We start from the raw sequence: 57,671 nt of genomic DNA, 5'->3' as shown, positions 1-57,671 counted from the left end.
CCGCGTGGGCGGTCCAGGAGTACGCGTCGATCAGCGTCGTGCCGTCCGGCAGGAAGAGGCGGGCGGAGTCGGCCCCGCCGAGACCGAAGGCCGACTCGACGTCGAGGGCGAGGAAACCGCCCGGCGCGACCGACGTACCGGCGGGGACCGTGAAGACGTGGGAGTCGTCGTTGTCCTTGACGAGCCAGCCCGATATGTCCACGGACACGGGACTTGTGTTGGTCAACTCGACCCAGTCGCCGGGCGTTCCGCCATTGGACTCGACCTCATTGATTCGCACGGCCGACGAGGGCGCTCCGCAGTCGTTCGCGGCGCCCTTGGTGGAGGCGGTCGTGGTGACGAAAGCGCCGGTGCCGTCGGGGCAACGGCCGTACGTGGTCGCCGCGTGGGCGGTCCAGGAGTACGCGTCCACCAAGGTCACGCCGTCGGGCAGGAAAAGCCGCGCGGAATCCGCGCTTCCCAGCCCGAAGACGGGGTCGACGTCGAGCGCGAGAAAACCGCCGGGCGCGATCGACGTACCGGCGGCAATCGTGAACACATGGGAGTCGTCATTGTCCTTGACGAGCCAACCCGACACATCAACAGCAATCGCACCCGAATTGACCAACTCGACCCAGTCGCCCGGCGTTCCGCCATTGGACTCGACCTCATTGATTTTCACGGCGGAAGGCGCCGCGTCGGCCGTCGGCGAAACAGTCGGTGAAACGGCCGGCGAACCGGCCGGCGAAACCGCCGAGGCGGCGGACGAGGACGCGAGGAAAAAGGGAATCGCGGTCAGGAACGCGACGCCCAGAGTGATTGACGCACGCCATCTCTTATGCAAGGTTTGCAAGGCTGTGGGTCCCTCTTCGGTCGGCACGGCGGGAAATGAGCAGGGGTCCCGCGAAGCCTCCGACAGCCCGGCGAATGGCGGGCGAACCGCGGGCGAACGCCAGGTGAGCCTTCGGTTCCACACCGAGCATCACGATCTTGAAACAATTCTGGTCAGACATCAGAAGGCTCAATAGTCTCCGGGTGCACGGCAGTTAACAGTGACTGCCACGTTCCTCGGGGAGCATGCATTGGCCATACACGAGCACGAGGTCGACCGTCGCACGTTGTTCAGAGTCGGCCTGGGCGGAGCGGTCGCGGCCGTCGTCGGGACCGAACTGGCCTTGCCCGGAGCGGCCGTCGCCGCGCCGTCGCCCCAATTCCCGTGGATCATCGACTGCGACACGTGGGGCGCCCGGCCGCCGTCCAGCCCGATCCAGATCACGGGCAACACCACGAACAAGATCATCCTGCACCACATGGCGTTCCCCAACGTCACGGACTACTCGCGCGCCCACGCGGTCCAGCTCGCCAAGGACTGCCAGGACCTGCACATGGACACCAACGGCTGGGCCGACACCGGCCAGCACTTCACCGTCAGCCGCGGCGGCTACGTCATGGAGGGCAGGCACCGCAGCCTGGAGACGCTGGTCACCGGGGAACACCAGGTCACGGCCGCGCACTGCCCCGGTGAGAACGGCAACGCGATCGGCATCGAGAACGAGGGCACGTACATCACGGAGACGCCGCCGCGCGCGCTGCTCGACTCCCTGGTGGAGCTGTGCGTCGCCGTGTGCCGGCAGTTCGACCTGCACGCCTGGGACATCTTCGGGCACTGGGACTTCCGGCTCGGCACCGAGTGTCCCGGCGCCGCCTTCTACGCGCAGTTCCCGACGATCCGCTCGCGCGTCCTGACCCAGATGCGCACGCCCCGGCGGGACATCCCCGCGCGCCGCTGGCCGGACATCTGGCGGTTCGTGGACAGCCAGGTCGTCGGGGTCGCGCAGTACCTGCTCAACAACGCCGGGTACACCGCGCTGACGCCCAACGGCGTCTTCGGCACCGACATGAACGCCGTGGTCGCCGACTTCCAGACCACGCACGGCATTCCGGTCACGCCCGACGCCACCTTCGACACCGCCACGTGGGAAGCGCTGGCGCCCGTACTCGACAAGCACGCCACCGGGCTGCCGGTGAGCGGCCTCCAGACGATCCTGGCCCTCAAGGGCTTCGCCGGTGTCACGGTCAACGGCACCTTCGACCACGCCACCCAGAAGGCCGTCCAGGACCTCCAGCGGCTGCACGGCCTGCGCCCCAACGGCAAGGTCGACCTGAGCACGTGGTGCGCCGCGGTCGGCGGGTCGGTCCGCGAGGCCTTCTGTTAGCCCGCGCCATACGGGTGCGGTGCACCCGATCTTTTAGGGGCGTTGGGGCCGCCGTCGGGGGCGGAGCCAACGCCCCTACGGGGCACGTCCCGGCCGGGGTCTTACGGCAGGCAGAGGATCAGGATGCACAGGCCCTGGTGCGCGGGCGGCGTCGTCGGGGACGTGCTCGGCGACGCGGGGTCGGCGGGGGTGGTGGCCGGGGGCGCCGTCGTCGTCGTGCCGGGGTCCGCGGGGGTGTCGGCGGCGGTGCCGGTGCCGGTGTTCACGGCTTGCGTGCCGGTCGACGGGGGCGTCGAAGGAGCCGTCGAGGCGGACGGGGCCGGGCCGGTGGCCGGGGAAGTGGCGGGCAGCGGGGCCGTACCGGCGTTGGTGGCGGCCGGGTGGGTCGCCTCGGCCGTGGGGAGCGCCGGGGTACGGGTGTGCCGCTGGGTGGCGGGCGCGGCGGCGTGCGAGCCCGAAGTCGGTTCCGTGGCCTGCGCGTTGTCGGTGCGCAGCGTCACCGGCGTCACGGTGTCGTACGACGAGGACGCCGTCGTGCCCCGGCCGGAGCCGTGGTTCTGCATGGACGCGACGGTCACGCCGCCGCCGAAGAGGGCCACCGCCGTGGCGACGCCCGCACGGCGCCGGTTCTTCTTCCACCGCTCCAACTGCCGCCGCCGGGCGGCGCGTCCGCCCTGCAAGCGGGGCACGAGCGAGGAGGGCCCGAGGACGGACGCCGTCCCCTCCTCGTCAGCCGAAGCCGCGGCGCCAGCCGAAGCCGCAGGGGTGGCCGGAAAGACGGAGGGCTCCGGTATGTACGCGGCGGGCTCGTACGGAGCCGGGTCCGCGTACGAGACCGGAGCCGCGTACGACGCCGGGTCCGCGTACGAGACCGGTGCCGCGTCCGTCTCCGGCGCGTAGGCGCCGCAACCCGGGCACACCAGCGCCCCGTTGACGGAGCGGCGGCACGTGTAGCAGTAATCCATTCGTGGTCTTTCTCCGCTGGCTTCGCGGCCGAGGGTGGGCCGCAGGGATGTCCACGTCCCCCGCGAAGGGGCAGCCCGACCGAAACTAACAGCTGTAACGGGAGGGGTTGCAAGCGACCTGTGTGCTTTTTGAAAAGCCGCGCCGCCTCCTGGGCGGCAATATCCCGACGTGCCCGCCAAATGCGGACGTTCCGCACTCGCGTCAACGACGTGAAGTGCGGCAGGCGGCGCCGCCCACGGTGCCGTTCGGGCGCAATCCGCCCGCGCACCGGCAACCCGATGTCCTCACCTACGTTTTCGTTCATCTCATCGACGGCAAAAACCCATAGCGTGATGCGCCATGGAGAATCAGCAAACCAGTGCCGCCTCGGGGATAACGCGACGTGGCCTCATCGTCGGCGCCGTCGCCGCCGGACTCACCGCGACCGCCGGAACCGCGAGCGCGCAAACGAGCCGACAGGGCACATCGGGACAGGCCGGGAGCGCACCGGCGTTCACTCCGCCGGAATCGGCGAAATACCCCGGTTACGCCGAATACAAGCCGCCGAATTACCAGTTGGCCGTTCCGGGGGAATCCCTCGTGGCGGGCCGCGCGGACTACCCGGTCGCGCCGGGTATCGTCCTCACGTCCTTCGACACATTCGGCCGCACCGGCTGGACGCGGGTCCATGTGCTCAACGCCGATCTCGGCAACGCGTCGGTCGGCGTGGACCTCGTCGCGGACAAGGTGAGCGATCCGCGTCCGCTCGCCCAGGCGGCGAACGCGCAGCACGCCGTGGCCGCCGTCAACGGCGACTATTTCGACATCACCGAGACCTTCGCGGCCGAGGGTCCGGAAATCCAGGACGGCACACTCCGCAAGGGCACGAACAAGACGGCGACCGTCGCGGCGATCGGCGCCGACCGGGTGGCCCGGCTGGCCGACCTGGTGCTCACCGGTACGGTCACGGTCGCCGGGACGCGACGGCCGCTCACCGCCCTCAACTCGCCCTCGGTGCCCGCCGACGGCGTCGCCGCGTACACCCCGAAGTGGGGCGCCGGGCGCCGCACGCTCATCCAGGACGCGGGCCCGTACACCGAACTCGTCGTCGCGGGCGGGAAGATCACCGCCGTCAACGCCCAACTCACCGACACCGCGGTGCCGGAGGGCGGTCTCGTCGTGCTCGGCCGGGGCGCGGCGGCGGCCCAACTGGCCGCCGCCGAGCCCGGTGACGCCGTCACCGTCGACTTCGCGCCGCGGACGAACGCGCCCGTCGCGCTGCGCACCGCGCTCGGCAGCGGCGAGGTGCTGGTGCGCGGCGGCACGGCGATCGACTTCCCGCCGAGCACCGGCAACGACGCGGCCAAGCCGCGCACCGCCATCGCGTGGCTGGACGGCGGCCACCGCCTGCTGCTCGTCGCGATCGACGGCTCGGCCAACTTCTCCGCCGGGCTCAGCTTCGACGACACCGCCAAGCTGCTGGTGCGGCTCGGCGCCACCGAGGCGTTCATGCTCGACGGCGGCGGCTCCACCGAGATCGTCGCCCGCAGGCCCGGCGACACCGGGGCCGGAGTCGTCAACACCCCCTCGGACGGCGGCGAGCGGCCCGTGCCCAACGGCGTCGGCCTCTTCGCCGCCCGCAAGGGCTCGGGACGGCTGCGCGGCCTCGACGTACGCCCGCGCGCCGACCGCGTCGTGCCGGGGCTGACCGTGGACGTCGCGGCGGCGGGCTACGACGAGACGTGGGCGCCGGTGCCGATCAACGAACACCGCGACCCCGTACGGTGGTCGGCCTCGCCCGGCTCCCTCGGCACCGCGCGCGACGGCGTCTTCCGCGCCAGGAAGCCCGGCGCGGGAACGCTGCGCGCCCGGTCCGGGGACGCGGACGGCGCGCACGAACTGCGGGTCCTCGGCGACCTGCACCGGCTGGCGTTCACCGAGCGGGCCGTCACCATCGACCCCGGCGCGACCGCGTCGGTCAGCCTGACCGGATACGACGCGGACGGTTTCGACGCTCCCGTCGCGCCGCGTGACGTCCGACTCGCCTACGACAAGGCCCTGATCACGGTGGCCGCGCAGCCGGACGGCAGCCTCCGGATCACCGGTGACGCGGGCGCGGTCGGCAAGGCCACCGTCCTGACGGCGACCGTGGGGGGCGTGACGGCCCGGCTGCCGGTGACGGTCGGCCTGGTCGACGTGTCGCTGGCCGAGTTCGAGCCGGCCGAGAACTGGACGGCGCTGGCCGCGCGGGGCACGGCGTCGGTCGCCTTCGTCGCCGCCCCCGACCGGCCGGGCGCGGCGGCCGACAACCACGCGCTGCGGCTCACGTACGACTTCACCGGGCAGACGAGTACGTCGGCGGCGTACGCGGTGGCCGGCGGCGGTCCGATCACGCTGCCCACGGGCACGAAGCGGATCGCGCTGTGGGTCAACGGCGACGGCAACAACCACTGGCTGCGCTGCATGATGTACTCGCAGGGCACCACCAATGTGCCGTTCACGCTCGCGCTGACCGTGGACTGGACGGGGTGGCGGCGGGTCGTCGGGGACCTCCCCGCCGGGTACTCGGAGCCGGTCACGCTGCTGCGGATCTACATCGCGGAGACGTCGCAGACCAACAAGAACGCGGGGCGGCTCGACTTCGACGGGCTCGCCGCGCAGGTCGGGCAGCAGCCGGACACCTCGCAGGCCCCGCAGCCCGACCCGTACGTGGTCGAGCAGGGCGGACTGCCGGACCGGCGGTGGACCTTCGCGGTCCTGTCCGACCTGCACGTCAGCGCGGCGGCCGGGCTCGACTCCTTCTCCGGGCGGCAGGCGGTGACCGCGCTCGGCCAGGCCGTCGCGACCCGGCCGGACTTCCTGCTGATCAACGGCGACTTCGTGGACAACAACAACCCCGAGGACTTCGCACTCGCCAACGGGCTGCTGCGCGACCACGTACCCGCCGGGCTGCCGGTGTACTGGACGCCCGGCAACCACGAGGCGGGGCTGTCCGCGACCGGCGGCCTCGACGCGTTCCTCGCCGTGACCGGCCGCCCTAACCGGCAGGTCTTCGACCACAAGGGGACCCGTTTCATCCTGCTGGACTCGCACACCGGCGACATGCGGACCTCGGACTGGGACCAAGTGCCGCTGCTCCAGGCCGAGTTGGCGAAGGCGGCCAGGGACCGGTCGGTGACCGGTGTCGTGCTGTCCTTCCACCACCCCTTGCGGGACCCCTCGGGCGCGGGCGCCTCACAGCTCGCCGACCAACTGGAGGCCGGGCTCCTCCAGAAGTGGCTGGCCGACTTCCGGGAGACCTCCGGCAAGCCGGTCGCGCTCTTCACCGGCCACGCGCACACCGCGTCGGTCACGCGGACCGACGGCGTCCTGGAGGTCACCACCCCGGCCGTGGGCAAGACGCCCTACAGCTCGCCCGACCAGGGCGGCTTCTTCGGCTGGATGCACGTCGGCGTCGACCCCAGGCCCGCGCGCGTCCGGGCCGGGCAGCCGAGCCCGCGGACCCGCGAGTGGCTGCGGGCCGAGAGCCGCCCGGTCATCGACGGGATCGAGCTGACGGCGGACGGTCCCGTGCCCGTCGGCACGTCGGCCGCTCTGGCGGCCACCGGCATCACCAGCGAGTTCGGGCTGCGCTTCCCGCTGCGCTACCCCGCCACGGTGGTCTGGTCGGGGTCCGCGGGCGTCCTGGTCACCGACTCGCCCTCCGAGGCCAAGGCCGCCAAGCGCCGTCCCGGGACCCTCGCGGTCCTGGACCCGACGACCGCCACGCTCACCGCGCTGCGGCGCGGCACGGTCACGGTGACGGTCGCCTCGGGCGGCCTGACGGCGTCGGCGACGGTGACGCTGAAGTAGCCGCTACGTACCCGCGTACGCCGATCCGTACGCGGGCCCGGCACGCCTTGTGAGGTCCCGCCCCCCGCGGCGGGGCCTCACTTCACCTCGTTGCCTTCGGCGTCCAGGGAGTGCTCCTGCCAGTACTTGTCCCACTTGTCGTCCACGTGCCGGGGGACCTTGCCCTTCGGGTAGCGCACGAAGCCCTTCGGCGGCTCCTCCTTGTCCGACACGCAGGCCCCGCCGCCCGCCGGGGGCCCGACCGACGCCACCGGGTACTCCCCGCCCGAGCACATCGCGTCCTGCATGCTGCACGCCGAGCCGAGCCCCATGAAGGCGACGCCCGCGAGGGACAGTCCGATCAGGGTGAGCCGGGGGCCGGCGGGAATCCGGGGCCGACGGGGATGGTTGGTCTGCACGGCGCTGCCGCCTCTCGCGTAGGTGATCTTCGCTCCTGGACCAGTGTGGCCGCGCGGATGTGTCCGAATCATCCGTGCTCGTACTCAGGTCGCGGTGGGTACGGAGTGCGGGGGCGGCGGGCGGGCGTGAGTATGGACGGAAACGTGGGAGGCGTGCTGTGCCGCTGGAATCCGAGCCGTTGCGGAAGCTGGGCTTCCTGACCATCGGGCTGTTCGACGAGGCCGACCCCCGGCGGGGGCACGAGTCGACGCTGGAGATCATCGAGCTGGGCGAACGGCTCGGCTTCGACAGCGCGTGGGTGCGGCACCGGCACCTCCAGTACGGGATCTCCTCGCCGGTCGCCGTGCTGGCGGCGGCGAGCCAGCGCACCCGCAGGATCGAGCTGGGCACCGCCGTCATCCCGCTGGGCTGGGAGAATCCGCTGCGGCTGGCGGAGGATCTGGCGACGGTCGACATCCTGTCCGGCGGACGGCTCAACCCCGGCGTCAGCGTCGGGCCGCCCACGCACTTCGAGCAGGTCGGGCCCGCGCTCTACCCGGACACCGCCGACGCCGAGGACTTCGGCTACCCGCGCGTCCGGCGGCTGCTGGACTTCGTACGCGGCGAGCGCGCCACCGACTTCAGCGGCGTCGAGGGCATCGAGGTCTTCTCCGACCGCGTCCAGCCGCACTCCCCCGGCCTCGGCGGCCGTCTCTGGTACGGCGGCGCGAGCCTGCGGTCGGCGCGGTGGGCGGGCGAGAACGGCATGAATTTCCTGACGAGCAGCGTCGTCAAGGCGGAGGAGCCGGAGTATCGGGAGAAGGCGGCGGAGTCGGAGAATCCGGCGGAGGCCGAGGCGGCAGAGGCGGCGGTGACGGGCCCGGCGCCGGACTTCGCAGACATCCAGCTCTCCCACATCAGGACCTTCCGCGCCCACCACCCCGACGGCGACCGCGCCCGCGTCTCACAGGGCCTCGTCGTCATCCCGACCGACAGCGCCACGCCCGCGCAGCGCGCCCGCTACGAGGAGTACGCCCGCAAGCGCCTCCCGCGCACCATGGCACCGCAGGGCCCGGCGCGCATGCTCTTCTCCCCCGACTTCGTCGGCCCCTCGGCCCAGCTCGCCGAACGCCTCCACGCCCACGCCGCCTTCCGCGAGATCGACGAGGTCGCCTTCGCCCTGCCCTTCACCTTCGCCCACGAGGACTACGTCCAGATCCTCACCGACCTCGCCGGCGCCCTGGGCCCGGCCCTGGGCTGGCGCCCGGCTCAGTCCTCGTAGCCGTGCCTCGACAGCGGGGCCGCGGTACGGGACGCGTGGGCGGACTGCCAGGTGTCGAGGGACTTGGCGGCCTCCTTGGCGTCCGCGCGGGCCCGGCGCGGCGCCGAACCCGGAGGTCCGCACGGCGCGGCGCCGAACCCGCGCGGGCCCGGCGCCGCACCGGGCGGACCCGCCGCTACATCCGGGACGCCACGTCCGACCGGAGCTGCGGCAGCATCGCGTAGAGCTTGTCGCCGGGGCACTCGGTGACGTTGAAGTCCCGGTGCCCGAAGATCTGCGTCGGCGCGAGGCCGTACTTGTAGCAGATGTACGAGCAGAGGCTGACGAGGCTGGCGTAGAGGATCGACGGCGGCGCGACCGAGGTGTACGTGCCGTTGTTCTCGATGCCGATGCCCTGCGTGTTCTGGCCGACGGTGTGGGCGCCGACGACCATGTTGCTGCCCGCGAGCAGCCGTTCCAGGCTGCGGTGGCGGCCCTCCATGATGATGCCGGTCCGGCTGATGGTGAAGTGGTTGCCGGTGTCGATCCAGCCGTTGGTGTCCATGTGCAGGTCCTGGATCTCGTGCGCGATGGCGAACGAGCCGGACGTGCCGGAGTCGGCGGTGTTCGCGAACGCGGTGTGGTGCACGACGATCTTGTTGGGGTTGTTCCCGGCCAGGCTGACCGGGGAGGACGGCGGGCGGGCGCCCCACGCCGTGGTGTCGAACATGTTGGGCTCGGGGACGATCCGCGCGGCGGAGGCGGAGGCGGGCGCGGCGCCGACGATCACGGCTCCCGCGCTCGCGCCGAGCACGGCGGCCGAGGCGAGGAAGCGGCGGCGGGACAGGGCGGCGCGGGACTCGTCCGTGCCGGACTCGGCGGTGGGGGACTGGGCGGCGCGGGACTGGGCGGTGCGGGGCATGGCGAAGTGCTCAGGGACCGACATGTGTGCTCCCGTGGTGGGGGTGAGGGAGAGCGTCAAATTCCGTGCGGGCAGCTGTCGTTGGAACTTAATGCCAAGTAACCACCGCAGAACAGAGTGCGGATGAAACTTTCCTCCATACGGCGGAGCGTGACGCGGCGCCGGGCGCGGGGCGGACACGGCGCCGGGCGCGGGGCGGACACGGGGCGGGGCGCGCGGCGGACGGGCGCGCGCCACGGGTGCCGCCCTCGGCCCCGCGGCATGCATTTCCCCGCTCGATTGAATCTGTTCAATGAATCCGGCAAGTCCACCCCCTTGACGTCTGACGATTCTCGGCCATAGCGTCCGCCCGGAACTTAAAACGTTTCATACGAGGAGACGCGCACCATGACCGACGACGCCAGCCACGCCGACGACAGCCGCCCGGACACCGGTGTCGCCCGCCGCCGCGTCCTCCAGGCCGGAGCCGCCGCGGGCGCGGCCCTCACGTGGGGCGCGGCCACCGGCACCGCGCACGCGGCCGAAGGGGCGAGAGCGGCGGGCAGCGCCTCCGCGCACCCGGCCCCGTGCCGACCCGGCGCCCCCGGCTCCGCCTCCTGGTTCAGCGCCCCGCCCGCCCCCGCCCGGCCCAAATTCCGCTGGTGGTGGCCGGACGGGCTGGTCGAGCCCACCGAGATCCGCCGCGAGATCGACCAGATCGCGGACGCCGGTTTCGGCGGCGTCGAGATCGCCGCGGTCCACCACAGCGTGGACGACCCGGCCGTCCTGGACACCGCGCACCACGGCTGGGGCAGCGCGAGCTGGGTCGCCGGGATGGAGGCCGCGCTGGAGCAGGCCGACCGCCGCGGCCTGACCGTCGACCTCACCGCGGGGCCCGCCTGGCCGACCGCCGTCCCCACGATCACCCCGGACAGCCCGGCCGCCGTACAGGAACTCGCCTACGGTGTCGCCGCGTTGGCCGCCGGGGCCCGTTACGAGGGACCCGTCCCCGCCCCCGTCGTCGCCGCCGACCCGGCCGCCGCGAAGACCACGCTGCTCGCCGTGCAGGCGGTCCGCGTCGACACCGCCAACAGCACCCGCAAGGAGACCGGCCTCGACCCGGCCACCTTGGTGGACCTCACGCGCACGGTCACCAACGGCGCCGTCACCTGGACCGCGCCCGACGACGGCGGGTCCTGGCTGCTCTTCGCCCACTGGCTGCGCGGCACCGGCCAGACCCCCGAGGCGGGGCCGCACACCGCGCCGACCGCGTACGTCGTGGACCACTTCAGCCCCGCCGGCACCCGCGCGATCACCGACTTCTGGGAGTCGGACCTGCTGACCCGCCCGGTGCGCCGGCTGATCGCCCGCGCGGGCGGCGCCCTCTTCGAGGACTCCATCGAGCTGGAGTCGCGCGCCCTGCTGTGGACCCCGGCGCTGCCCGCCGAATTCGCCCGCCGCCGCGGCTACGACCTGCTGCCGTACCTGCCCGCGCTGCTGCTCAACAAGAGCAACCAGGTCTACGCGTACGGCGCCGCGCTGACCGTCCGCGTACGCCACGACTTCTGGCAGACGGTCTCGGAGCTGTACAACACCCACCACGTCACCGCGATCAAGAAGTGGGCGAGCACCTTCGGACTGAAGCTGCGCGCGCAGCCGTACGGGCTCCAGACCGACGCCATCGCGACCGCCGCGCTCCTGGACATCCCCGAGGGCGAGTCGCTGGGCTTCAAGAACCTGGACGACTACCGGTGCCTGGCCGGCGGGCGGGACATGGCGGGCAGCACCATTCTGTCCTGCGAGTCGGGCGCGTACACCGGCGGCGCGTACAGCACCACCTGGCAGAAGTTCCTGCGCACGATGGGCGGCGCGTACGCGGCCGGGGTCAACCAGACGGTGATCCACGGCTTCTCGTACGCGGCCCTGCCCGGTGTGGCCTGGCCGGGATACGCGGCCTTCACCCCGTACCACGGCGGTGTCGGCTACGGAGAGTCGTGGGGGCCGCGGCATCCGACGTGGCGTCACATCGCCGACATGTCGGGCTACTTGGCCCGTGTGCACCAGGTCCTGCAAGCGGGGAAGCCGCGCCAGGACGTGGCGATCTTCCGGCAGACCGGCTACACCGCGACCGGCATCGGCGCGTCCTGGTTCACCTCGACCGGCATACCGCTGGGCTGGAACCACCAGTTCATCAGCGAGCCGCTGCTGAGCCTGCCGTCGGCGCGGGTGACCAACGGGGTGCTGGCGGCGGGCGGACCCGCGTACCGCGCCCTGTTCGTGGAGGCCGACTTCTTCGCCGGGTCCACCTGCACGCTGCCGGTCGAAGTCGCCGAGAAATTCCTGGCGTTCACCAAGGCCGGGCTGCCGATCGTGCTGCTCGGCGACTGGAGCACCGCGACCGTCCCCGGCCTGGACACCGGCGGGCAGGACGCCCGACTGCGCGCGGTGCTGGCCCAGTTGCTGGCCCAGCCGCGCGTCCGGCAGATCACCGACAAGACCGCGGTGGGCGCCGCGCTCGCCGACCTCGGCGTGACACCGCTCGTCTCGTACGCGACCAATTCCACGCTGCTCAACGCCCACCGGTACGCGGACGGCGTCGACTACTTCTACTTCTGCAACGGCAAGCACGCCGAGACGGTCAAGCCGCCGGTCGCCGCCGTCGACCACGAGGTGACCCTGCGCCGGGGCAGCACCCGCCACGTCCCGTACCTGCTGGACCTGTGGACCGGACGCGTGCGGCGGATCGGCACGTACACCGAGACCAACGACACGGTCACGCTGCGCGTCGCGCTCCAGCCCGGCGAGACCATGGTCGTCGCGCTCGGCGTGCCCGGCCTGTTCGGCGACCGCACGGGCAGCGGCCCGCACGCGGTGTCCACCACCGCGGACACCGTGCTCTTCGCCGACGGGCGGCTGACCGTACGCGGCTCCGCCGACGGCGAGTACGTCACCGAGCTGTCCCAAGGCCGCCGCACGGTGCGCAGCCGGATCTCCGGCGTGCCGCAGCCCACCCAGCTCACGGGCTGGCGGCTGGACGTCGAGGACTGGCAGCCGGGCGCCACCGCCACCGAGACGAGGGTCGTGCGCCGCGCGCTCACCCTCGACGCGCTCGCCGCCTGGCCCGACATCCCCGCGCTCGCCGACGTCTCCGGCATCGGCCGCTACCGCACCACCGTCCGCCTCGGCCGCGCCTGGACCGGCGGCCACGGCGCCCTGCTCGACCTCGGCACGGTCTACGACACCTGCCGCGTGACGGTCAACGGCCACCGCCTCGACCCCGTCGACCACATCAACCCCGTGGTGGACCTGGGCGGTTGGCTGCGCCAGGGCGACAACACCATCGAGGTCGAGGTGGCCACCACCCTCGGCAACCGGCTGCGCGTCAGCGATCCGGGCGTCTACGGCGGATCGCCGCGCCAGCCGTACGGCCTGGTCGGTCCGGTGCGGCTGCTCCCGTACGGGGAGGCGCGGATCGGCTGACCGCGCCCTCCCGTACGGGGAGGCGCGGATCGGCTGACCGCGCGCGTCAACGGCCTCAGGAGCAGCGGTAGGTGAAGGTGTACGACCCCGACTGCCGCTGCGGGGAGAGCACTTCGAGGGTCGCGGTCGCCTGGAGCGTGCCGCGGCCGTCGAAGGACCACAGCAGCACGACGTCGGTGCTGCGCCGCCCCTTCGCCACCCGCTGCCGCAACTCGTCGGACAGCGTGCCGTCGCTGCGCCGCCACCGGTAGCGCACCGTTCCCGCGTCCCCGCTGGTCCGCAGCGTGCCCACCACCTTCGCCGTACTGTGGCAGCCCTGGACGGCGGTGTCGTTGCGGACACTGACGCCGTCGACCTTCACCGAGCCCGGCCAGTGCTGCCACAGCAGATACGCCACCACCCCGAGCAGTACCAGCAGCGCGAGCAGCCAGCCGCCCAACGCCCGTTTCCGGCGCGGCTCTTCGGGCGGCAGCACCGGCTCCCCCGGCCGCACGGTGCCGTGCCACACGGCGGCGGTCCGCTCCGTACCGACCGACGGCTCGGGCCCTTCGGGCACCCCGGGCCCGAAGCGGCGCAGCCCGGGCGCGAAGGTCTCCGCCTCCGGGACCTCGCTGGACCAGGAGTCGGGGTCGAGTACGGTCGCGCCGTCCGGCTCCTCGGTGCCGCCCGCACCGCCCTCGGCGCGCGCGCCGTCCGTATCGCTCGTGCCGCCCGTACCGCGCGCGCCGTCCGTATCGTTCGCGCCGTCCGTATCGCTCGCGCCGCCGAAGCCGAGGTCGCTGAGCCGGAAGGTGCCGTCGTCCGGCGCGGCGGGGGCGGGGGCGGGGGCGGCCTGCGGCCGGGTGCTGAAGTGCAGGCGTGGGTCACGGCTCTGGTCGCGGTCACGGTCGTGCGGCATGGGCGGGTTCCTTGGCGGAGGGCCGAAGTGCGGGTCAGCAGGCGTCGATCGTCTGTGAGGAGCCGTTCCCCTTGCCCGCGGCGGGCGTCGAGGAGACGGTGAGCGTCCAGCCGGGGAAGCGGCTGACGCCGAACGCGTGAGTGTAGGACTGGGTGGAGGACGTCTCGCCCCTGGGGATCGGGTACGACTCGGTGACCGCTCCCGACACGAGTCCCGATGCCGTGGTGTGCGCCCAGGTGAGGACCAAGGTGCCGTCGTCGGCTCCGTTGCCCTGCACGGTGACCGCCGCGACCGCCGTGTGTCCGGCGCCCGCGCTACAGATGAACCGCACGATGGCGACCGAGTCCACGACCAGCGCGGGTGGCGTCGTCGTGGTCGGCGGTGTCGTCGGCGGCGTCGTGGGCGCCGTGGTGGGGGGCGTCGATGTCGGCGCCGATGTCGTCGGGGGATCGACCGGCGCCGTCGTCGTCGTACCGCTCGGTGAGGCGCTGTCCGAGGCGGACGGGGACGGGGACGCGGACCCCGATGCCGAGGGGGACGCGGACGGGGAACCGGACGTCGGGGTGCCGGTCGCGGGGGCGACGGGCTGGCCGGAGACCAGGGAGGTCAGGGCCGACGGGGTCGAGGCGGCGGTGACCTCGTCGGAGGGACCGTCGCCGCCGGTGGCCACCGCGGTCACGACGAGCCCGGTGGATATCAGGACGGCCGCGACCGCGCCCGCCACCAGTTTGGCGCGCCGCCCGAAGCGGGCCGGGCGTACCGGGCGGTGCCGCTCCAGCGCGACCAGGGCGTCGCCCGGTGCCGCCGCGCCCGGAGTCGGCGCGGGGGCCGCGCCGGAGGCGACGCCCGCCCCCTGCCCGAGCTGCGTGTGCGCGAAGGCCGTCGTCCCCGAGGCGGCGCTGCCGCCGCCGAACGGCAGCAGCAGCGGCAACAGGGCCACGAGCGCGGCGAGTTTGCGCTGCCCGCGCTCCTCCCAGTCCTCGCCGTACGCGGCGCCCGCCACCGCCTGGAGCTCCGCGACGAATTCGGCCGCGCTCTGCGGGCGTTCCTGCGGGGTCTTGCCCAGGCCGCGGGTGACCAGACCGCGCACCGGCTCCGGCACCCGCTCGTCGGGGATGGGCGCTTCGGCGTGCTGCACGGCCAGTTCGAACATCGTCGAGCCGGAGTACGGCTTGCTGCCGGTCAGGCACTCGTAGAAGGTCGCGGTGGCCGCGTACACGTCGGTCGCCGGGGTCGCGGGGCCGCCCGCCCACTGCTCGGGCGCCATGTACGACGGCGTGCCCGCGACCGCGCCCGTCTCGCCGCTGCGCACCGCGACGCCGAAGTCCACCAGCTTGGACACGCCGTCCGTGGTGACCAGCACGTTCGCGGGCTTGTAGTCGCGGTGCACCACCCCCGCCGCGTGCGCGGCGGCCAGGCCGAGCAGCGAGCCCTTCAGCACCGCGAGCGCCGGTTCCGGATCGGTCGCGCCCTCCTGCCGCAGCAGCGCGTGCAGCGCGATGCCGTCGACGAGCTCCATCACGATCGCGGCGTTCCCGCCGTCCTCCACGTACTCGTAGAAGCGCGCGATGTACGGCGAGTGCAGGCCGCCGAGGAGTTCCGCCTCGGCGCGGAAGGCGGTTCGAAAGCGCGGGTCGCCGCCGAGGGGTCCCGCGAGGTACTTGACCGCCACCGCCGTCCCCGTGGCGATGTGCGTGGCCAGCACGACCCGGCCGGACGCGCCCGCCCCGAGGTCACGTTCGTGTCTGTACCCGGGCACGCTCCACGGCCCGTCCCCGCCCGCGCCGCCGTAGCCCGCACCGCTGTGGCCCGTACCGCCGCCGCTCGCGGGCGTGCCGCCGTAGCCCGTGGCCGGGTCGTACGCCGGTCTGCCGGAGCCGTCGTTTCCGTCCATCGTGTGCCGTCCCCCCTATCCGCCCCTGCCCGCCCCCCGGCGGCCGTCGCCGCGCTCACGCGCGCTCATAGGCGTCGACGCAGATTACTGCGGCCGGGGTTCCCCGGCACCCCCTGGCGGACGGCGGAAGGGTGGCGGCGGCTCGAGACGGTAGCCGTGGCCGCGCAGGGTGGTGACAGTGGGCATGCGGGGGACGGTGGGGGCGGTCGCGGCGGCCTGCTGGAGGCGCCGGCGGCGGCGGTGCGGGTCGGGCCGCAGTTCGCGACGGGCGATCCGGTGGAACCGCCGCCGGGGCAGTGCGACGGGCGGCTCGGCGTCTACGACGAGACGTTGCGGCTGCGGACCGGCAGCGGACCGGCCGCCGCCGATACGGCGACCCGCCGCGCGCATATCGGGACAGTAGGCTGGGCCGAACAGCGTCAGGCCCGTCGAGCAGGTGCAGGGGGGTACGCCATGAGCGCGGAGATGGTCGCGCCCGCATGGATGCACGCTCCGATCACTTCCGAGCAGTACGCCTCCTGGTCGGAGGAGCAGTGCGCCGGGATCGAGATCGTGGACGGGATGGTCGTCGTGGGCCCCAGCGGGTCCAAGCGGCACAACCGCCTGGCGAGGATTCTGGCGAACGGGCTGGACGCCGCCTCCGGGGCGGACTGGAACGCGGACACGGACTTCGACGTGCGGCTCCAGGACGTGCCGCTGAGCAACCGCCGCCCGGACGTCGTCGTCTACCGCGCGGACACCATCGACGTCACGCCGACCCGGCCCGAGCACGTACTGCTGGTGGTCGAGGTGGTCTCACCGGGCTCCGAGACCACCGACCGGATCGTGAAGGTCGACCAGTACGCGAAGGCCGGCATCCCCTTCTACTGGCGCGTCGAACAGACCGCCACGGGCGTCCCGTTGGTCTACACGTACGTCCTCGACCCCGCGGGCACGGCCTACCGCGACGGTGACGTGTTCACCGGCACCGTGAAGGCCGTGGTCCCCTTCGCCGCGGAGATCGACCTCGGCTCGGTCTGAACCGCAGAGCGGCCGGGGTCAGGGCGGGTCAGGTCAGGGCAGGGCGGGTCAGGACAGGGCGGGTCAGGACAGGCGGCCGGATTTCAGTTCGTGTTCGAGGCGTTGGCCCTCGATGTCGGGGTCGGGGATGTATGTGGAGAACCACTGGGGGTGGTACCAGACCTTGGAGCGGACGATGGCGAGGACGGCGGGGACGAGGGTGAGGCGGACGACGAAGGCGTCGAGGAAGACGCCCGCGGCGAAGCTGAAGCCGATGGCCTTGATGGTGGGGTCGTCGGTGAACATGAAGGCGACGAAGATGAAGAACATGATGAGGGCCGCGGCGGTGACGACGCGGGCGGACAGGCCGGTGCCGCGCTGCACGGCCCGGCGGGCGTCGCCGTTCTTCGTGTACTCCTCCTTGATGCGGGAGACGACGAAGACCTCGTAGTCGCTGGAGAGGCCGAAGATGATGGCCAGCATGATGATCGGCAGGAAGCTGATCGTCTCGGTCGGCGTGATGCCGAAGATCCGCTGGCCCCAGCCCCATTGGAAGGTCGCCACCTGGGCGCCGAGGGCCGCGGCCATCGACAGCAGGAAGCCGAGGATGGACTTGATCGGCACCAGGATGGTGCGGAAGGCGAAGGTCAGCAGGATGAAGGCCAGGCCGACCACGACGATCAGGAAGACCGGCAGCGCGCTGGACAGTTTGGCCGAGACGTCGATGTTGGAGGCCGTGGTGCCGCCGACGAGGATGTCGGTGCCGGTCTGACCTTCGAGCTGCTGCCGGTCGTCGCGCAGGGTGTGCACGAGGTCGGCGGTGGCGGGGTCGTTCGGCCCGGTCTTGGGGATCACGCGGATCAGCGAGACCCCGTTCTTGGAGGCCAGCGGCGTCACCTTGACGACGCCCGGCACCTTGGTGAGCCGCGCCGCGATGGCCGCGGTGTCCGCCGGGCTGCTGGTGTTCTGCGCGACGATCAGCAGCGCGCCGTTGAAACCGGCGCCGAAGCCCTCGGTGGTGAGGTCGTACGCCTTGCGCTGGGTGGTGCTCTTCGGCTGGGAGGCGCTGCTGGGCAGGCCGAGCCGGATGTCGAGGGCGGGGATGGCCAGCACGCCGAGCAGGGCGACGCCGCCGATGAGTACGAGGATGCGGTGGCGTACGACGAAGCGGGCCCAGCGGGCGCCGTTGGGGCTGTCCGGGTCGGCGGCCGAACGGCGGGCGACCCGCTCCGCGCGGGCGCCGAGCCAGGGCAGCCGGGTGAATGTGGCGACCTTGGTCCCGGCGAAGCCGAGCATCGCGGGCAGCAGGGTCAGCGCGATGAGCAGCGCGACGGCGACCGAGGCCGCGGCGGCCAGACCCATGACGGTGAGGAACGGGATGCCGACGACGGTGAGCCCGCACAGCGCGATGATCACGGTGAGCGCGGCGAAGACGACGGAGCTGCCCGCCGTGCCCATGGCCAGCGGCACGGACTCCTCGGGCGTCATGCCGTTGAGCAGGTTCGTACGGTGCCGGGACAGGATGAACAGGCCGTAGTCGATGCCGCAGGAGAGCCCGAGCATCAGCGCGACGGTGGTGGAGGCCGAGGCGATGGTGACCACGGACGCGACGGCCGTGATGGCCATCAGCGTGGTGACGACGCCGATGATCGCGCCCAGGATCGGCATGCCCGCCGCGGCGAACGCCCCGAAGGTGATCATCAGGATGAAGAAGGCGACGATCAGGCCGATGAGTTCGGGCAGCTCGGAGATCACCTGCCGCCAGCCCGGATAGACGCTGCCGTTGTACTCGACCTGGACGCCGTCCGCCCGTACGGGCTTCATCGCGTCGTTGAACAGGTCGAGGTTGGCGTCCTTGACGTCGGTGGCCGCCGCCGACCACTGCACCTGGCCGAGCGCGATCTTGTCGTCCTGCGAGACGAGCTTGCCCTGGAACGGGTCGACGACGTTGGAGACCTGAGGGACCGTCCGCAGCTTGGTCATGGCCGACTCGATCACCTTCATGGTGGCCGGGTCGGTGACCTTCCTGCTGCCCTGGGTCGTCGCGAAGACGATGGTGCTCTGGCCGCCGCTGAAGGCGGGCAGCTTGGCGGACAGGACGTCGGACGCGTTCTGCGCCTCGGTGCCGGGGATCGTGAAGTTGTCGTTGGTCTTCCCGCCGCTGATCTGGGCGGCGGCGATGGCGACCACGGCCGCCACCAGCCACAACGCCAGGACCAGCCGTCGGCGCCGGAAGGCGAGCCGGGCGAGTCGGTACAAATAGCTTGACATGGGTACATATCTCCACGGCCGGTTCGGGTAGCGCACGCCGAGCCTGACGTTAAGCATTCACTAGCCGCAGGTCAAGTAAATCGCTTGCCAACGTAAGGTGAGTCGCTGGACATCGGCAGGTGAGTCACTAGTCTTTGGCTGGCGAGTGACCGGGCCTCGGCCGGTGATACGGCACGCCCGCGACCCAGCCCCCGGCCGGTGAGACGGGCCGCCCGCGACCCAGCCCCCGGCCGGTGAGACGGGCCGCCCGCGACCGGCCCGCGACCGGCCCGCGAGGGGCCCGTGACCCGCCGGACGACCGGCTTCCGGGCCCCCGGCGGCTTGTATGCTGCGGTGCGGTCCTCGCGGCCCACGAAGGAGGAGCAAGAACCATGCCGACGCCTGCCAAGGGCATGTCCACCCGTGCGGCGCAGGCCGAGCAGACCAGGCAGCAGATCCTGGACACCGCCCAGCGGCTCTTCCTCGAACTCGGCTACAACGCCACCTCGCTCCAGATGATCGCCGACGAGCTGGGCCTGACGAAGGCCGCCGTCTACTACCACTTCCGCGCGAAGGGCGACATCCTGCACGCGGCGATGCAGCCCGGCATGCGCCGGATGGAGACGCTGCTGGACGACGCCGACGCGATGCGCGGCCGGCGGGCGCGCATCGAGCACGTGGTCAACGGCTTCGCCGAATTCCTCGTCACCAACCGGCACTACGCCGTGATGGCCTCCACCGATCCGGACGCGCGGCACACCACCAAGAACCACGAAGAGGTGGCCGCACTGCACCGGCGCGGCCTCACCCTCTTCTACGGCGAGCAGCCGACACCCGCCGAACGCATCGCCTACAGCACCGCCCTCCTCGCCCCGGAGACCCTGCCGCTCCTCGCCGACCTCTCCGACGAGGAGCTGGGGGAAGCGCTACGGACGACGATGCTGCGGATTCTGCGGGTGCCGAGGTCGTAGCGCCCGCACGTGGGACCGCGCGGGTGCGCGAGCCGGAGTTCCAGGACCGTGTGGTCGCCGAGACCCGCGCCTTCCTGACCACGGTGCCCACTTGACGGTCCGTCAGCACGGCGCCGACGTCAGGACGCCGTGCGCGCCACGTAGATCGTGTTGGTCGCCTCGCCGTCCTGGAGCGGGTTGGGGAAGGTGACGACGTGGGCCTCGGCCGTGGCGAAGGTCTCGCGGAGGGTGGCGGTGAAGGGGTCGTCCGGCGGGTCGTTGGACCACAGGGCGAACACGCCGCCGGGGTGGAGGTGGGCGGCCAGCCGCCGCAGGCCGTCCGGGCGGTAGAGGGCGGCGTGCCGGGGGTGGAGGACGTGGGCGGGCGAGTGGTCGACGTCCAGGAGCACGGCGTGGAAGCGGCGGCCGGGCGTCTCGGGGTCGAGCCCGTCGGCGTCGGCGGCCAGGGCGAAGAAGTCGCCGTGCACGAAGCGGCAGCGCGGGTCGGCCGTCAACTCCGCGCCCAGCGGCACCAGATGCTCCCGGTGCCAGCCGATCACCTCGGCGAGCGCGTCGATGACGACCAGCGACCGTACGCGCGCGTCCTCCAGCGCCGCGCGCGCGGTGTAGCCGAGGCCGAGCCCGCCGACGGCGACATCCGCGTACGAGTCCCCTCCATCGTCCCCGTCCCCGTCCCCGTCCGGGAGTTCGGCCAGGCCGAGCCGGGACAGCGCGATCTCACCGGCGGTGAACAGGCTCGACATCAGGAACTCGTCGCCGAGTTTGACCTCGTGCACGTCCTCGCCGGTCGCCACGTCCCGCCGTCGCCGCAGGCTGATCTCGCCCATCGGCGTCGGACGCCAGTCGATCTCCTCGAAGCGACGGCTCACGTGCTTTTCCTCCGGCCCGACGGCAGCGTTGTACGGGCCAAGGTAGCGGCCCGCGCGGCCTCCGCCTCACCAGCCGTCAACCGCCAGCCCGACCGCGCGGCCGACCGGGCGCCGCCCGGGGGCCGCCCGGGGGCCGTCCGGCCGGTGTCACCTCACCCGTCGATCAGGCGTTCCGCCGTGAACCCGAACAGCCGCCGCGCCGCCGCCGTGTCGACCGGTGCCGTACGGCCGGGCAGCGGACGCAGTACGCGGGTCGTCGGGTGGAAGCGGCGCATCAACTCCTCGGTGGGGAAGGGCACCAGGATCTCGGGCGCGCACACGTGCACGACATGCGCGCCGGGTTGCGTCACCCGCAGGGCCAGCAGCGCGGCCCGCGCCGCGTCGCCGACCTCCAGATACGTCCACAAGTCCCGCGCGCCGTACGCCGGTTGCTCGGTGACCAGCGCCGCGTGCGCCCGCAGCCGCTCCTCGAAGCCGCCGACGTACGGGTAGCGCAGGCAGACCACGCTCATGGCGTGCCGACGCGCCATCATGGCGGCGGTCACCTCGTCCACCTGCTTGGACAGCCCGTACGGGTCCTCGACCTGGCCGGGCATGGCGGCGTCCACGGGGACGTACGGCGGGTGCGGGGCCGGGTCGCCGGTCCAGGGCAGTCCCGTGACCCCCCACGAACTGGCCAGTGCCACGTGCCGCACCCCGGCCCGCCCGGCCTCCTCCAGTACGGAGAAGGTGGCGAGCGTGTTGCCGCTGAACACCTCCTGCGGCGTGTTGCGTTCGGGCGTCGGGATCGCCGCCAGGTGGACGACCGCGTCGGCGCCGTCCAGGGACCTGCGGACGGTCTCCGGGTCGGCCGCGTCGCCGGTCACGACCAGCCGCGCGCCGAGCCGGCCCAGGTCGCCGGGGTCGTCGAGGACCAGCGCGTTCGCCTCGACGCCGCGCTCGGCGAGCAGCGCGAGGACCGCCCGCCCGATCCGGCCGGCCGCCCCGGTGACCAGCACCCTTGTGACCACCGCCAACTCCCTTACCTGTAGGCCCGTACGGCGACGACGTGCGCGGACGCGGCGCCGTTGGTCGCCTCGACGACGATCCGCACCGCGCAGGCGGTGACCGGCTCCTCCAGGACGTGGACCCGGCGGCGGCGCCGGTTGGCCGTCACGCGGTCCAGCACCCGCCAGTCGGCCCCGGCCGCGTCGCGCACCTCCACCCGATAGTCCCGTACCAGCGTCGGGAGCGTGTCGAAGGGGGTCCTGTGGTGGTGCAGATTGATCAGGTCCTCGTTGACGTCGTCGTCCGCGACGACCTCGATCCGGCGCAGCGCGACCGGCTCGTCCCACGCCAACTCCAGCCATTCCCAGGCGCCTTCGCGCACCGGCTCCGAGACCCACAGGTGCGGGCCCGCGTACGGCCGGGCGTATCCGTCGACCGCCTTGGCGGGCGCGAACGCGGCCGTCTCCCCCGCCCGCAGGCAGAAGGTCCGCCGCAGCAGGCCGGAGTCCGTCCACTCGCGCAGCGGCTGCGGCGACTCGTCCTGCGGTCGCAGCGGCACCCGCGTGAAGCACAGCACGCCGGGCGTCGGCCGGTCGGCGACGCGCAGCGCGAGCGCCGGGTCGGCGCGGACGACGACGAAGGCGTTGCGGGGGGTGTCCGGCGCCCACTCCAGGCCGGTCTTGACCCACTGGCCGCGCCCGGCGGCGACCGGGACCGACACCGAGCCGACCAGGCGGCGCGGCACATAGTTCTGCCCCAGCTCCGGGTCGTACAGCTCGACGGTCAGCACGGTGTCGCGCGCGGCGTCCAGCAGCAGTTCGAGGCCGGTGAGCGCGGGGTCGGCCGGGAGGACGAGGCCCGCGTCGGCGGTCAGCGGCCAGGTGGCGTCGGAGGTCTCGACGGTCAGGTCCGCCAGGGTGCTGGACGCCGTCGCCGTCGCCCGCAGCGCCAGGTCGTCCGGGTCGTCGGAGGCGAGTCCGATCACCGAGGCGTCCTCGCGGAGCAACGCTCGGTGCAGCGACGCCACTTCCAGCTCGCGCGGGGAGATCCCGGCGTCCGCGCACAGCGCCGCCGCCGTGCCCGCCGCCTGCCCGATCGTCGCGCAGGTGGCCATCACCCGCGTCGAGCCGAAGGCCACGTGGCTGGCGGAGATGTTCCGCCCGGCGAAGAGCAGATTGGCGGTGTTCACCGAGTACAGGCTGCGGTACGGAATGTGGTAAATGCCGTCCGCGTAGCGCTGTTTGGCGCCCGCCTCGGTGGCGTACATGCCCTGCGGCGGGTGCAGGTCGATGGACCATCCGCCGAAGGCGACGCGGTCGGCGAATTCGGTCTGGCCGAGGATGTCGCCCTGGTGGAGGACGTAGTCGCCGAGGAAGCGCCGGTATTCGCGCTTGCCGGGCAGCGAGCCGACCCACTCCAGCGTCATGGTCTCGGCGTCGAACTCGCCGGAGTTCTTGATGTGGTCCCAGATGCCGTAGATGACCGACCACAGCTCGTCGCGGATGCGCTCGTTGTCGTGGACGGTGTCCAGTTCGCCGCCGAACTCGATCCACCAGTACGCGCAGCCGTTGTCGCCCGCCTTGATGATGCGGCGCTGCGGGATGGACGTCGTGGTGATGTCCTTGGCGAAGTCCGGCGGCACGTACTTGACGGGGCGGCCGGCGTCCTTGGTGTAGAACAGCAGCGTCGAGCCGAGCGTGATGTCGTCGGCGGTCTCGGGCGCCCACGGCTCGTCGTACTCCGCGCGCGCCTCGCGGCCGATGCGGTGCCTGGCCCCGGCCAGGTAGCCGATCAGGCCGTCGCCCGTGCAGTCGAGGAACACCTCGCTCTCGAAGCGGACGCGCCGCTCGGAGCCCATGGTCCAGCCGGTCAGCGCCGTGATCCGGCGCGCGTCCTCGGGACCTTCGGCGTCGACCTCGCGCACATCGGTGTTGAGGTACAGCGTGATGTTGGGCTCGGCGCGCACGGCGTCGAGCACCACGGTGTCCCAGTAGTACGGGTTCCCGTCCGGGTTGCGGTACTGGTTCTCGACGAACAGCTCGCCCATGATGCCGCCCTCGCGGGCGTGGTGGTTCTTGCCGTGCCCGGTGGCACCGCAGACCCACACGCGGACCTCGCTGCTCGAATTGCCGCCGAGCACCGGCCTGTTGTTGACCAGCGCCACGGTCCGGCCCAGCCGGGCGGCGGCGACGGCCGCGCAGACCCCGGCCAGGCCGCCGCCGACGACGGTGATGTCGTGCCGTGCGGTGTCGTTCCTCATGACGTCCTCATGACTCTTCTCGGCCCCTCATGACGTGCTTACTTCCAGTCGGGGTTGGCGGCGAGGCCGTAGTAGACGCGCGGCGCTCCGTCCAGGGTGAGCGTGACCTTCCCGCCGGCCGCGTTCAACGTCCGCTCCTCGCCGACGCAGTTGAGTTCCCGCACCGTCCCGGCCACGGTCCCGGAGTGCGCGACGACCTGCGTCTTCGTCGGCCACGGGTCAGTCCACGGCTCGGGCGAGGCGTACCAGGAGTCGGCGCCGTGGTCGGCGTTGAGGACGTAGCCGTCCTTGCGGGTCCACAGGATCGACACCGGGCCCGAGGGCGTGGTGAACAGCAGCCCCTTCACGTCCGCGTCGGCGAAGACCAACGGCCTTACGTACGTGGCCTGGTCGAGGACGCGCGCGGCCGTCGCGTACGCCAGCAGCGACGGCTTGGCGCTGGTGTCGCGGTGCATCATGCCGCAGTGGAACTCGACGTTGTCCGGGTCGGCCTCCTGCGGGTGGTGGATCGTCGAGTCGTGCAACTGGTACCAGTTGACGCCGCGCACGCCCTCGGACTTGGCCAGCGCCAGGCTCAGCAGCACGTTCTCGGCGGCGTGCCGGTAGGTGTCCTGCCACCAGGAGTTGGGCTTGGTGGGGGCGTACGCCTCGGACATCCACAGCTCCTTCGGCCCGTACTCGGCGATGATCTCCTTGGCCTTGCGCAGCGCGCCGAGGAAGTTCCAGTAGGTGCCGGTGGTGCCCTCCACCCAGTCGTCGGGCGAAGGGGCGTAGTCGGGGGTGAAGTTGCCGCGCCCCGGGTGGAAGGCGAAGGCGTCGATGAGGTCCCAGCCGCCCGCCTGCTGGAACTTCTCGGTCCACACGTAGTCCATGCCGCCGAGGCCCGCGTTCATGACCTTCATCGTGGAACCGGCCGCCGCCAGCCGGTCGGTGACCTGCTTCAGCCCGTCGCTGATGTACGCCTCGACGGCCCGGCCCTCCATCCAGGGGGCGTTCACCTCGTTGCCGACCTCGAAGTACTCCGCGGCGGCGGCGGTCGCCTTCGCGGTGTTGGTGTCGGCCCATGCGGCGATCTGGTCCGCGCTGCCGCCGATCGGGATGCCGCTCAGCTCCACGTTGTGGTGGATGCCGTGGGCGTCGAGGGTCGCGGTGTCGATGCCGGGCGCGCCCGCGTAGGCGATCCTGATCCGCTTCACGCCGATCAGCTTCAGCAGCGCCAGCACGTCGGCCTGGCTCGGCTTGAGCAGCCAGGGGTAGTTGGCGAGGCCGAACATCGACTCGCCGCCCGCCTGGTAGGCGAAGTCGGGCAGCACCGACAGGTTGGTCCTGGCGAGCGCGGAGTCGGCGCCGCTCACGGCGCTGACCTCGGTGAAGACGATGCCGTGCGCGGGGGCGGCGACCGGGAAGGAGGCGTCCCAGGCGGTGCCCGCGGCGACGGTCTGCGAGACGGTGCCGCCCGCGATCTGCGTGCCCGCGAAGTCCCGCGCCCACCACGTCACGGTGACCGGCTTGGCCGCCGGACCGCCGTTGACCACCTGCGCCTTGAGCGTCATCGTCTGCCCGGCGGTCTTGTAGAGGTTGAACGGCTGGTCGGTCCACACCTCCACGCCCAGCGGCCTGCCCGCCGCCAGCACCCCGGCGCCGCGCGGGCGCAGCCCGCCGAGGACGAAGTCCACCGTCGTGGCGGCGGTGTCCGTTCCCGTAGCGGCGCCGGGGGCGTGCAGCCATGTGGCCGTCGTATAGGTGGAGTTGCTGGCAGCCAGGCAGAAGGAGCCCTGGGTGTCGGACCAGGTCTCGGTGTACGCGGCGCCCGCGTCGACCTCGTACGGGATGCCGCCGCGCGGGTCCTTCGTCCAGGTGGTCAGCGCCTCGTACGACTCGGCCGCGCTCGGCGTCTGGACGGTGCGGGCGACCATGAAGCCGGTGGGCGTCAGGGTGGTGGAGCCGCCGACCTCCCAGGACATGTGGGCCTTGTGCGCGGTGACGTCGAAGGTGCCGCGCACGGTGACGCCGGACGCGCCGCTGCCCATGGTGTACGTGATCCGCACGGCGGGGCGGCCGTCGGGCAGCGTGACCTGCGTCGGCGTGCCGCCGTAGGTGCGCTGCTGGCCGAGGACGCTGTCCTTGATCATGAAGTGGCTGATCAGGACGCGGGCGGTGCCCGAGCCGTCGCTGATCAGGACGCTGCCGTCGCTCTGGCCGACGAGCGTGATGCCGTCGGCGGAGACGGTGACCGCGCCCGCGGCGTGCGCGTTCTGGGCGGCGACGGCCGGGAGCAGCGCGGCCCCGGTGGCGACGGCCGTGCCCTGGAGGAATGTACGGCGTGCGACTGGCATGGAGGTGCCTCTCTCTTGTCCCGAAGAGAAGGTGCGTGGATGAAGCGGGGGTGCGGGCGTACTCAGCCCTTGACGCCGGTGAAGCCGAGCCCGGCGACGATGTACTTCTGGCCGACGGCGAAGAACAGGATCGGCGGCGCGACGGCGAGCACCATGGCCGCGATGAGCTGGTCCTGCGGTGCCTGGGTGGCGAGTTGGGCGAGGGCGACGCTGATCGGCTGCTTCTCCGGATCGGTGAGCGCGACCAGCGGCCAGATGAAGTCCTTCCAACTGTGCATGACCGCGAGGAGGCTGATCACGGCGAGCACCGGCCTGCTCATCGGCAGCACGATCCTGGTGAGCAGTTGCCAGGTGTTCGCCCCGTCGACCCGTGCCGCGTCGAAGAGTTCCTTCGGCAGCGCGTCGAAGAACTGCTTGGCGAGAAGCACCGTGAAGCCGTTGGTCCCGGCGGGCAGCCAGATCGCCCAGTACGTGTCGCCGAGGTTGAGGTGCAGCAGCGGCAGGTCGATGACGGTCATGAAGAGGCTGACCATGTTCACCGTGTACGGCACGAACATCGTGGCCAGGATCGCGCCGTAGACGGCCTTGCCGAAGCGCGGCTTGAGGACCGACAGCGCGAAGCCCGCCGTCGCGGAGACGAAGAGCTGCACGAACCACGATCCGCCGACCACCAGGAAGGTGTTCATCAGATAGCGGCCGACGCTCAGGTCGGTGTACGCGGTGGCGAAGTTGCCCGGCCGCGGCCGGTCGGGCCACAACGCCAGCGGGTGGTTGGTGAGTTCGGTGGGCGCGGACACCGCGCCCTTGACCATCCAGTACAGCGGTCCGATGCCGATGAGCAGCAGCAGGATCAGCGTCAGCGCCTGGACGGAGCGGACGGCCGCCCGTACGCCGGGCCGCCGCCGGTCGTGGGCGGAGACGAAGGTGGTGAGGGATTCGCTCAGCAGGGTCATGACGTGCTCCAGCCGCGGGTGGCGCGCAGATACACCCCGGACAGCAGGCCCAGCGCGAGCACCATCAGGAAGGAGAGCGCGGCGGCCTGGCCGTACTCGCCGTCCTGGAAGGCGTAGCGGAAGATCAGCAGCAGTACGGTCAGCGTCGCGTTGTCGGGGCCGCCGCCGGTGAAGACGTACGGCTCGGTGAAGACCTGCACGGTGTTGATGAGCTGGACCAGCAGCAACAGGCCGATGACCGAGCGCAGTTGGGGCAGCATGATGTGCCAGATCCGGCGCCAGACGCCCGCGCCGTCCACCTCGGCGGCCTCGTACAGCTCGCCGGGGATGCCGACCATCGCGGCCAGGTAGATCAGCACGGCGCCGCCCATCCCGGCCCAGGTGGCCTCCAGGACCAGCGAGAGCATCGCGGTGTCGGAGGACTCCAGCCAGGTGTACGGGCCGAGGCCGACCTTGCCGAGCGCGGTGTTGAACAGGCCGCTGCCCGGGTCGTAGAACCACTTCCACAGCAGGATCGCGACCACGGGCGGGATGACGACCGGCAGATAGACCAGGAAGCGGTACACCCCCGCGCCGCGCCGTACCGTCGACATCACCGCGGCCAGGATCAGCGGCGCGGGGAACCCGATCAGCAGACCGAGGCCGACGAAGAACAGGGTGTTGCCGACGGCGGTGCCGAGCAGCGGATCGTCGAAGACCGCGCGGAAGTTGTCGAAGCCGACCCAGACGGCGGGATCGACGAGATTGGTCCTCTGGAAGCTCAGCAGCAGGCTGCGGACGATCGGCCACCAGGCGAACAGCCCGAAGACCAGCACGGCCGGGAGCAGGAACAGCCAGGCCGTGATCTGCTTGCGCGCGGCGGTCCCGCCGCGGCGGCGGCCCGCGCTCCCCTCGGCGGGGGCGACGGGTGCGGGCGCGGCGCGCCGGGAGTGGGTGAGCAGGCTCATGAACGGCTACTTCTGGGTGGACTGGTCGGTGGCGAGCTTGGCGTTGACGTCCTTCTCCGCCTTCGCGAGCAGCGCGTCGACGTCCGCGCCGCGGTCGGTGAGCACCGCCTGCACGACCGGGTCGAGCGCGGTGTACAGCGTCTGCGCCTCGTACGGCGGCTCGGGCTTGAGGTCGAGCGTGCCCAGCCCCTGGGTGTACGGCGCGAAGTTGTCGAGCTTGACGTTCACGTACGGCTTGATCGCCGCGTTGATCTCGGTCTGCCGCGCGGTGTCGAAGACCGGCAACGTCGGTACGCCGACCGCCGACTTGGGGTCGGCCGCCAGCGCCTTGGCCTGGCCCGCGGCGGCGTCGGTGCTGTACTGCGGCTCGGCGTAGGCGAAGGTCAGCCACTTCACGGCGGCCGCCGCGTGCTTGGTGTCGGCGGACTTCGGCACCATGTAGATGTCGCCGCCGGTCAGGGTCGCGTTGCCGCCGGACTGCGGCATCGAGGCGACGCCGAAGTCGTCGGTGTTCTCCATGCCGAACTGCGTCTTGGCCAGCCGGTAGGTGCCGGGGCTGCCCATGAACATCCCGACCTGTCCGGCCGCGAACTGCTTGATGACGTCGTTCTGGTTGTTCAGCAGATTCCGGCCGAGCGATTTGTCGCTCCAGCGCATGTCCTTGAGCAGGCCGAGCGCCTTCTTCGTGGCCTCGCCGGTGAGGGTCGCGGTGTACGTGTCGCCCTGCCGCTGTTCGAGGTCGCCGCCGAACGCGTAGGAGAGCATGGCGAGTTGCCAGCCGCCCTGGTTGTCCTTGGACTCCTGGACGAAGCCCGCCCTGCCGGTCTTCGCGGCGATCGCCTTGGCGTCGGCGCGGACCTCGTCCCACGTCGTCGGCGGCTTGTCGGGGTCGAGCCCGGCGGCCTTGAACAGCGCGCGGTTGTAGACCAGGCCCTGGGCGTAAGGATTCTGCGGGACGCCGTAGACCTGGCCCGCGCTGTCGCTCAGCGGCTTGAGGACCTGCGGGTTGAACTCCTTGAAGTGGTCCCACGACTGGAGCTGGCCGCTGATCGACTGCACCTGCTTCTGCTGGATCAGCCGCTGCGGCTCGGTGAGCGGGACCTTGATGACGTCCTCGACGTTGCCGCCGGCGAGCTTGGCGGAGAAGGTCAGCGGGTCGAAGACGGTGGTGGAGCCCTTGACCTTGATGCCGGGGTTGGCCTTCTCGAAGTCGGCGACCTGCTGCTTGAAGAGGGTCAGCGCGGCCTTGTCGGTGGCGGGCGGCATGCCCTGGACGCGGAGGGTGAGGTCGCCGCCGCCGTCGCCGCCGCCGGACTTGCTCGGGGTGACGGCGGAACAGGCCGTGAGGGCCACGGACACGGCTATGGCGGTGCAGCCGAGCAGGGCCGCGTTACGGGATTGTCTGGACATTTCGTCTCCACGGAGGGCAGGGTGAGGTCGGTGCGGGGTGCCTTGCTGTGAATGGGGGGACGCGGTTCCCGGGGCGGGTCGCGCCGATGTGCGCCGTGGCGGCCGGTGGGCCGCGGGTACGGCGGGTGACTCAGCGGCCCGGCGCGGGCCCGGTGGAGGCGCGGGGGACCAGCCGGGAGCCGATCTCCACGAAGGGGGTGGCCCGCGGGTCGGCGGGCGCGTCGGCACGCGCCGCGCCGTGGCCCGCGATGGTCTCCAGGAGCAGGTCGGCCGCCCGGGTGGCGACCTCCTCCGGGTCGATCCTGATGGTGGTGAGGCTGGGGGTGGAGACGGACGCGAGCAGGGTGTCGTCGATGCCGATGACGCTGACGTCACCGGGCACGCTCACGCCGAGGCTCGCCATCTGGTGCAGGACGCCGAGGGCGACGAGGTCGTTGTGGGCGAGCACGGCCGTCGCGCCGTGCGCGGCGACCAGCGTGGCGGCCAGCACGCCCGTCTCGAACCGCGGCTCGTAGGGCCCGAGTTCGACGAAGGAGACGTCCTGCGCCTCGAAGGACTCGTGGATGGACTTGCCGCGGCTCAGCTCGTCCCGTGAGGCGTTGATGAACACGCACCGGCGGTGGCCGTACGCGCGCAGGTGCTCCACGGCCTGCGCGATCCCGGCCGACAGCGAGATCCGTACCTCGGGGATGCCGGGCACATGCCGGTTGACGACCACCAGCGGCATCTGGTCGGCCAGTTCGCCCAGCCGGTCCTCGGTGAGCGTGGACGCCCACAGCACCAGGCCGTCGACCCGCTTGGAGACCGCCGCGATCGTCTCCAGCTCGTCGGCCTCGCGCTCGTCGCTGTCGGCGACCAGCACGGTGTAGCCGAGCCGCCGGGCGCGGGCCTGCATCGCCTTGACGATGGGCGGGAAGAACGGGTTGGCGATGTCGGGGATGATCAGCCCGAGCGTGCCCGTGCCGCCGCCGCGCAGGCTGCGCGCCGCCGGGTTCGGCGCGTAACCGAGCTTCGCCGCGGCCTCCAGGATGCGCTGCCGGGTCTTCGGCTGCACCTGGTCGGGCGCCGTGAAGGCGCGGGAGACCGTCGACACCGATACGCCCGCGGCGCTCGCCACCTCCCGGATCGTGATTGCCACGGACCGCCTCCTCGCGTCGCTGCTGCCGGATGCCGTGGATCCTTGCGAACGTTCCCGGAGGTGTCAAGAGTGTTACCGCAATGAAAATCTCCAGTGCAGCAGGGTCTTGCGGATCAGGGCGGTCCTTGCGGATGATGCGTTCTCAGCAAGCATGATGAAGTTGCGGGAACGTTTTCATAGCGGCTCACCGGCCGCGGACGGCGCCGCGCACAGTGCCTCACTCGCGGGGGCCTCACTGACGGAGGAGCGGGATGAAGATCACCGGCCTGGAAGTGCTGACCCTCCCCGACCACGGCGACAGCATGATGCTGGTGGTGGTCGACACCGACGAGGGCATCCACGGCCTGGGCGAGGTCGGCATCAGATCCCGGCAGCGGGCGGTCGCGGGCGGCCTCGAACACCTCGCGGAGCTGATCGTCGGCGAGGACCCGCGGCGCATAGAGCACCTGTGGCAGGTGATGTTCCGCCGCGGCTTCTTCCCCGCCGACCGCATCATCGGCGCCGCCATCGCCGCCGTGGACGTCGCCCTGTGGGACATCCGCGGCAAGGCGCTCGGCGTGCCGGTGCACGACCTGCTCGGCGGACGCGTACGGGACTGGGTCCCGGCGTACGTGCACGTCGGCGACGACTACCACGACCGCGAGCGATTCCTCGACCGCTGCCGGGAGTTGGTCGCCGAGGGCTGGCGGCATGTGCGCTTCTCCGCGCCGCACGACGTGGACGACGTCCTCGACGCCCGGCGCTGCCTGCGCGATTCGGTGAGCCTGTTCCACGCGGTGCGGGACGCGCTCGGTGACGAGATCGAGCTGATCCTGGACGTGCACACCCGGCTCGACCCGCCCGAGGCGGTCACCCTGTGCCGCGAGATCGAGGCGGCCCGACCGTACTTCGTCGAGGACCCGCTGCGCAGCGAGAACCCCGAGAGCTACCGGATGCTGCGCGCGCGGACCGGCGTACCGCTGGCGGCGGGCGAACAGTACGGATCCAAATGGGAGTTCAGGACCCTGATCGAGGAGGAGCTGATCGACTACGCGCGCGTCGACATCGGGGTGGCGGCCGGGCTGACCGAGGCGAAGAAGATCGCCGCGATGGCGGAGACCCACCACATCAAGCTCGCCACCCACAATCCGCTGGGCCCGGTCACCGCCGCGTCCTCGCTCCAACTCAACCTGGCCTGCCCGAATGTGGCGATCCAAGAGCACCAGACGGACCCCGAGCCCGCCATCGCCGCGCTCTTCCCCACCCGCCCGGCCATCTCCCCCGGCCGCGTCACGCCGACCGACGCGCCGGGCCTCGGCGTCACCCTCGACCGCGACGCCGCCCGCGCCCACCGCGCCACGACGACCGAACGGCCCCATCTGCGCACGCCGGACGGCGCCTTCACCAACTGGTAGCCGGATCAGGGCACGTCGGACGCGGATTCGGCGGGCGTTACGCGACCGGGGACGGGACGACCGGGACGGCCGCGTTGGGGTCGTGGCCCGCGAAGGCCAGGGTGATGACGAAGCCCGCGACCTCCTCGACCTGGCGGGCGCGGTCCAGTCCGCCGAGGACGGCCGGGGTCGCGGCCACGTCCCGGACGAGGCGGGCGACCACGTCCAGCGCGGCCGGGTCGTCGCCGCAGATCGGGACGGTGACGGCCGGCCCGACGGGGTCGGTCCACTGGGTCGAGGGGAAGAGGTGGAACGCCTTGACCACATGCGCGCCGGGGGCGCGGGCGGCGACGCGCCCGGCCATGGACTCGGCGGGTCCCGTGAGCAGGACTCCGGCGCCGTGCGCCACCGCGTTCGTGGGGTCGATCAGCGGCGTCCCGGCCAGCAGTCCCTCGGCCGCGCCCGCCGCGCCCAGCATGTCCTCCGCGCCGTCCCACGCGACGGCGAGCAACACCGCGTCCCGCCCGCTGACGGCCGTCCGGGGCGCGACGGCCCGCGTGCCGCGGCCCAGCGCCTCGGCGAGCGCCGCCGCCTTGGCCGTCGAGCGCCCCGCGACCACCACCTCGTGCCCGGCGCGCAGCCAGCCCTCGCCCAGCGCCCGCGCCAGCGTTCCCGTACCGAGAATCCCGATCCGCATCCTTCGCTCCCTCGACCGTGCCCCTGTGCCGTGGCCCGCGCCGCGCCCGTGGCCTGTGCCGTGACCAGCGCCTTGACCCGCGCTGCGACCAGTCCCCGCCCGGCGCCGTGACCAGCGGCGATCGTCTGACGGATACGGTAGGGAAGCCGATACGCACCGGCCGGTGTGCGAGGGACGGACCATGATGGGTGGCGCGATGAGCCCTCACGAGAGCCCCGACGAGACGCGCGAGAGCCCCGGCGCGCACTGCTACGAACGGGTCGCCGACTGCCGGCTGCGCGCGGCCACCGACCTGTTCGCCCACACCTGGGACCCGGTCGTGCTCGCGGCGCTGCGCACGGGCCCGCGCCGCCGCCGCGCGCTGCGCGCCGCGATCGGCGGGATCAGCGACAAGGTCCTGACCGAGACGCTGCACCGGCTGCTCGGGAACGGCCTGGTGGGCCGCCGGGCGTACGCGGAGGCGCCGCCGCGCGTCGAGTACGGGCTGACCGCGCTGGGCGAGAGCCTGGTGGACGGCCCGATGCGGGCGCTCGGCCGCTGGGCCCTCGACCACGGCGACGAACTCCTCGACGCCCAGGAGGCGGCGCATGCAGCGGCGCAAACGGCGGCGCATACGGCGGCGCGCGAAGCGGCGCGGGGCGCCGAGGAGTGGTGAGCAGTCGGTGAGCGGTGATGAGCGGTGCGTCGCGGTGGCTCGCCGGGGTACACGGTGGCTCGCCGTGCCTCGCCGTGCCTCGCGGTGGTGGGGCGACAGCCCGCTACGACGCGTAGAAGTTCCGCTGCCAGCGGTGCTTGGCGAGGATCGCGAGCTGCTCGTCGGTCAGCGGCGTCCCGTCGCTGACCGCGGTGTTGCGCTCGACATTGCGCACCGACCGCATGCCGGGGATGACGGTGGAGACGGCCGGCGCACTGAGGACGTAGCGCAGGGCGGTCTCGGCGATGGCGTCGGGGGCGATGCCCAGGTCGTCCACGATCGCCCGGACGCGCTGCTCGACCTGGGCCGGGCGGTCGCCGCGGAAGTAGCGGTTGCGGAAGTCGCCCTCGGGGAAGGTCGTACCGGCCGTGACCGCGCCGGTCAGACCGCCCTCGTCGAGCGCGACGCGGACGATCACGCCGACGCCGTGCTCCTGGCAGGCGGGCAGCAGCGACTCGGCGGGCGTCTGCTCGAAGATGTTGTAGATGACCTGGACGGTGTCCACGACACCGCTGCGGACCAGCGCCAGCGAGTTGTCCGTCTCGTGGTCGTTGATCGAGACGCCGAACAGCCGGATCTTGCCCTGCTGCTTGAGGTCGGCGACGGTCTCCAGCCAGTCGCCCCTGCCGACCCACTCGTCCCGCCAGACGTGGAACTGGAGCACGTCGAAGTGGTCGAGGCCGCTGGCGCGCAGGCTGGTCTCCAGGCTGGCGCGGATGTGCTCGCCGGAGAACGCCTCTTCCGCGGTCACCCCGGCGGGCGCGGGCCATGTGCCGTTGCCCGGCGGGACCTTGGTGGCGACCAGGATCTCGTCACCGGCCGCCGCCCGCTCGCGGACGACCCGGCCGACGATGCGCTCGCTCTCGCCGTAGCCGCGGGCGGTGTCGATGAGGTTCACGCCGAGGTCGACGGCCCGGTGCAGGGCGCGCACCGACTCGTCCTCGGTCGCGCCCACCCACGCCCCCTCGCCGATGCCCCAGGCGCCGTAGCCGATCTCCGACACGGACAGGCCGCTGCGGCCCAGTTCGCGGTAACGCACAGACTTCCTCTTCTCGGGGTTGCGGAATGCGAAGGCGCGGGCGGACCGTCAGCCGGCGGCGCTGAGCCGGGCGATCTCGTCGGCGTCCAGGGTGAGTTCGGCGGCGGCGACCGAGTCGCGGATGGTCTCGGGGCGGCTGGAGCCGGGGATCGGGACGACGACCGGGGACAGCGCGAGCAGCCAGGCCAGGCAGACCTGCTGCGGGCTGACGCCGTGCGCGGCGGCGACCTTGGCGAACTCCCCGTAGGAGGAGCCGAGTTCACCGGCGTGGGCGATACCGCCGAGCGGGCTCCACGGCAGGAAGGCGATGCCCAGCTCGTCGCAGAGCGTCAACTCCGGCTCGCTGGAGCGATACGCGGGCGAGAACTGGTTCTGCACCGACACCAGGCGCCCGCCCAGGATCTCCTGGGACAGCCGGATACGGTCCGGGCTCGCGTTGGAGATGCCCGCCATCCGGATCTTGCCCGCGTCCAGCAGCTCGGCGAGCGCGCCGACCGACTCCTCGTACGGCACGGCGGGGTCGGGCCGGTGGAACTGGTAGAGGCCGATCGCCTCGACCCCGAGCCGCCGCAGCGACGCCTCGCAGGCCGCCTTGATGTGCTCGGGCCTGCCGTCCAGCGTCCACGAACCGTCGCCCGGCCGCAGGTGGCCGCCCTTGGTCGCGACCAGCACGCCGTCGCTGTCGCCGCCGTACGAGGCCAGCGCCTTCGCGATCAGCGACTCGTTGTGCCCGACCTCGTCGGCGTGCCAGTGGTACGCGTCCGCGGTGTCGATCAGGGTCACCCCGGCGTCGAGCGCCGCGTGGATCGTCGCGACGGAACGTGCCTCCTCCGGGCGCCCCTCGATCGACATGGGCATCCCGCCCAGCCCGATCGCGCTGACCTCGACGGCACCGATACGACGGCTCTGCATGGTTTCGCGCCTCTCTCATTCCACCTACGACGACAACGGACCTCCAGCTTCACCCGTGGGGCGGGCAGTCGTCCAATAGAAGAAAGCGAACGAATTAAGAAGCGCGGCCGTTCAATGCGCGCCGTAACTCATTCCGCGAAGGTGAACCCGGCCAGCAGCGCGTCTCCGGTCAGTGTCCAGGTCAGCGTGTGCGGGCCGGGGCCGGGCGGGGCGGACAGCGGCGCGGTCAGCTCCGTCCAGGTGTGCCGGTCGGCGGTCGGCGGCGGGGTGAAGGCGGCCAGCGGCGCGCCGTCGCAGCGCAGCTCGATCCCGGACGGTTCGGCGCAGGACCCGCCCTCGGCCGCCGGACGGCTGACCTCGACCGCGACCGTACGCGCCCCGGTCAGGCCGACGTCCCGGAAGACGGCGGTGGCCGGTTCCCCCGGCGCCGCGGGGCCGACCGCGTCACCGGAGACGGGGCCCGCGTCCAGCAGCCGCAGCCCCGTACAGGCGTCGAAGTCCACGGCCGCCACGCGCACTCCGACCGCCGTACGGGGAGCGGGAGTCGGGCCGGTGACCTCCAGCCGGGCGGTCGCGGCGACATCCTGGACCCCGCGCGCCACGAGGACGTCGTACGCGCCCGGGTCCACGGTGAAGGCGCCGGTCCCGACGTCCCAGTGCGCGAGCGCGTCGGCGGGCACCTCGACGCTCACCTCGCGCCGCTCGCCCGGCGCGAGCCGCACCTTGCGGAAGGCGGCGAGCCGCAGCAGCGGCGCGTCGTAACGGGCGTCCACCGCACGGGTGTAGAGCTGCACGGTCTCGGTGCCCGCGCGCTCCCCGGTGTTGACGACGGTCACCGTCGCCGTCACCGGCTCGCCCGGCGCGATCCGCGCCGCCGACAGCCGCAGGTCCTCGTAGCCGAACGTGGTGTACGACAGGCCGTGTCCGAACCCGTAGAGCGCGGGCGCGCGGTGGTACTGGTACGTCCAGCCCGCCGTGATGATGTCGTAGTCCAGCGGCGGCGGGAGCGGGTCGCCGCCGCGGTACCAGGTCTGCGGCAGCCGCCCGGTCGGCTCGCTCGCGCCGAGCAGCACCGCCGCCAGCGCCCGGCCGCTCTCCTGCCCGCCGTGCGCGGTCCACAGCACCGCGGGCACCCGCTCCTGCGCCCAGTCGAGCGCGTACGGATAACTGCTGGTCACGACCAGGACGGTGCGCGGCTGCGCGGCGGCGACCGCGCGCAGCAGCGCGTCCTGCGCGGGCGGCAGGGCGGTGTCGGGGCGGTCCTGCGTCTCACGGCCGTTGATCAGCGGGTCGTTGCCGAGGATGACGACGGCGGTGTCGGCCGCGGCGGCGGCGGCCCGCGCCTGCGCCATCCCGTCGCGTACGACCGTACGGCGCCAACTCTCGCCCTCCGCGGGGGTGTCGGCGCTCACCGTCACGCGCCCGGTCGCCCCGTCCACGGCCGCGTACCGGCCGCTGTGCACATGCCGCAGCAGCTCCGTACCGTCCGCCCGCTCCTCGAGGCGGAAGGTCTCCTGGACGTCCCAGCCGTTGGGCAGCATCTGATCCGCCGTCAGCACCTTTTTCCCGGAAGCGTTTTCGTCGCCGCCGCTGGGAACACCTCCGTCGCGCGCGGTCAGATAGCGGCCGGTGCGGGCGCTGCGCAGGGTCAGCACACCGCCGCCCCAGTCGAAGACGTCGAAGCAGAAGTCGTCGGCCGGGACCTCGGCTGCCGGGGCCGCGAGCAGCAGCGGTCCCGCCGGGTCGCCGGCGGGCACCGACAGCGCGCCGTCCGACGAGGTGGCGTGCAGGGCGATCCGGTCGACGCCCTCGACCACGGCGGTCACCTCGTCGCCGCGCGCGGCCAGCGCGGCCGTCAGCCCGTCGGCGGCCGTGATCCGGTACGGCATCGTGCCGCTGTACCAGTCCTCGAAGAGGGTGTCCGCGAGCGGCCCGATCACCGCGACCTTGTGCGATGCCCCCGCGACCGGCTCCAGCGGCAGCGTCCCGTCGTTCTTCAGCAGCACCACCGCCTCCGTGGCCGCGCGCAGGGCGAGTTCGCGGTGCGCGGGCGAGTCGACGGCGTCCCAGCCGATGGCCGCGTACGGGTCGCGCTCCGGGTCGAACTCGCCGAGCCGGAAGCGGATCGCGAGCTGCCGCCGTACCGCGCGCGTCACGTCGTCCTCGTCGATCAGCCCGCGCCGCAGCGCCTCCTGGAGGCGGCCGACGGTGACGGCGGAGTCCTCGCCGTGGTCGGTGAAACTGTCGACCCCGGCGCGCAGCGCCGCCGCGTGCGACTCGGCGTGGTCGGTGAAGTAGTGCTCGGGGTCGACCAGATTGCTCGGCGCCTCGGCGTCGCTGACCACGAACAGCTCGTGCCCGGTGGGCGCGGCCCAGCGCCGCAGCTCCGACTCGATCAGCGGACTGACATGGCAGGGACGGCCGTTGACCAGGTTGTACGCGAGCATCGCGCCGGTCGCGGCGCCCGAGGCGACGGCCGGGCGGAAGGCGGCGAGGTCGTACTCGTGCAGCACGCGCGGGCGCAGCCCCGAGGAGGTGACGCAGCGGTCGTCCTCGTTGTTGTAGGCGAGGAAGTGCTTGAGGATCGGCGCCGTGCGCAGGTGCTCGGGGTCGTCGCCCGCCATGCCCCGGCAGTAGGCGTCGCCCAGGCGCGCGGTGAGCAGCGGGTCCTCCGCGTAGCCCTCCTCGTTGCGCCCCCAGCGCGGGTCGCGGAGCAGATTCACCACCGGCGCCCACGCCTGGAGGCTGATCGGCCCGGCGCCGATGGGCGCGGCCCTGTGGTGGTGGAAGGCGCGCTGCTCGACGGAGACGGCCGTCGCGACCGCGTGCGTCAGCTCCTCGTCCCAGGTGGCGCCCAGGCCCACGGCCTGCGGAAAGGTGGTGGCGGTGCCGAGCCACGCGACGCCGTGCAGCGCCTCGGTGCCGGTGCGGAAGGCGGCGATGCCCAGCCGGGGCACGGCCGGGGCGTACTGGTGCAGCAGCGCCACGCGTTCGTCGGGGGTGAGCCTGCCGAGCAGGTCCTCGACCCGTTCGCGCAGCGGCAGTTCCGCGTCGCGGAAGGGCGGCCGGTCGTGCACGGGCGTCGTACTCACTGAGGCAAACCCCTTGGGCCGGTGACGTGGTGAAGCGCTTCGCCGAAGCTGACACGCCGCCGACGAGGGTGTCAACGGGTCGCGCACAACCTCCGTCCGGCGCACCGCTGTCGAATTCATCGAACGCCCTGACCAGGGCGGCGATGATGTCCGCAGGACCGTACGGTGCCGGAATCCGGCCGCCGGACAGTCGCGTCAGAACTCTTGTCGGAACCGAAACACGTGGTTACTGTCGCCGACACATCGAAGCGCTTCGACAGTCCTCTTCGACACTCTCCCCGGCGCCTCGCCCCCTCCACGCGGCACCGGCACGGCACGGCACCCACGGCACGCACCCTCGGCGTCCCCCCGGATCGGACCACCCCACACGGCGAAGGAACCACCATGACCAGCCAGTTGAACCGCAGAACCTTTGTGAGCGCGGCGGCGGCGACAGCCGGAGCCGCGGCGCTGTCCCCGCTGCTGACCGCCTGCGGAAGCGGGTCGAGCAGCAAGGGTGGCACCAGCAGCAAGAGCGGACTGAAGGCGGCGCTGCCGCAGTTCACCGCGAGCCGCTCGGTCACGGCGGACATCCCGGCGGTGCCGGGCGCCGCGGGCACCGCCACCGACCCCGGCTTCCTGACCTACCCGGCGAGCCCGGTGAAGACGGTCGACGGCGTGCCGGGCAAGGGCGGCAGCTACACCGCCGTCACCCCGCTGTGGGGCACCATCCCGGAGCCGGGCAACTCCTTCTACCAGGCCATGAGCAAGGCCCTCGGCGTGACGCTGACGATGAAGCCCGCCGACGGCAACCACTACGACACCGCCATCCCCACCATGACCGCGGCCAAGAAGCTGCCGGACTGGATCCAGCTCCCCACCTGGTGGAACGCCAACTTCAACGTCGGCAAGCTGGCCGGCACCCAACTGGCCGACCTCACGCCGTACCTGGCGGGCGACGCGGTCAAGGACTACCCGAACCTCGCCGCGATCCCGACCGGCGCCTGGCAGGCCGGGGTGTGGGAGGACAAGCTCTACGGCATCCCGTCCTTCTCCAGCGGCTTCGTCGTCGCGGGCACCACCTACCACCGGGCCGACATCCTCCAGGCCAAGGGCATCAACCCGGACGAGATCACCTCGGCCGCCGATCTCCTGGCGCTCGGCAAGGAGTTGACGAACGCCAAGGGCGGCGTGTGGGCCTTCGACGACCTGTGGACGTATCTCTCCCCGTTCTGGGGCGTGCCCAACAAGTGGACGGTCAAGGACGGCAAGCTGGTCCACAAGTACGAGGGCCAGGAGCTGCTGGAGGCGCTGGACTGGCACTACAAGCTCGCCAAGTCCGGCTACATGCACCCGGACGCGCTCGCGGGCAACACCAACGACGGCAAGAACCGCTTCTACGCGGGCAAGGTCGTCGTCACCGGTGACGGCACCGGCGCGTGGAACCTCGCCGACGCGCAGGCGGGCACGGCGGCCGATCCGAAGTACCGGCGCGGCGCGTTCAAGGTCTTCGCCGCCGACGGCACGTCGAAGCCCGGCATCTTCCTCGGCAACTCCACCAGCCTGATGAGCTATCTGAACATCAAGCTGTCGAAGGACCGGATCAAGGAGCTGCTGGCGGTCGCCAACTACCTGGCCGCGCCCTTCGGTTCCGCCGAGTACACGATGGTCAACTACGGCGCCGAGGGCGTCCACTTCACGATGGACAACGGCACGCCGACCTTCACCGACGAGGGCAAGAAGGACGTCCAGCAGCAGACGTACCCGTTCCTGGCCACCTGCTCCGCGGTGATCAGCAACCCGGGTGCCCCGCAGGTGACCAAGGACTACGCGGCCTGGCAGGCGGCAGCGGCGGCGACCGCGTACAAGCCGGTGTTCTGGAACATGAACATCACCGTGCCGCAGCGCTTCGCGACCGCCGACGCGGGCCAGGCCGTCGAGGACACCATCAAGGACTGCTACCACGGCAAGAAGAAGGTCTCCGACGTGCAGGCCGCGATCTCCTCGTGGAAGAGCAGCGGCGGCACGCGGTTGACGACGTGGATGCAGACGAACGTGCTCGACAAGTACGGCTCGGGGCAGTAGGCGGTGGCCGCGATCATCACCGGGAAGGCGGACGGGACACCGGGGAAGCCGGGCGCCGCGGACGGGGACACCGGCAAGGGCGCACGCGACGGCAAGAAGGGCTCACGCGAAGCCAAGAGCACGGCGCACGGCGGCCTGACCTGGCGCGTGCGGCTGCGCCGCGACAAGTCGCTGCTGCTGATGACCCTCCCGGCCGTCGCGCTGCTGCTGGTCTTCAACTACGCGCCGCTGTTCGGCCTGGTCACCGCCTTCGAGTACTACGACCCGCTGGTCGGCGTCCGCAACAGCGACTTCGCGGGCCTGGAGCAGTTCCGGCAGCTCTTCCACGACCCGCTGTTCTGGGGCGCGTTGCGCAACACGCTCTTCCTCAGCTCCGTCCAGATCGTCCTCTTCTTCCCGGTGCCGATCGCGCTCGCCCTGATGCTCAACACCGTGATCAGCGAACGGCTGCGGAATTTCGTGCAGTCCATCGTCTATCTGCCGCACTTCTTCTCCTGGGTGCTGACGATCACCGTCTTCCAGCAGATGCTCGGCGGCGCGGGCGTGCTCAACCAGTTCCTGCGCCGGCACTCGATCGGCACCTGGGACGTGATGACCGACCCGCACACCTTCGCGCTGCTCATCACCTCGCAGGCGGTGTGGAAGGAGGCGGGCTGGGGCATCATCGTCTTCCTCGCGGCGCTCGCGGCCATCGACCAGAACCAGTACGAGGCCGCGGCCGTCGACGGCGCGGGCCGGTGGCGCCGGATGTGGCACATCACGCTGCCCGGCATGCGCGGGGTGATCGTGCTGATGCTCGTGCTGCGGCTCGGCAACGCGCTGACCGTCGGCTTCGAGCAGTTCCTGATCCAGCGCGGCGCGGTCGGCCACGACGCGGCCGACGTCCTGGACACCTTCTCCTTCTACTACGGCATCGCCACCAACAACTACAGCTACGGCGCCGCCGCCGGTCTGTTCAAGAGCGTCATCTCGCTGCTGCTGATCTGGGGCGCGAACCGGCTGGCGCACTCCTTCGGCGAGGACGGGTTGTACCGCAGATGACCGACACACTGACCGTGGGCGGCGACCGCGCCGGCCGTACGCGGAACCCCCGTGCGCGCAAGGGCCCGCAGCGCCCGTCGTGGGAGGAGGCGCCGGGCGTCGCCGGGCAGACCTTCAAGGGCGCCACCTTGGCCCTGGTCGTGGCGGCCGTCCTGGTGCCGCTGTGGATCGTGGCGCTGACCAGCCTCTCCACGCCGGGCGCGATCGGCCGCGCGGGCGGCCTGGTGATCTGGCCGGACGGGGTGACGCTCAACGCCTACCGGCTGATGCTGGAGAACGGCGCGGTCACCCGCGCCCTGCTGGTCAGCCTCGGCGTCACGGGCGTCGGCACCGCGATCTCGATGGTGGTCTCCGTGCTGTGCGCGTACGGCCTGTCGCGCTCCGGGTCGCTCGGCCACCGGGCGATCCTGATGGTGCTGATCGTCACCATGTTCGTCAGCGGCGGCCTGATCCCGACGTACCTCGTCGTCACCGGCCTCGGCGGCTACGGCCAGTACTGGGCGCTGATCCTGCCCAGCGCGATCTCCGTGTTCAACATCCTCGTGCTGCGCGCCTTCTACTCCGGCACCTCCGCGGAGCTCATCGACGCGGCGCGGATGGACGGCGCGAACGACTGGCGCATCCTGTGGTCGGTCGTGCTGCCCACCTCGCGGGCCGTGACCGCCGTCGTCACGCTCTTCTACGCGGTCGGATACTGGAACTCCTTCTTCAATGTCATGCTCTACATGCCCACGGACAGCCCCAAGTGGCCGTTGCAGTACGTGCTGCTGGAGTACGTCAACTACGGGATGAACATGCCGGGTTCGGTGAACAGCGGCTTCGGCACCGCGCACGCGCAGACCGCGCCGCTGTCGCTTCAGATGGCCGTCGTGGTGCTCACCCTCGTACCGATCCTGATGGTCTACCCCTTCATGCAGAAGCACTTCAAGACCGGCGTGCTGACCGGAGCGGTCAAGGGATGAGCGGTCGGGGGACGGACGGTCACGGGATGAGCGGGCACGGGATGAGCGGTCGGGGCACGGGTGAACGTACGCAGGGGACCGCGGGGCCGCCACCACGACAGGAGCAGCACAGCATGAGGGGAAGCACCTCCGCCGTGACCATCGCCGAAGTGGCCAAGCACGCCGGGGTGTCGTCGAGCACGGTCAGCTATGTCATCAGCGGCAAGCGCTCGATCTCCGAGGCGACCAGGCGCCGGGTCGAGGCGGCCATCAGGGAGTTGGGCTACCACCCCAACGCGGGCGCGCGGGCGCTGGCGGGCAAGCGGTCGCACATCATCGCGCTGATGGTGCCGCTGCACACCGACGTCTACGTGCCGATCATGATGGAGATCGCCATCGCGGTGACCATGGCCGCGCGCGGCTTCGGCTACGACGTGCTGCTGATCACCAACGACGAGGGCCCGGACGGGGTGCGGCGGGTCGCGGCCAGCGGCCTGGCCGACGGCGTGATCCTGATGGACGTCGAGCTGGACGACGACCGCATCCCCGTCCTGCGGGCGCAGAACACGCACGCCGCGCTGATCGGACTGCCCGCCGACGCCACCGGACTGTCGTGCGTGGACCACGACTTCGCGGCGGCGGGCGCGCTGTGCGCCGACCACCTGGCCGACCTCGGCCACCGCGACGTGGCCTTCATCGGCTACAGCCCGGCGGTCTACCGGCGGCACGCCGGTTACGCGGAGCGGACGCTGACCGGCTTCCGTACGAGGTCGGCCGAGCGCGGGCTGCGGATCGTGCACCGGCCGTGCGACGGGACGTACGAGAGCACGGCGGGCGCCTTCACCCGTGTCCTCGCCGACCGGCCGGAGACCACCGGCTTCGTCGTGCAGAACGAGGGCGCGATCGGGCCGCTGCTGAGCCTGCTGCGGGCGGCCGGGCGGATCGTGCCCGAGGACGCCTCGGTGGTGGCGCTGTGCCCCGAGCCGCTGGCCGACCAGTACTCGCCGCGGCTGACCGCCGTCACCGGGCCCGCGCACGATCTGGGGCGGCGCGCGGTGGAGCTGGTCATGCGGCGGATCGAGGGCGCGGACGCCGACGAAGTCGCCCTGCTCACACCTCTGTTGACCACACGCGAGAGCACGGGCCCGGCCCCGCACCGCGACTGAGCCGCGCTTCCTCCCAGTAGCACCGCTTCCCTACCCCCCCCGCTTCCCCCCGGTAGCGCCGCTTCCCCCAATAGCGCCGCTTCCCTACCCCCGCACGCCCGTTTCCGCCCTCGTACAGACACGTCAGGAGAGCCACCGCATGGCAGAGCACTTCCGCATCCGCGAGCACGCCCTCGAATGGCGGGCCAGGGGTGAGACGTTGCGGGTCGAGGCGTGGGGCCCGGACGCGGTCCGGGTGCGGTCCGCGCCCGCCGGGGAGATCGTCGAGGATCTGCCCGGCGCGCTGGACGCGCCGCCGCCCGGCGCCACCACCGCGATCACCGTGCACGGCGACTCGGCGACCCTCGTCAACGGCGCGCTGACCGTACGGATCGACGCCTGCGCCGAGGGCCGGCTGACCCCGGAACTGCCCGCCGCGGCGGGCCGGTTGACCTTTGAGCGCACCGACGACGGCGGAGAGCTGCTGGCCGAGGAGCCGCCGCACTTCTGGTGGCCGGGCCCGCGCCTCTACACGGCCACCGGCAACGGCTACCACCGCCTGGAGCAGCGCTTCCGCGCCTACGCGGACGAGCGCTGCTACGGCCTGGGCCAGCACGGACACGGACTCTTCGACCAGAAGGGCGCGGTCCTCGACCTCGTGCAGCGCAACGGCGAGGTGACCGTGCCGCTGCTGATCTCCAGCCGCGGCTACGGCCTGCTGTGGAACTCCCCGGCGGTCGGCCGGGTCGAGCTGGGCGTCACCGGCACCCGCTGGGTCGCCGACAGCGCCCGGCAGATCGACTACTGGTTCACCGCGGGCGACCCCGGCGCGATCCTGCGCCGGTACGCCGACGCCACCGGCCACAGTCCCGAACTCCCGGACTGGGCAACGGGTTTCTGGCAGTGCAAGCTGCGCTACCGCACACAGGAGGAGCTGCTGGAGGTCGCCCGCGAGTACCGCCGCCGCGAGCTGCCGCTGTCCGTCATCGTCTGCGACTTCTTCCACTGGACGCACCTGGGCGACTGGCGCTTCGACCCGGCGGAGTGGCCGGACCCGGCCGCGATGGTCCGCGAACTCGACTCCATGGGGGTGAAGTTGATGGTCTCGGTGTGGCCGTCGGTCAGCCCGGCCAGCGAGAACCACGCGCCGATGTGGGACCGCGGGCTGCTGATCGGCACCGAGTACGGCCCGCTCGCGCACGCCGACTGGCCGGACAAGGGCCTCGGCGCGTACGCGGCGCAGGTCGCCTTCTACGACGCCACGCACCCCGAGGCCCGCGCGTACGTGTGGGAGAAGCTGGCCGCCAACTACCTGGCGCACGGCGTCTCGGTGTTCTGGCTGGACGCCGACGAACCGGAGCTGAAGCCCAACTACCCCGCCAATCTGCGCTTCCACGCGGGGCCCGGGCTCGAAGTCGCCAACCTCTACCCGCGCGAGCACGCGCGCATGGTGCACGACGGGCTGCGCGCGGCCGGGCACAGCGAGGTGCTGACCCTCAACCGCTCCTCGTGGGCGGGCGCCCAGCGCTACGGCGCCGCCCTGTGGTCGGGCGACATCGGCACCGACTTCGCGTCGCTGCGCGCCCAGATCACCGCCGGGCTCAATGTGATGCTCTCCGGCATCCCCTGGTGGACCACCGACATCGGCGGCTTCCACGGCGGCGACCCCGACGACCCCGCCTACCGCGAGGTGCTGGTCCGCTGGTTCCAGTACGGCGCCTTCTGCCCGCTGTTCCGCCTGCACGGCTTCCGCGGGCCGGAACAGGTCCTGGAGCCGGGCATGACCGGCCTGCCCAACGAGGTCTGGTCCTACGGCGGGCGGGCGTACGCGGTCCTGGCGTCGTATCTGCGGCTGCGCGAGCGGCTGCGGCCGTACATCGCCGAGCAGATGCGGGTGACGGCCCGCAGCGGGGTGCCGCCGATGCGGCCGCTGCTGCTGGAGTTCCCCGACGACCAGGACGCGTGGGGCATCCGCGACGCCTTCCTGCTCGGGCCCGACCTGCTGGTGGCGCCGGTCACCGAGGCGGGCGCGGTCACGCGGGAGGTCTACCTCCCGGCGGGCGCGCGGTGGACGGACGCGTGGACGGGCGAGGAGCACGACGGCGGCCGTACGGTGACGGCCGCGGCGCCGCTCGACCGCATTCCGCTGTTCCTGCGGGACGGCGCGCGGCTGCCGATCGCGGAGCCGAGGTGAGCCCTTCCATGAACACCGTCCCCGACTCCCGCGCCGATCCGGCCGGTTGGCTGACCGCCCGGCTCGGCGGCCCCGCCTTCGGCGGCGACTACAACCCCGAGCAGTTCGCCGACGACCCGGCCGTACGGCGCGAGGACGAGGAGCTGATGCGGCGGGCCGGGGTGAATCTGGTGACGCTGAACGTCTTCGGCTGGGCGGAGCTCGAACCGGAGCCGGGTCGCTACGACTTCGCGCCGCTGGACGCCCGGCTGGAGCGGCTGCACGCCGCGGGCGTGGCCGTGGACCTGGCCACGCCCACCGCGCAGCCGCCGCCGTGGTTCGGCCTCGCGCACCCCGACGCGCTGCCCGTCACCCCCGACGGCACCCGGCTGACCCACGGCAGCCGCGACACGTACTGCCTGGCCGCGCCCGCCTACCGGCAGGCCGCCCGCGCCGTCGCCGAGTCGCTGGCGGCCCGGTACGGCGAGCACCCGGCGGTCGCGCTGTGGCACGTGCACAACGAGTACGCGACCGTCTGCCACTGCGAGCACGCCGCCGACGCCTTCCGGCGCTGGCTGCGCGAGCGGTACGGCACCCTGGATGCCGCCAACCGGGCCTGGGGCAGCGCCTTTTGGAGCCAGCGCTACGGCGCGTGGGAGCAGATCCAGCCGCCGCGCGCCACGCAGTGGCGGCCCAACCCCGGCCAGGTGCTGGACTTCCGGCGGTTCTGGTCGGACCTCGCGCTGACCGCCTACCGCGAGCAGCGCGACGCGATCCGGGCGCACAGCCGGGTGCCGGTCACCACCAACGTGATGCTGCCCGGCTACCAGGTGCTCGACCTGTGGGCGTTCGGCCGCGAGGTCGACCTGGTGGGCGTGGACCACTACCCGGACGCGCCGGGCCTGGACGCCGCCGCCGACACCGCCTTCGGCGCGGACCGGGCGCGCTCCTTCGGCGGCGGCAGGCCGTGGCTGCTGATCGAGCAGGCCACCAGCACCGTCTACGCGGGCGACCTCGTCCTGCCCAAGGAGCCGGGCGACATCCTGCGGCACTCGCTGAGCCACATCGCGCGCGGCTCGGAGGGCGTGCTGTTCTTCCAGTGGCGGCAGTCACCGGCCGGGGCCGAGATCTGGCACTCCGCGATGGTCCCGCACGCGGGGCCGGACACCCGGATCTTCCGCGAGACCGTCGAAACCGGCCACGCCGTGGCCGCGCTGGCCGAGGTGACCGGCTCGACCGTACGGGCGCGGGCGGCCGTCCTGCACGACCCGGACGTGTGGTGGGCGCTGGACACCCCCGTCCTGCCCACGCCGGAACTCCCGTACCTGCCCGCGCTCAAGCGCGCCCACCGCGCGCTGTGGGACGCCGGGATCACCACCGACTTCGCGCACCCGTCCGCCGACCTGTCCGCGTACCGGCTCGTTCTCGCCCCCAGCCTGCACCTGGTCTCCGAGGAGTCCGCCGCCGCGCTCACCGCCTACGTCGAGGGCGGCGGCACCCTGCTGGTCGAGTGCTTCAGCGGCGCCGTCGACCCCCACTACCGCGCGTGGCCCGGCGGGGCGCCGGGCCCGCTGCGGCCACTGCTCGGCCTGCGCGCCGAGGAGTTCCGCCCCCTGCCGTCCGGCGCCGCCGTCCCCCTGACCGACGGCGGCGCCGGCACCACCTGGACCGAGGCGCTGCTGCTGGAGGGCGCGACGGCCGAAATCGGTTACACGGAAGGGCCGTTGACCGGCCGGGCCGCCGTCACCCGGCACGCCCACGGCCGGGGCACCGCCTGGTACGCCTCCACCTGGCTGTCCCCCGCCTCGTACACCGCGCTGATCGGCGGCTTGATACGGGCCTGCGGCGCGGAGCCCGAACTCCCCGGTCTTCCGGCGGGCGTCGAGGCGGTCCGCCGCCACAGCGACGACGGCCGCGCGTACCTCTTCCTCCTCAACCACTCCCCGGCCGAGGTCCGCGTCCCCGTGCGGGGCCACGATCTCCTGGCGTCCCGCGCCCTTCCTTCCGAGGGCGCCGTCCTGCCGCCCGCGAGCGCCGTGGTCGTCCGCGAGGAGGGCTGAGGGGACCGCCCCGCCGGCTCGGGGACGGGCACGGAACGTGACCCCGGCATCACCCGAACGAGTGAACGCTTCTCGGTCATCCTGGGGTGGTCACGCAACCGGCTCTTCCCGAAGGGCGTCCCCTCCTGCGCAACAGGTGTGACGCTTGGGGTGGGAAGGGGGTCGGGCGTGGACACGGTGATTGTGCAGTTGCCCGAGGAATCCGACGCACGGTGGGGAGAGGAACCGGCCGGGCGGCGCCCGAGGCTGCTGCGGCTCGGCCCCGGCGAGACGGCCGAGTTCGGGCGCGGGGGCTCCCCCGTGCGGACCGGTCCGGCCGGACACCCACCACCGTAGGCACGGCCCGGCGGGCCCGCTCCTGACAGATGACAGGGACGGCGGAACGCACCCGCGCCGCACCGGGACCCGCGGGGCCGCGGGCCGGACGCGCGTATACCCCGGCCGTCCGACGTGATCGCGCCAGCCCTTATGCGGCCCGAGACCCGGCATATGACCTAAGCCCGCCGAAATCCCCGCCCGGTGGTTAAAGGTCCAGCTAAGGACGGCTGTTCGGCATTCCCAGCGTCCGGAAGTGGCGTGCACACTACAGCCGTCGCCCGTCAAAAGCGTGCAACACGCAGCTATCGCACCACGATCCAGGTCTCGTCCTTGTCCTGTTCCTGACCTCACGTTGGAGTCGTCATCAACGACATACAAAAACCCCGTGTCGCACGGGCCCGCGCAGCGGTGGTCGCGGCGGCCTCGCTGGCCATGGTGTCCGGGTCCCTGATCCTCGCCATGCCCTCGCAGGCCAGCGGCCCCGCGCCCGCGGCCAAGACCATCGCGCAGAGCCACCCGGACTGGGCCACCGCCTCCGCCGACCAGGGCTCGGTCGCGGCGAACACCGAGATCACCGGCACCGTGTACCTGGCGGGCCAGGACGCCGCGGGCCTGACGAAGTACGCGACGGCCGTGTCCGACCCGAGCAACGCGAGCTACGGCGAGTTCCTGAGCCCGGCCGCGTACAAGGCGCGCTTCGGCGCCACCAAGGCGCAGGTCTCCGCGGTCCGGAAGTGGGCGGCCGACTCCGGCCTGAAGGTCGTGAGCACCTCCGACCACGCGATCACCGTCAAGGGCACCAACGCGGCGGTCACCAAGGCGTTCGGCACCGGCATCCACCAGTACCGCGTCTCGGGCACGCTGCGGCACGCCCCGGCCCGTGACGTCGTGGTCCCCGCGTCCGTCTCCTCCGCGATCCTCGGCGTGACGGGCTTCACCACGCCCGGCGCCAACGTCGCCAAGCCGAACTCGCACCGCGTGGACGACACCACGGCCCGCTCCGCCGCGACCCCGGCCAGGAGTGGCAAGCCCGACGCCGGACTGCCGACCACCGCGACCTGCTCCGACTACTGGGGCCAGAAGATCGCCAAGGGCGCGCCGGCCGGATACACCACGTCCGACGTGCCGTTCGACCAGTGCTCGTTCTACCCCTCGCAGCTCCGCAAGGCGTACGGCATCACCGCCTCGGGACTGACCGGCAAGGGCGCGACGATCGCGATCGTGGACGCGTACGGCAGCTCCACCATGCTGGCGGACGCCAACCAGTACGCGACCGCGCACGGTGACAAGGCGTTCAGGTCCGGCCAGTACAGCGAGGTCGTCGACCCGTCGCAGTGGACCAACCAGGACCTGTGCGGCGGCCCCGAGGGCTGGGCGCCGGAAGAGGCGCTGGACGTCGAGATGGCGCACGGCCTCGCGCCCGACGCCAAGGTCGTCTACGTGGGCGCCAACTCCTGCGACGACAACGACCTGCTGGGCGCCATCAGCACCATCGTCGACAACCACCTGGCCGATGTCGTCTCCAACTCGTGGGGCGAGATCATGCACACCACGGACGACGCCGACGTCACCTCGTCGCTGATCGCCGCCTACGAGCAGGTCTTCAAGCAGGCCGCCGTCGAGGGCATCACCATCGGCTTCTCCGCGGGCGACTGCGGCGACAGCAGCCCGCTGGCCGCTGCGACCGGCGTCAACTGCCAGCCCGACACCTCGCGCGCGCAGGCCAACTGGCCCGACTCCGACCCGTGGGTGACCTCGGTCGGCGGCACCGCGCTCGGTCTGAAGGACAAGAGCGGCTCGTACGGCTTCGAGACCGACATGGGCACGCTGCGCTCCAACCTGTCGGCCGACGGCAAGAGCTGGACCCCCGCTCCCCCGGCCCCGTTCTACTTCGGCGGCGGCGGCGGCACCAGCGAGGACTTCGCACAGCCCGCGTACCAGCGCGGCGTCGTGCCCGGCTCGCTGTCGCACACGCTGATGACCGGCGCGAAGAGCCGTACGGCCCAGCGCGTCACGCCGGACGTCTCGATGAACGGTGACCTGTACACCTCGGTCCTCGTCGGCATCTCCGACGGCGCCCCGTACAGCGAGGGCGGCTACGGCGGCACCAGCGTCTCGGCGCCGGAATTCGCCGCGGTCCAGGCCGACGCCATCCAGGCCAGGCACCACGCCATCGGCTTCGCCAACCCGGCGATCTACGCCCGCGCCGGGCTGTTCAAGGACGTCGTGGACCAGAACGCCGCCCACCACCACAAGGCCCCGCTGAGCAACGTCGCCGACTTCGGCCTGGTCAACGGCACCCTCGCCGTGCGCCTCGCCGCCTTCGGCGAGGACACCTCGCTCAACGCGGTCCGCGGCTTCGACAACGCGACCGGTGTCGGCTCCCCGACCCTGTCCTACCTCCGCTCCTTCGGCCGCCGCTGACCGATCCCCCGAAGGGCCCGGCGGAGCGACCCTCCGCCGGGCCCTTCGGCATTCCCCGCCGCCGCCGATTCCGCCGTATCGGCTGTGACAGGACGCCCCGAACGCGCGTCTGCATACACAGCAAGGCGGTCAATACTGGCGCCGGACGTGTGCGGTGCCGGTGGGGAGCAAGGGGCGACGGTGAAATTAGCGGCGATGCGGTCGTGGGTCGGGCAGCGGCCGAAGGCGGCGGTGGCGGGGGCGTCGGCGGTGGGCGCCGCGGGAGTGGCGGTCGCGCTGGTCGCGACGCTGACCGGCGGAGGCGCAGGCGCAGGCGGGGACGGCGGCGGCAAGGCGGACGACGCGGCGGCGCGGTCGCGGGCGACGCCGACCAGCCGCGCGCCGAGCCCGAGGACGGCGCGGCCACCGACGGGGACGCCGACACCGACGCCGACCGTCACCGAGACGAAGGGTCCGATCGGCGACGGGTCCACCGCGTACACCGGCCCGCAGCCGCACCAGCCGAAGCCGGAGAAGCTCAAGCCGGGCGAGAAACCGCCGCAGTTCGTGGTGTTCTCCTGGGACGGCGCGCTGGAGAACGACGACCATCTGTTCTCGCGCTTCCGGGAGTTGGCCAAGGAGAACAACGCGAACATGACGTTCTTCCTGTCCGGCATCTACCTGGTCCCGGATGCGAAGCGGTCGCTCTACCACCCGCCCCGGCACGCGGCCGGGACGTCCGCGATCGACTTCCCGACCGACGCGCACATCAAGGAGACGCTGGAGCAACTGCGGCTGGCCTGGCAGGACGGGGACGAGATCGGGACGCACTTCAACGGGCACTTCTGCGCGCCCGACGCGGGCGGCGGCGGCACGTGGAGCACCGCGGACTGGCGCAAGGAGATCGCCCAGGCGTACTCGTTCGTGGAGCACTGGAAGACGAACACCGGCTTCACCGACCTCCCGCCGCTGCCCTTCGACTACGGCCGTGAGCTGGTCGGCGGGCGCGCGCCGTGCCTGGAGGGGCAGAAGAATCTGCTGCCCGCGGCGAAGGCGCTTGGCTGGCGGTACGACGCCAGTTCGCCCGGCGACTTCCAGCTCTGGCCCGCCAAGTCGGGCGGGGTGTGGAACTTCCCGCTGGAGCTGATGCCCTACCCCGGCAAGGACTTCCAGGTCCTGTCGATGGACTTCAACTTCCTCTACAACCAGTCGGGCGGCGAGCAGACCCAGGGCGACCCGGCGAAGTTCCCGGCCTGGGAGCGCGAGACCCGGCAGGGCTATCTGAACGGCTTCGAGCGCGTCTACAACGGCAACCGGGCGCCGCTGTTCATCGGCAACCACTTCGAGACGTGGAACGGCGGCATCTACATGCAGGCCATCGAGGACGTGGTGAAGGACGTCTGCCACCGGGACGGGGTGCGCTGCGTGTCGTTCAAGGAGCTGTCCGACTGGCTGGACGTCCAGGATCCGGCGGTGCTGGCCGAATTGCGCGGCCTCGACCCGAGCGAGTCGCCGGACTGGACGACGTTTCCCGCCAAGTAGCCGGGCCTGGCGGAGAGATCAGGGAACCGGCGGCCGGGCCCCGCGCCGAGGGGCCCGGCCCGCTCAGCCGGCCGCCGCCACGTACCGCGTCCAGATGTCGACGGGATACGTGCTGCCGAACTCCTTCGTGGCCTTCGACGGCCCGCCGGTCCCGGTCAGCGGCAGCAACTCCTGCGTCTTCGGGTCGAGTCGGAAGACGGCGACCGACGTCGCCACCGCGGCGGCCCGCGCCCCCCTCGGTGGGTAGCCGACGTACCAGGCCGACAGGTCCCCGGCCGCCGTGCCCGTCTTGCCCGCCAGCTCCGTCCTGCCCGCGAGCCCGCCGCCTGCCCTCACCGCGCGGCGCGCGGTCCCGCCGGTCACCGCGTCCTTGAGCGCCTCGTCCACCTCGCCCGCGACCTTCGGGGTGAACGGGTGCGTGACAGCGGGCTGTTCGATGTCCACGCGCTGCCCGTCGCGGGTGACCTTGAGCACGGAGTACGGATCGGTGTGCGCGCCCGCGGCGGCGAAGGTGCCGTACGCGCTCGCCACCCGGATCGGGCTCGGGGTGACGCCGGTGCCGGTGGCGAAGGCGGGCACCTGCTCGCCGAAACCGCGCGGCAGCAGCCCAGCGTCGACGGACGCCTTCCGCACCCGGTCCAGGCCGACGTCCATGCCGAGTTGGGTGATCGGGCCGTTGACGGAGTCCGCCACCGCCTGCCGCAGGCTGATCCGCCCCCAGGACTTCCCGCCGTCGTTGCGGCTCTTCACGATCGTGCCGTCCCGGCTCCAGTACGGCCCCTCCGGCGTCCGTATCGGCACCTTGTCGTCGCCGTCGTAGACCGAGTCGGGGGTGACGGGCGTACGCGGCGCGCCGCGGGTGAGCAGCGCGCCGTCCCGCAGTCCGGCCGCGTAGACGAACGGCGCGTAGGCCGTACCGACCGGCACGATCGTGATGTTGGCGTCGTCGAAGCCCTGCTCGATGTATTCGGGACCGCCGTAGAGCGCGACGATCCGGCCGTCGGTGGCGACGGACGCGGCGCCGACGCGGACGTTCCGGTCGGCGGTCCTCGCCTTCGGTGCGAGGCCCGCGGTCTCGTGCCGCACGGCCTCGGCCAGGGCGTCGACGCGCGGGCGCTCGAAGGTCGTGTAGATCTGGTAGCCGCCCAGGTCGAAGCGCGCGTCGGAGATGTCGCTGTGCGCGGACACGTACGCCCGCGCGGTGTCGACGAGATAGCCGGTCTGCCCGCTCAGCCCCACGGGTTTCGGCGGCGCCTTGGGCTCGGGGAAGACGGTGTACGCGGCGCGCTCGGCGCGCGAGAGCTGACCGGTCTTCACCATCCGGTCCAGCACCCACTTCCAACGGGCCACCGCCCGTTGATGGTTGGCCGGGCTGATCGCGGGGTCGTAGAGCGCGGCGCCCTTGAGCAGCGTGGCCAGGAAGGCCCCCTCGCCGGCGTTGAGCTGGGAGACGTCCTTGCCGTAGTACGCCTTCGCGGCGCGCTGCACGCCGTACGTACCGCGCCCGAACCAGGCGGTGTTGAGGTAGCCGTCGAGGATCTGCCTCTTGCTCATCTTCTGGTCCAGCTTCACCGAGATGAACATCTCGGTGATCTTGCGGGAGAGCGTCTGGTTCTGGTTGAGGTAGACGTTCTTCACGTACTGCTGGGTGATGGTGGAGCCGCCCTGGGTGTCGCCGCCGGTCACCATGGTGGCGACGGCCCGGCCGATGCCCTTCGGCGAGACGCCGTGGTCGGAGTAGAAGGAGGCGTTCTCGGCGGCCAGCACCGCCCACTGCACGCTCGTGGGTATCCGGTCCAGCGGCATCGCCTGCCGGTCCACCGGGCCCACCCGCGCCATCTCGGTGCCGTCGGCCCAGTAGTAGACGTTGTCCTGCTGCGTGGCGAATTCATTGAGGTCGGTGGGTATCCGGGTCCGCGCGTACGCCACTCCCACCACGGCGGTCAGCGTCACCAGCACCCACAGCGCCAGCAGCGACGCCTGGCGCAGCGACGGCACCCACCGCCGTATGCCGCGCCGCCCCGGCCGTGGATAGCGCGGCCGCAACACACGGGCCACGCGTTTCGCACGGGTCACGCGTACCGCGCGTACCGCGCCTCGGCCCAACCGCCTTAACTTCAGCCACTTTTTCCCCAACACCCCCGGAAGCTAAGGCCGGTTGTGGACCGCCCGAGGGCGGGACCGCCACAGTTCTGTAACAGCGGCGGGGCCCGGGGCCACCGGGTCAGGACGGCAGGCGGCGCGCGCGGGGGTGGAGGCGGGCGGCGAGCACGGCGACGTCGTCCTCGGCGCGGGTGGCGTCCAGCCGGGTGAGGACTTCGTCCAGGACGGCCTGGATCGCGGCGCCCGGCGGGAGCCGCAGATCGGCGAGGCGGGCCAGGGAGACGTCGATGTCCTCCTTGCGCCGCTCGACCAGGCCGTCGGTGAACATCACCAGCGTCTGGTCGGGGGTGATGTCACGGGTGGTCAGCTCGTAGCCGCCGACGCCCGTGCCCAGCGGCGGCCCCACGGGCAGGTGCAGCAGGCTGCCCGCGCCGTCCGCCGAGAACAGCACCGGCGGCAGGTGCCCCGCGCTGACCAGTGCCACGTTGCCCCGCGCCGGGTCGACCCGGACCAGCAGGCATGTCGCGGGGCGGCGGGTGCCGTCCTCGGCCACGGCCGCGTCGAGCTGGCGCAGCACGCGGTGCGGCGGCAGATCCGCCGAGGCCACGTACCGCAGCATCGAGCGGTACGCGTTCATGTCCACGGCCGCGTCCAGGCCGTGGCCCATCACGTCACCGATCACCAGCAGCGTCCGGCCGAAGCTGAGCCGTACCGTCTCGAACCAGTCGCCGCCCACCAGGCTCCCGCCGCCCGCCGGGAGATAGCGGGTCGCGATGTCCAGGTTCGGGTGCGGGCGCCGGGGCTCGGCCAGCAGCGCCCGCTGGAGATTCAGCGCCGTGCTGTGCGCCGCCGTGTGCTGCCGCGCGTGGCTCAGGTGCACGGCCGCCAGGCGCGCCGCGTAGTGCACGGCCGCCGTCTCCTCCGCCGTGAACCCCCGCCGGCCCGCCCGTACCGCCAACAGCGCGCCGTACAGCCGCCCGTGCGCCAGCAGCGGCATCGACACCGCCGTACGCGGCAGACTCCCGTCCGCGTCCGCCGTCGCCGTGATCGGATGCCCCTCGTCCAGCGCCCGCACCGACAGCGACCGCGCGCTCAGCGGCGTCCTCGGCTCCAGCAGCTCCGACCTGCCCGCCGCCGCCGTCCGCGTCAGCGCCGGCTCCTCCGGCCGCCGGTCCGCCGGTACGTCCTCGGGCAGCAGGTCCACGGCCGCCGCGTCGCTCACCCGGCGGCACAGGAAGCCGACCAGCTCCGCGCAGGTCGTCTGCTCGTCCAGGGTGCTTCCGATGGCCTCGACCGCCTCCTCCGCCACCCCGAACCGGCCCCCGTCCGTGCCCTCCGCCACCCCGAACCGGCCCCCGTCCGTGCCCTCCGCCTCCCCCTCGACCGGTCCGCTCACCACTCCACGCCGCCTCTCCCACCGTTCGCCCTGGCGGGCACCCCCTGATCCTTCCAGGGCCCCCGCCGCTGCCCCCGTTCCCACGTGCCCACGTGCCCGTCCCCCGGTCTTTTCCGGGCCGGGCCCCCTGTGTGTCGGCTCCAGGCGGGTGGGTGAGCCCGGCGGTCCTCAAAGCGCCCGCCCGCGCACGGTGAACGGACCGGGCCCGGGGCCCTACAGGGGCGAGCCGTCCCGGGCGGGGGCGGGGCCGTCGAGGAATTCGGCGAGCCGGAAGAGGGCGGGAAGGGCCGCGCGCACCGCCCGAAGGTCAGCATCGGGCAAAGCTTCAAGCGCGGCGTCCATCCGCCGCTCGTGCGCCAGCGTCCACGCGGCGAGCCGCTCCCGCCCGGCAGCGGTGAGCGTGACGACCGAGGCGCGCCGGTCGGCGGGATCGGTCTGCCGGGCGACGAGCCCGGCGGCGATCATGGGCCCGATGAGCCCGCTGACGGTGCTGGCGGCGAGCCGTCGCCGGACGGCCAGATCACCGATGCGGGCGGGCGAGTGCTCGCCCAGGACCTGCAACAATTCCACCTGGGCCATGGGCAGCGCCTCCCACGGGTCGTCCCCGCCGACGGACACCCGAAGGGCACGGCGGAGCCGGGTGACGGCCTCGGTGAGCAGCCGGGCGTCGGCGGACTTGCTGAGCGGTCGCGGCGGGGAAACCGCGGGGTGGTGCGGGGACATGCCCTTGAGCGTAGGCCCTGGCATGTCACGGACCACCTGTCCGCGGCCTCTCAGGAGCGGGACGGGACCCCGTCGCGGCGGGCGGTGACTCGTCACTTCGGCGCCACCCGGACGACGGAAACTTCGGTGTCCGATGTAATCTCGTCCGAGTCCGCCGGCCACGGCCGGACCGTACGGCGAGAGTGAAAACCTTCATGCTGCTGGCGTATCCCCCGAGTCCCGCACAAGGTGCCCGGCACCCGGGACGGGTCCTGCCCGCAGCCGCGCCGGAGGGCGGCCGATGACGTCCCCGACGCGCAACGCGCCGCGTACGGACGGCGCGCGGACGGACGGACCCCGTGCGGACGGACCCCGTGGCGACGAGCCCCGCACCGACATCCTCCGCAAGGACGCGGCCCCGGAGCCCGAGGCCGCACCCGAGTCCGGGTCCGCGCCCGCCGAGGCCCCCAGGAGCAGATTCCGCCGCCTCGGCCCGCTCCTGCCCGCCCGGCTGCGCCGCCTCGGCCGCCCGCACCTGCTGGTCGAACTGGTCTTCAGCGTGGTGCTGTACAAGACGTACTCGCTGACCCGCCGCGCCGCGCCCGAGCACCACGAGGCCGCGCTGCACCGCGCCACGGACATCCTCAACGCCGAGCGCAAGCTGCACGTGAACATCGAGCTGACGATCAACCACGCGATCGACAAGATCGACTGGCTGATCGTCGGCATGAACTACTACTACGCGACGCTGCACTTCATCGTGACCCTCGGCGTCCTGATCTGGCTCTACGCCCGCCACCCCGCCAGCTACCGCAGCGCGCGCACCGCGCTGTACGCGGCGACCTTCGTGGCCCTGATCGGCTTCACCTTCTTCGCGCTGGCGCCGCCGCGCCTGATGGAGGGCCAGGGCTTCATCGACACGGTGGTCACGCACCATACGTGGGGCTCGTGGGACAACGACGACGTGTCGTCGCTGTCGAACCAGTACGCGGCGATGCCGTCCGTCCACATCGTGTGGTCGGCCTGGAGCGGTCTGACGGTCGCGGCGCTGG

General features: G+C 72.3%; 41 protein-coding genes (2 of these 41 only partly in view). 18 read left to right on the top strand and 23 right to left on the bottom strand.

Going from position 1 to position 57,671, the window contains the following annotated elements:
* On the bottom strand, positions 1–661 hold the 5' portion of the coding sequence (locus ACZ37P_RS20185) for a lamin tail domain-containing protein (protein ID WP_467347808.1). Its footprint begins 1,895 nt before the window's first position; only the first 661 of its 2,556 coding nucleotides appear in the window; its start codon is at positions 659–661; the stop codon falls past the left edge of the window.
* On the opposite strand from ACZ37P_RS20185, the gene ACZ37P_RS20180 reads away from it, so the two are divergent.
* On the top strand, positions 558–1,007 hold the full coding sequence (locus tag ACZ37P_RS20180) for a hypothetical protein (RefSeq protein ID WP_467348122.1): 450 nt from the start codon (positions 558–560) through the stop codon (positions 1,005–1,007). The genes ACZ37P_RS20185 and ACZ37P_RS20180 overlap by 104 nt on opposite strands.
* A 54-nt stretch (positions 1,008–1,061) precedes the next feature.
* Positions 1,062–2,195, top strand: coding sequence for a peptidoglycan recognition protein family protein (locus tag ACZ37P_RS20175; protein ID WP_467347806.1), 1,134 nt, complete (start codon positions 1,062–1,064; stop codon positions 2,193–2,195).
* Between the two features lie 101 nt (positions 2,196–2,296).
* Here ACZ37P_RS20175 and ACZ37P_RS20170 read toward each other — a convergent pair whose 3' ends face one another.
* Entirely contained in the window at positions 2,297–3,160 is an 864-nt protein-coding gene (locus ACZ37P_RS20170; RefSeq protein ID WP_467347804.1) for an SCO2400 family protein, read from the bottom strand.
* Between the two features lie 340 nt (positions 3,161–3,500).
* Here ACZ37P_RS20170 and ACZ37P_RS20165 point away from each other — a divergent pair, with 340 nt between their 5' ends.
* On the top strand, positions 3,501–6,992 hold the full coding sequence (locus tag ACZ37P_RS20165) for a phosphodiester glycosidase family protein (RefSeq protein ID WP_467347803.1): 3,492 nt from the start codon (positions 3,501–3,503) through the stop codon (positions 6,990–6,992).
* Positions 6,993–7,069: 77 nt separating this feature from the next.
* Here ACZ37P_RS20165 and ACZ37P_RS20160 read toward each other — a convergent pair whose 3' ends face one another.
* Positions 7,070–7,390 carry an SCO0607 family lipoprotein gene (locus ACZ37P_RS20160; RefSeq protein ID WP_391041766.1) on the bottom strand — a complete coding sequence of 107 codons (321 nt, stop codon included), beginning with the start codon at positions 7,388–7,390 and terminating at the stop codon, positions 7,070–7,072.
* Between the two features lie 158 nt (positions 7,391–7,548).
* On the opposite strand from ACZ37P_RS20160, the gene ACZ37P_RS20155 reads away from it, so the two are divergent.
* Positions 7,549–8,652 carry an LLM class flavin-dependent oxidoreductase gene (locus ACZ37P_RS20155; RefSeq protein WP_467347800.1) on the top strand — a complete coding sequence of 368 codons (1,104 nt, stop codon included), beginning with the start codon at positions 7,549–7,551 and terminating at the stop codon, positions 8,650–8,652.
* 175 nt (positions 8,653–8,827) lie between these two features.
* Here the strand turns inward: ACZ37P_RS20155 and ACZ37P_RS20150 are convergent, their stop codons facing one another.
* The gene (locus ACZ37P_RS20150; RefSeq protein ID WP_467347798.1) at positions 8,828–9,577 is read right to left on the bottom strand and encodes a peptidoglycan recognition protein family protein; all 750 of its coding nucleotides are present in this window, start codon (positions 9,575–9,577) and stop codon (positions 8,828–8,830) included.
* A 363-nt stretch (positions 9,578–9,940) separates the two neighbouring features.
* On the opposite strand from ACZ37P_RS20150, the gene ACZ37P_RS20145 reads away from it, so the two are divergent.
* Complete coding sequence (locus tag ACZ37P_RS20145) at positions 9,941–13,012, top strand: glycosyl hydrolase (protein ID WP_467347797.1); 3,072 nt, start codon at positions 9,941–9,943, stop codon at positions 13,010–13,012.
* Positions 13,013–13,067: 55 nt separating this feature from the next.
* Here the strand turns inward: ACZ37P_RS20145 and ACZ37P_RS20140 are convergent, their stop codons facing one another.
* The 3 genes from ACZ37P_RS20140 to ACZ37P_RS20130 all read right to left on the bottom strand — a co-directional run bounded on the left by ACZ37P_RS20140 (position 13,068) and on the right by ACZ37P_RS20130 (position 16,194).
* On the bottom strand, positions 13,068–13,910 hold the full coding sequence (locus ACZ37P_RS20140) for a hypothetical protein (RefSeq protein ID WP_467347795.1): 843 nt from the start codon (positions 13,908–13,910) through the stop codon (positions 13,068–13,070).
* Between the two features lie 34 nt (positions 13,911–13,944).
* A complete protein-coding gene (locus tag ACZ37P_RS20135; protein WP_467347793.1) occupies positions 13,945–15,804 on the bottom strand; it encodes a protein kinase domain-containing protein in 1,860 nt (619 codons plus the stop codon).
* Positions 15,805–15,888: 84 nt separating this feature from the next.
* Positions 15,889–16,194 (bottom strand): hypothetical protein, encoded by a 306-nt coding sequence (locus ACZ37P_RS20130; RefSeq protein WP_467347791.1) that lies wholly within the window; start codon positions 16,192–16,194, stop codon positions 15,889–15,891.
* Positions 16,195–16,257: 63 nt separating this feature from the next.
* On the opposite strand from ACZ37P_RS20130, the gene ACZ37P_RS20125 reads away from it, so the two are divergent.
* Positions 16,258–16,824, top strand: a complete 567-nt coding sequence (locus ACZ37P_RS20125; RefSeq protein ID WP_391159537.1) for a Uma2 family endonuclease — start codon at positions 16,258–16,260, stop codon at positions 16,822–16,824.
* 63 nt (positions 16,825–16,887) lie between these two features.
* Here ACZ37P_RS20125 and ACZ37P_RS20120 read toward each other — a convergent pair whose 3' ends face one another.
* Positions 16,888–19,074, bottom strand: coding sequence for an MMPL family transporter (locus ACZ37P_RS20120; protein ID WP_467347788.1), 2,187 nt, complete (start codon positions 19,072–19,074; stop codon positions 16,888–16,890).
* A 371-nt stretch (positions 19,075–19,445) separates the two neighbouring features.
* On the opposite strand from ACZ37P_RS20120, the gene ACZ37P_RS20115 reads away from it, so the two are divergent.
* On the top strand, positions 19,446–20,024 hold the full coding sequence (locus tag ACZ37P_RS20115) for a TetR/AcrR family transcriptional regulator (RefSeq protein WP_391041776.1): 579 nt from the start codon (positions 19,446–19,448) through the stop codon (positions 20,022–20,024).
* A gap of 119 nt (positions 20,025–20,143) precedes the next feature.
* On the opposite strand, the gene ACZ37P_RS20110 is transcribed toward ACZ37P_RS20115, so the two are convergent.
* The 8 genes from ACZ37P_RS20110 to ACZ37P_RS20075 form a co-directional block, all read right to left on the bottom strand.
* On the bottom strand, positions 20,144–20,893 hold the full coding sequence (locus ACZ37P_RS20110; protein ID WP_401717590.1) for a polyamine aminopropyltransferase: 750 nt from the start codon (positions 20,891–20,893) through the stop codon (positions 20,144–20,146).
* Between the two features lie 152 nt (positions 20,894–21,045).
* On the bottom strand, positions 21,046–21,903 hold the full coding sequence (locus ACZ37P_RS20105; protein ID WP_355339810.1) for an NAD-dependent epimerase/dehydratase family protein: 858 nt from the start codon (positions 21,901–21,903) through the stop codon (positions 21,046–21,048).
* 11 nt (positions 21,904–21,914) lie between these two features.
* Positions 21,915–24,140 carry an FAD-dependent oxidoreductase gene (locus tag ACZ37P_RS20100; protein ID WP_467347786.1) on the bottom strand — a complete coding sequence of 742 codons (2,226 nt, stop codon included), beginning with the start codon at positions 24,138–24,140 and terminating at the stop codon, positions 21,915–21,917.
* Between the two features lie 38 nt (positions 24,141–24,178).
* Complete coding sequence (locus ACZ37P_RS20095; protein WP_467347784.1) at positions 24,179–26,476, bottom strand: hypothetical protein; 2,298 nt, start codon at positions 26,474–26,476, stop codon at positions 24,179–24,181.
* A 62-nt stretch (positions 26,477–26,538) separates the two neighbouring features.
* Positions 26,539–27,429, bottom strand: a complete 891-nt coding sequence (locus tag ACZ37P_RS20090; protein WP_355339801.1) for a carbohydrate ABC transporter permease — start codon at positions 27,427–27,429, stop codon at positions 26,539–26,541.
* The gene (locus ACZ37P_RS20085; RefSeq protein ID WP_467347782.1) at positions 27,426–28,376 is read right to left on the bottom strand and encodes a carbohydrate ABC transporter permease; all 951 of its coding nucleotides are present in this window, start codon (positions 28,374–28,376) and stop codon (positions 27,426–27,428) included. The genes ACZ37P_RS20090 and ACZ37P_RS20085 overlap by 4 nt, the downstream gene beginning before the upstream one ends.
* A 6-nt stretch (positions 28,377–28,382) precedes the next feature.
* A complete protein-coding gene (locus tag ACZ37P_RS20080; RefSeq protein WP_467347780.1) occupies positions 28,383–29,786 on the bottom strand; it encodes an ABC transporter substrate-binding protein in 1,404 nt (467 codons plus the stop codon).
* 130 nt (positions 29,787–29,916) lie between these two features.
* Positions 29,917–30,924 carry a LacI family DNA-binding transcriptional regulator gene (locus ACZ37P_RS20075; RefSeq protein WP_355339792.1) on the bottom strand — a complete coding sequence of 336 codons (1,008 nt, stop codon included), beginning with the start codon at positions 30,922–30,924 and terminating at the stop codon, positions 29,917–29,919.
* A 251-nt stretch (positions 30,925–31,175) separates the two neighbouring features.
* Between ACZ37P_RS20075 and ACZ37P_RS20070 the strand changes: the two genes are divergently transcribed.
* Entirely contained in the window at positions 31,176–32,318 is a 1,143-nt protein-coding gene (locus ACZ37P_RS20070) for a mandelate racemase/muconate lactonizing enzyme family protein (protein ID WP_355339789.1), read from the top strand.
* A gap of 37 nt (positions 32,319–32,355) precedes the next feature.
* On the opposite strand, the gene ACZ37P_RS20065 is transcribed toward ACZ37P_RS20070, so the two are convergent.
* Entirely contained in the window at positions 32,356–32,994 is a 639-nt protein-coding gene (locus tag ACZ37P_RS20065; protein WP_401851532.1) for an NADPH-dependent F420 reductase, read from the bottom strand.
* Between the two features lie 196 nt (positions 32,995–33,190).
* Between ACZ37P_RS20065 and ACZ37P_RS20060 the strand changes: the two genes are divergently transcribed.
* A complete protein-coding gene (locus ACZ37P_RS20060) occupies positions 33,191–33,649 on the top strand; it encodes a winged helix-turn-helix transcriptional regulator (protein ID WP_467347777.1) in 459 nt (152 codons plus the stop codon).
* 103 nt (positions 33,650–33,752) lie between these two features.
* On the opposite strand, the gene ACZ37P_RS20055 is transcribed toward ACZ37P_RS20060, so the two are convergent.
* From ACZ37P_RS20055 to ACZ37P_RS20045, 3 genes are all read right to left on the bottom strand, one after another.
* Positions 33,753–34,727 carry an aldo/keto reductase gene (locus tag ACZ37P_RS20055; RefSeq protein ID WP_391041793.1) on the bottom strand — a complete coding sequence of 325 codons (975 nt, stop codon included), beginning with the start codon at positions 34,725–34,727 and terminating at the stop codon, positions 33,753–33,755.
* 48 nt (positions 34,728–34,775) lie between these two features.
* On the bottom strand, positions 34,776–35,639 hold the full coding sequence (locus ACZ37P_RS20050) for an aldo/keto reductase (protein ID WP_355339778.1): 864 nt from the start codon (positions 35,637–35,639) through the stop codon (positions 34,776–34,778).
* A gap of 128 nt (positions 35,640–35,767) precedes the next feature.
* Positions 35,768–38,731, bottom strand: a complete 2,964-nt coding sequence (locus tag ACZ37P_RS20045; RefSeq protein WP_467347775.1) for a glycoside hydrolase family 3 C-terminal domain-containing protein — start codon at positions 38,729–38,731, stop codon at positions 35,768–35,770.
* Between the two features lie 384 nt (positions 38,732–39,115).
* On the opposite strand from ACZ37P_RS20045, the gene ACZ37P_RS20040 reads away from it, so the two are divergent.
* The 8 genes from ACZ37P_RS20040 to ACZ37P_RS20005 all read left to right on the top strand — a co-directional run bounded on the left by ACZ37P_RS20040 (position 39,116) and on the right by ACZ37P_RS20005 (position 52,418).
* Positions 39,116–40,795 (top strand): ABC transporter substrate-binding protein, encoded by a 1,680-nt coding sequence (locus tag ACZ37P_RS20040; RefSeq protein WP_467347773.1) that lies wholly within the window; start codon positions 39,116–39,118, stop codon positions 40,793–40,795.
* A gap of 3 nt (positions 40,796–40,798) precedes the next feature.
* A complete protein-coding gene (locus tag ACZ37P_RS20035; protein WP_355339769.1) occupies positions 40,799–41,836 on the top strand; it encodes an ABC transporter permease in 1,038 nt (345 codons plus the stop codon).
* Complete coding sequence (locus ACZ37P_RS20030; RefSeq protein ID WP_355339766.1) at positions 41,833–42,798, top strand: carbohydrate ABC transporter permease; 966 nt, start codon at positions 41,833–41,835, stop codon at positions 42,796–42,798. The genes ACZ37P_RS20035 and ACZ37P_RS20030 overlap by 4 nt, the downstream gene beginning before the upstream one ends.
* 113 nt (positions 42,799–42,911) lie before the next feature.
* Positions 42,912–43,943 carry a LacI family DNA-binding transcriptional regulator gene (locus tag ACZ37P_RS20025; RefSeq protein WP_467347770.1) on the top strand — a complete coding sequence of 344 codons (1,032 nt, stop codon included), beginning with the start codon at positions 42,912–42,914 and terminating at the stop codon, positions 43,941–43,943.
* A gap of 139 nt (positions 43,944–44,082) precedes the next feature.
* Positions 44,083–46,116 carry a glycoside hydrolase family 31 protein gene (locus tag ACZ37P_RS20020; protein ID WP_391041803.1) on the top strand — a complete coding sequence of 678 codons (2,034 nt, stop codon included), beginning with the start codon at positions 44,083–44,085 and terminating at the stop codon, positions 46,114–46,116.
* Between the two features lie 8 nt (positions 46,117–46,124).
* Positions 46,125–48,155 (top strand): beta-galactosidase, encoded by a 2,031-nt coding sequence (locus tag ACZ37P_RS20015; RefSeq protein WP_467347768.1) that lies wholly within the window; start codon positions 46,125–46,127, stop codon positions 48,153–48,155.
* A gap of 726 nt (positions 48,156–48,881) precedes the next feature.
* Positions 48,882–50,897 (top strand): S53 family peptidase, encoded by a 2,016-nt coding sequence (locus ACZ37P_RS20010; RefSeq protein ID WP_401305624.1) that lies wholly within the window; start codon positions 48,882–48,884, stop codon positions 50,895–50,897.
* Between the two features lie 195 nt (positions 50,898–51,092).
* Positions 51,093–52,418, top strand: a complete 1,326-nt coding sequence (locus tag ACZ37P_RS20005) for a polysaccharide deacetylase family protein (protein WP_467347765.1) — start codon at positions 51,093–51,095, stop codon at positions 52,416–52,418.
* Between the two features lie 63 nt (positions 52,419–52,481).
* Here ACZ37P_RS20005 and ACZ37P_RS20000 read toward each other — a convergent pair whose 3' ends face one another.
* From ACZ37P_RS20000 to ACZ37P_RS19990, 3 genes are all read right to left on the bottom strand, one after another.
* A complete protein-coding gene (locus ACZ37P_RS20000; protein ID WP_467347763.1) occupies positions 52,482–54,416 on the bottom strand; it encodes a transglycosylase domain-containing protein in 1,935 nt (644 codons plus the stop codon).
* Positions 54,417–54,642: 226 nt separating this feature from the next.
* The gene (locus tag ACZ37P_RS19995) at positions 54,643–55,917 is read right to left on the bottom strand and encodes a PP2C family protein-serine/threonine phosphatase (RefSeq protein WP_467347762.1); all 1,275 of its coding nucleotides are present in this window, start codon (positions 55,915–55,917) and stop codon (positions 54,643–54,645) included.
* A gap of 213 nt (positions 55,918–56,130) precedes the next feature.
* Positions 56,131–56,640, bottom strand: a complete 510-nt coding sequence (locus ACZ37P_RS19990) for a MarR family winged helix-turn-helix transcriptional regulator (protein ID WP_355339742.1) — start codon at positions 56,638–56,640, stop codon at positions 56,131–56,133.
* Positions 56,641–56,920: 280 nt separating this feature from the next.
* On the opposite strand from ACZ37P_RS19990, the gene ACZ37P_RS19985 reads away from it, so the two are divergent.
* Positions 56,921–57,671, top strand: partial view of a phosphatase PAP2 family protein gene (locus tag ACZ37P_RS19985; protein ID WP_467347759.1) — the 5' portion only. The gene runs 239 nt beyond the window's last position; 751 of the gene's 990 nt are visible here — the first part of the coding sequence; the start codon lies at positions 56,921–56,923; its stop codon lies beyond the right edge, outside the window.

This window comes from Streptomyces sp. NPDC024632, from assembly GCF_055559175.1.
The sequence above is the reverse complement of the archived record's forward strand: the minus strand, read 5'-3'. Positions and strand labels throughout refer to the sequence as shown.

What these genes read in the sequence shown, in the direction of transcription:
- ACZ37P_RS20070 (WP_355339789.1), top strand. Translation starts at nt 31,176, where the DNA reads ATGAAGATCACCGGCCTGGAAGTGCTGACCCTCCCCGACCACGGCGAC.
- ACZ37P_RS20025 (WP_467347770.1), top strand. Translation starts at nt 42,912, where the DNA reads ATGAGGGGAAGCACCTCCGCCGTGACCATCGCCGAAGTGGCCAAGCAC.
- ACZ37P_RS20040 (WP_467347773.1), top strand. Translation starts at nt 39,116, where the DNA reads ATGACCAGCCAGTTGAACCGCAGAACCTTTGTGAGCGCGGCGGCGGCG.
- ACZ37P_RS20120 (WP_467347788.1), bottom strand. Translation starts at nt 19,074, where the DNA reads ATGTCAAGCTATTTGTACCGACTCGCCCGGCTCGCCTTCCGGCGCCGA.
- ACZ37P_RS20065 (WP_401851532.1), bottom strand. Translation starts at nt 32,994, where the DNA reads ATGCGGATCGGGATTCTCGGTACGGGAACGCTGGCGCGGGCGCTGGGC.
- ACZ37P_RS20130 (WP_467347791.1), bottom strand. Translation starts at nt 16,194, where the DNA reads ATGCGCGCGGCGGGTCGCCGTATCGGCGGCGGCCGGTCCGCTGCCGGT.
- ACZ37P_RS20145 (WP_467347797.1), top strand. Translation starts at nt 9,941, where the DNA reads ATGACCGACGACGCCAGCCACGCCGACGACAGCCGCCCGGACACCGGT.
- ACZ37P_RS20050 (WP_355339778.1), bottom strand. Translation starts at nt 35,639, where the DNA reads ATGCAGAGCCGTCGTATCGGTGCCGTCGAGGTCAGCGCGATCGGGCTG.
- ACZ37P_RS20150 (WP_467347798.1), bottom strand. Translation starts at nt 9,577, where the DNA reads ATGTCGGTCCCTGAGCACTTCGCCATGCCCCGCACCGCCCAGTCCCGC.
- ACZ37P_RS20170 (WP_467347804.1), bottom strand. Translation starts at nt 3,160, where the DNA reads ATGGATTACTGCTACACGTGCCGCCGCTCCGTCAACGGGGCGCTGGTG.
- ACZ37P_RS20165 (WP_467347803.1), top strand. Translation starts at nt 3,501, where the DNA reads ATGGAGAATCAGCAAACCAGTGCCGCCTCGGGGATAACGCGACGTGGC.
- ACZ37P_RS20060 (WP_467347777.1), top strand. Translation starts at nt 33,191, where the DNA reads ATGAGCCCTCACGAGAGCCCCGACGAGACGCGCGAGAGCCCCGGCGCG.
- ACZ37P_RS20080 (WP_467347780.1), bottom strand. Translation starts at nt 29,786, where the DNA reads ATGTCCAGACAATCCCGTAACGCGGCCCTGCTCGGCTGCACCGCCATA.
- ACZ37P_RS20125 (WP_391159537.1), top strand. Translation starts at nt 16,258, where the DNA reads ATGAGCGCGGAGATGGTCGCGCCCGCATGGATGCACGCTCCGATCACT.
- ACZ37P_RS20095 (WP_467347784.1), bottom strand. Translation starts at nt 26,476, where the DNA reads ATGCCAGTCGCACGCCGTACATTCCTCCAGGGCACGGCCGTCGCCACC.
- ACZ37P_RS19990 (WP_355339742.1), bottom strand. Translation starts at nt 56,640, where the DNA reads ATGTCCCCGCACCACCCCGCGGTTTCCCCGCCGCGACCGCTCAGCAAG.
- ACZ37P_RS20030 (WP_355339766.1), top strand. Translation starts at nt 41,833, where the DNA reads ATGACCGACACACTGACCGTGGGCGGCGACCGCGCCGGCCGTACGCGG.
- ACZ37P_RS20135 (WP_467347793.1), bottom strand. Translation starts at nt 15,804, where the DNA reads ATGGACGGAAACGACGGCTCCGGCAGACCGGCGTACGACCCGGCCACG.
- ACZ37P_RS20015 (WP_467347768.1), top strand. Translation starts at nt 46,125, where the DNA reads ATGAACACCGTCCCCGACTCCCGCGCCGATCCGGCCGGTTGGCTGACC.
- ACZ37P_RS20085 (WP_467347782.1), bottom strand. Translation starts at nt 28,376, where the DNA reads ATGAGCCTGCTCACCCACTCCCGGCGCGCCGCGCCCGCACCCGTCGCC.
- ACZ37P_RS20140 (WP_467347795.1), bottom strand. Translation starts at nt 13,910, where the DNA reads ATGCCGCACGACCGTGACCGCGACCAGAGCCGTGACCCACGCCTGCAC.
- ACZ37P_RS20005 (WP_467347765.1), top strand. Translation starts at nt 51,093, where the DNA reads ATGCGGTCGTGGGTCGGGCAGCGGCCGAAGGCGGCGGTGGCGGGGGCG.
- ACZ37P_RS20090 (WP_355339801.1), bottom strand. Translation starts at nt 27,429, where the DNA reads ATGACCCTGCTGAGCGAATCCCTCACCACCTTCGTCTCCGCCCACGAC.
- ACZ37P_RS20115 (WP_391041776.1), top strand. Translation starts at nt 19,446, where the DNA reads ATGCCGACGCCTGCCAAGGGCATGTCCACCCGTGCGGCGCAGGCCGAG.
- ACZ37P_RS20100 (WP_467347786.1), bottom strand. Translation starts at nt 24,140, where the DNA reads ATGAGGAACGACACCGCACGGCACGACATCACCGTCGTCGGCGGCGGC.
- ACZ37P_RS20020 (WP_391041803.1), top strand. Translation starts at nt 44,083, where the DNA reads ATGGCAGAGCACTTCCGCATCCGCGAGCACGCCCTCGAATGGCGGGCC.